We start from the raw sequence: 57671 nt of genomic DNA, 5'->3' as shown, positions 1-57671 counted from the left end.
AGCAATCGCATTTGCTCCAAAGCCATTGACTAAAAATTGGATAACCAAAAAACCTAAACTGATAAAAATTTGCTGTAACATAGCAGGAAGCCCGATAGCTAAAGAAGTCTTTAAAACGCTGACTTTCCACTTTAAATGAAGAAGATTGGGAGCCAGTTTAGGATAATATCTGTACATGTAGCGCAAACAGACTATAAAGGAAAAGACCTGTGCAAGTACGGTTGCCAGAGCGGCACCAACAACACCATAAGTGAAAAATTTTATGAAAATGACGTCTAACAAAATAGTTTGTAAATACGCATCTGCATCAGATAGCAGGCTGGCTGGAACATTCAAGTGTTCTAAAAGAACAGGAGAGTAAAGTAGACCTAAGACCATTAAAAAGAAAGAAAACAGACTAATAAAAATAATATTTGTGTCAACGACTTCTTTCATATTTTGATTTCTTTTAGCGCCATAAAGTTGGGAAATAATAACACTTGCACCAATAGACATCCCTGTAGATACTGATATTGTCAACGCTAATATTTGAGTACTAGAACCAACAGCAGCAAGGGCTTCAGCTCCCAAAAGATTACCAACGATAACAGTATCTGTAATATTATAAAGCTGCTCAAATAAGTTTCCTAAGAAAATAGGGAGGGCAAAAACAAAAAGCGCTTTTAATTCACCTCCCTTTGTTAGGTCAGTCATTTTAAACTCCTTTAAAAATGATATAATAAAGCATACAATCCATACAATTATTATAAAGGAAAACTCTTTAACGGGGACCGATAAGATTGTATGACAGACAATTTAAGGAGAGCCTATGTCTATTAATTCATTTGAAAATTACCCTATGACTTGGAAACCTGACAGAAATTTACTAAAAACGCCCCTATATTTTCATTTAGCCCAACTCTTAGAGCAAGACATTAGGGCAGGACGCTTGTCTTTTGGAACTCAGCTTCCACCGCAGCGAGAATTGGCAGATTTTTTAGATATTAATTTAAGCACTGTTACAAGAGCATTTAAAATTTGCATGCAAAAAGGGCTCATTCATGCTGTAATCGGCAAGGGGACTTTTGTCTCATCTCAGCCTCCTCTTCCTTTATCATCCTTTAAAAAGGATGAGACTTGTATCCGCCTCAGTGTCTTATGCTCCTATTATCAACTGAATCATATCGTATCTGATGTATCTAGAAAATTGATGCAGAGCCAATCAGTTGATCAATTATTTGAATTTGATGCCAGTCAAACGGAACAGGAGCAAAAGCAAAAATTGACTGCTCAAAACTGGCTACAAAAATTTCAAGTCCAAACTTCTGTCAACAATATCTTGCTGACCGATGGCACCCAGAACGCTTTAGTCATCGCATTTTTGACTCTCTTTAAAGCTGGCGATAAAATTGGAGTAGACACTTTTACCTATACAAATTTTATAGCTCTTGCTAATCAATTTCAGATTGAACTGGTACCTTTAAAAAGCGATAAAGAAGGAATACTCATTCAAGATTTAGTAAAAACACTCAAACAGCAGAAACTCAAGGCCCTTTATTTGGTTCCTACTTCTAATAATCCAACCACTGTTAGCCTGTCTTTGAAGCGCCGAAGACAGTTAGCAGAGCTTATTGTTAAAAATCATCTTTTGCTGATAGAAGATGATACTTATGCTTTTATAAATGCTAAAAACACACCACCTTTTGTTCAGCTCATTCCCCAGCATACAATCTATATCCACGGACTGTCCAAGTCTTTATTTGCTGGTCTGCGTGTGGCGTATATGGTTGTTCCTAGCCATTTGCAGCCTCAATTTACAAAAACTGCTGACACTCTTAATACTCATATCCCCTTGCTTGATGCTAATATCGTCAGCGAGCTAATTGTCAGCGGTAAAGCCGATGAGGTTATTGAAAGAAAAAAAGCCTTAGCTAAAGAACGCAATGCTTTGTACCGTCAGTATTTTCCAAACTCTGCTGCTGCCAATCCTTATGTTTTATTTCAATGGTTGCCTTTGCCTGAACACATAAATGGGTATGACTTTGAAGAATTGGCCAATAAAAACGGTGTGGAAATTTTATGCGCAGAACGCTTTCTGGTAGGAGGAGCAGAACAATCAGCTCTTCGTGTAGCCACCTGTTCACCAGATACGACAGAAGAGTTAGAACAAGGACTTAAGTTACTAAAAAAGCTGCTGCCTCTTGTCTAGTATCAGAACCCAAAAAATGCTTCCTAAGTTTTCTTTGATGATTTTATTCACTAAAATAAAAATGTGGTGTTAAGCGTGCTATCTTCACTTCATATTCCTCCCCCATCTACAATAATTTCTTTTCAATCTACTTGATAATACTCAACAAAATTTTCTTCTTACTTTTAGAGTTTTGAAGATTTTCAAAGATATTCTCATCTTGGGAAATTATTGTAAATAATTTACTTAATTTTTCATAATTTATATTTTCTGCATTGTTCATAATTTCTATTGTAGAATCAAGGAGCTCTCTCAACAAAGTATAGTCAATTTTCGAGATAAAACTAAAAACTTTGTTATTATCAACTTTGGAAAAATCAAATGTCAGATTAATTAATAAAATTAAGTCAGATAGCAATTGATTTTTTAATGATTCTGCCATACTATTTTCAAATTCAACCTTGGCTACCAATCTATAGTTGGTCAATGAGTACTTAATTTCAGAAAAATATGGAAGTTCCAGATACTTAGCTAACAAGGTTAGTAATTCTTCATAAGATCGTTGACTTGCAATTTTTATAACATGAAAATAGTACTCTTTTAACTCTTCTATTAATAGAGGATTTTCTAATAGAAATTGTTGAAATGTATTTATCAACAGTTTTTTTGCTCGAGGAATATTTATTTGTGGTAAATGAGTAGATACATGCTGTAAATTTTTAAATTTTCCAAATTTCATCATTTAATATTTCCTTTCTGGACTCTTCCTTTGGCTTGGAGGAAGAAAAGAATTGTTTTTTTAGATAAACAAAGCTACAAAAGCTACTAGTAAGACAGCTATCACTAAAATAAATAGTTTTCTTTTATTCATTTATTGACCTCTTCCTCTTGTCCGACCGACGAAGCCTCAGATTGAGTATCTCCTTGACTGTCGCTGGTGCTCGCTGAACTATCCGATTTTGGAAAATCCAAACTATACTCAGTTTCTGTACTAATCGCCGGAAGATCAACATCTATTATCTCCTGATTTTGAACAGGATGATAAGAAGCGAAAAAGGCCCAAGCCATATAAACAAAAATGGCTGGATATACAATCAGATGTTTTCCCCAAAAATTCCCAGAAGCTTCAGTACCTCTTGTAGACATTCCTTTCAATTCTGGATACTGATTCTCGTATTGTTTCTTTTTTGTCCAATACGGCCTTGATATAACAACACCTGCAAACACAACTAAGCCAATTGAAACATTTTCAAAGATTAGATTCCTAGATCCTGAATGAATCAAAATAAAGGATAGAATAGCTCCTGTAACGGCCGTTAGCAAGAATATAAGGCGGCTATAAATAGCTTCTTTTTTTACTCTAAGATATTCTTTGATGGGTAGTTCTTTTTCTGTCATGACGACAATCCTTTCATCTATCAGTCTCTGTTTATTTTAACACAATATCAATCAAATAAGTATAGGCTTGTGTAAATCAAAAACGAATGACGGTCTTAGACTTGGCTTGGTCTTCATCATTCGTTTTATTCTTGTTTTGCATCAAAATGTAAGCTTAGTTAATCTGAACAGTTTTCAGCTGTCCGTCAGTTCCTGTAAAGCTGACGCTTCTGGTTGCTGGATTATAGTTGAAAGTCTCTGGGCTGACACCGTAGAGCTGAGAAAGTTCCTGCAATTTCTGGTTGAATGCTTCCTCTGTCATGCCAAAACTCGCTGCTAAGCTTGATTGACCAGTTGGATTTGCAGCTGTCGAAGCTTCTGCTGGTTTGTCAGATTGGTTTTGAGCTGCTTCTCCAGTGGCAGATTCGGAAGGTAGATTGCCATTTTGCGCCGTTTCTGGAACACTGCTGCTGGCTGGCTGACCAGAAACAGCTTGTTCAGCCGGTGCTTTCAGGAACCCTTTTTGTACCGCATAGGCATCTGCTGCTTGGCGCTCAGTTTCTGACAAGTCCTTCTTGTAAATATAGTGCTCATGATCCAGATGAGCTACCCGATAGCCTTGCTCATCCGCTCCGACCATATCCTGCAGATTAAAGTGATAGTCATCATCTTCCTTATGCTGAGAATGAGACTCGTTTGTTTCCTTAGGATGGACGAGTGACTGCTGAAAGGCCAAAATTTCCTTCAGCAGCTCTTTCTTGTCTGTAGCTCTCTGTCCAAGCTTATCAAAAAGCTGGTCCAGCTGCTGGTATTGCTGCTCACTTCCTTGATTCTTTTCCAAATACTGATGGATAGACATGAGCAGATTATAAAGCTGTTGATAAACTTCCTGATTTTCCGTATTAGCTGGCTCTTCCTTTTGCCCAGCAATGGTCCGGCTCATCTGGTCCAAAAGCTTCTGACTTGCTGCCAGCAGAGCTTGCTTATCTGAGCTACTGCTCTTTAATTCCTTGCCTAATTCCAAGATTTTAGCTGTATAGTCTGCCCGACTGTTTTGGTCCCTTATTTCTCCTAGCAATTCCTGCGCTTTTCCAAGGAAGACAAGGGCTTGAGCGCTCTTCTCGCTATCATCCGAGGTGCCAAAATCATCATAAATACCTTTCAAAAAGTCATAAATCATGGCCTTATAGGTTGGCTGATCTGGCTCTCCCTGATCCAGCTCTGTCTTTTCAGAGGATGGAGAAGGCTGACCGCTAGCTAGGGCAGCTGCAATCTCTTTTTTAGTTTGATAGAGAGCAGGGAAAAGCTGCTGGAGATTGGTCGCTTCTATAAAGGCTTGAGACTTATAGAGAGTCAAGGTCAGCCCAGCTGCTTTTCTTCGCAGCTCAGGGCTCAAACGCCCATCCTCCAAAGCTTGGTAGAAATAACGAATATAATCAACCGCTGTGACGCCTGTCCGATCATGATAATCTTCTAAAGCGGATAATACTTGTCCAAGCTCTGCCATTTCAGCTTGATTCTGGCTGGCATATGCCTTTTGCAGACGCTGCAGCAAGTCAGCTTTCTTCAATCCATAGCTATCCGTGTCAAGTCGGTTCATTCTCTCCAAAAGTCCTTGATAGGTCTTGTCCAGCTCGGTCTCTTGGATTGGCTTGACCGTTTGATCCACATGGATAAACTGCTTATCAAAGTTATCCAAACTGTTCAGATAACCAGCTGTTGAGTTGCTAGGAAGCTTCTTCATAGTTTCCACAAACTGTCCCAAAGCTAGCTCAATCCGCCGCTGCATAAGAGGATCATCGGCATAAAGACGCTGACTGTCCGCTTTTAGCCTTTCTACTTTCTGCAAAACAGCAGCCTCATCATAATCGCCCTGCTCATACTTAGATTGAATCTGAGGCAGACGATTTTTCAAGGCTGCTGCTGCGCCCTTGGACTGGATCTTGATATAGTGGTTGTGGTCGCCATGAGGAATGACAAATTGACCATTTTCTACCTGCAGACTGTAAGGCGAAAGACCTGAGCGCAAGGCTGTTGTGTAGAGCTCATTCATGAAGTCCAGCTCTGCATTACCCGTTACCAGAGGAATGCGAACATGCTCCTTGCGAACAGCATAGGGGTGGATATGAGTCGGATCGTAGGCTTGATCAGGGTTATTAAAGACAAAGAAGCCATTTGAGATGCGAACCGCCTCCTTGGGAACGCCATAAGTTTGGGAGATATAAGCAATCTTCTCCTCATCGCTGGCATCGCGTGAATAGCGTTCAGCGTCATTGACTGCTGCAGACGGTTTTACTGGTTGCTGCTTGGCCAAGACTTGCTCCGCTGCTTGAATCTGTTCAGCAGTCAAGTCTTTCTTGTAAAAGTAATGAGCATGATCTCCATGCGATACCATGTAGCCTTGGTCGTCCTTGCCAATGACAGCCTCCGCATGGAAACCATGGTCGTGATCAGGCTGTGACGGTAGCTGAGGCTTCAAAGCTTGCAGTGGATCTCCCAGAGGCTGGTAAGTATAACCAATAGGAATCAAGCGGGCAATCTTAGCTTCCAAGTCTGACAGCTTGTCATAAGGAATGAAATGATGATGGTCTCCGTGGGGAATAACGACTCCATTTTCTGTCCGACGGCTGATTTTCAGCGGATCAAACACCACGCCGTCCCCTTCATGATAGCGCTGAGATTGAGGCAGGGCATAGAGTTGCTGCAGCAAACTTGGCAATGATGGCTGAGATGGTTGAGACGGATTGGACGGACTCGGCTGAGTAACCGCTAAGCTAGGACTTGGCTGCTCAATCTTTGAATGATTTGGCAGCTGTGGAGACGGATTTGAGACGGCTCCACCCTGATTGACAGCACTATTCTGATTCCAAGCATTGGAAGAAGCAATCGTCCTGCCGTAGTTAGGGGGATTCACTCGTCCGCCGGCCTGCCTGCTATTCCAGTAGCTCTGAGCTGCTGCCAATTCCGCCGGCGACAGGTCGCTCTTAGGAATATAGTGAAAATGCCCGCCATGCGGCACGATAAAAGCATCGCCAGTATCCTCGATGACGTCAGAGGGACTGAACGTATAACCATCATCCGTTTTATATCCCCCTTGCCCTTGGTGGGAAATTCCTGCAAGGTCTGCTGTCGTCTTTCCCGCAGCTAAGGACTTGCTAGGTTGACTGAAATCGCGAGTTCTGCTTGATTTTGTAGTGGAAGATTTGCCACTATCGCCTTCTTCCTTGGTCTTATGCAGCTTCTTCTGTCGTGCAATCTCATCTACCGAGCGGACATTACTGGTATGCTTGGCATCCTTGAGGTAGAGATAATACTTCCCATCTAGCTTGATGATATAGCCATCCTTGACCTCATTGACTATATCTGCTTCCTGCAGCGTGTAATTAGGATCTCGGATAATCAACTCTTCGCTGATAATAGCATCAAAAGGCACCTTTCCATCAAAGTAATGATAATGGTCTCCGTGGGAAGTGACATAGCCCTGATCCGTGATTTTCACGACGATTTGCTCTGCTTCAATACCTTCCTCATCATTGATTTGGTCAGATGTCAAATTTTTATTTTTATCAGTCTTGTCATCCGAAATATAGGCTACTTTATTATCTTTGGACTGAGTTCGGGGCTGAGCTTGCCATTGGATAAGCCCGTAAGTTCCGAAACCAAGAGCTAATACAGCAGCTGAAGCAAGGAAATATTTCTTTTTCATGGTTTTCCTTTATCCTTTCAAATCTTTAGCTAAAACGGCTAAATTTTTTTCTAAATTTTCTAAATAAGATAGTTGGTTAGCTGGGTCTGCTTCCAGAGGATTCAGCTCCTTGATTTTTACACCGGTCGCCTTGACCAAGGTTTGAGCCACTTTGGAAGAAGCATTGCTTTCCACAAAAATGGTCTTCACCTCGTGCTCCTTGACAAAGTCTTCTATCTCTGTCAGCTGGCGCAGACTAGGCTCCTGCTCCGGTGAAATACCAGCAATGCCCAACTGGGTCAGCCCGAAGCGCTTGGCCAGATAAGAAAAGGCAGTATGCTGGGTGACAAAGGTCTTGTTGGGCACTTTATCAAAAATCTTCTGATAGCGTTCTGTCAGTTTTTTAGCCTCTTCTTGAAATTTTCGGGCATTGGCCTGATAAGTCTCCCGATGGTCGCTATCCAGCTCTGATAACCTGTCGGCGATAATCTGAGCTTCTTCCGCAGCCTTCTGAGGATCCAACCAGGTATGGGGGTCATAGAGCGTCTTCTCATCCACTCCCTCTCCCGCTTGGACATCTTCCAAACCAGCGACTCGATCCAGCTCCATTCCCTGAGAAGCCTCAAGGACTTGAACCTTGGAATTCTTGAGACTAGGATTCAGCTCTCCAGCCCAGGACTCCAAAGTCCGTGAGTGATAGACAAAGACATCTGCATCATAGATGGCTGCCACGTCATTGGCTGAAGGCTCAAAATCATGAATACCGCTGCTAGACTGAATCATGCGCACGTCATTCAGATCGCCCGATATGGTCTTAACCATGGAGTAAATAGGATAAAAGCTGGTTACGATCTTCAATCCTTGCGACGGACTGGATGGACTGGATTCCTTTTGAGACTGACAAGCCCCGAGACACAAGGCCAGGGACAGCAGGCTAAGGCATACTAAGATTTTTGAAGCTCGTTTCACAATATCTCCTTAACTCATTATTAACCAGTTTATTAACTGGTTAATATCATACACTTTGTCAACTTCTTTGTCAAGTTGTTTTAAGAAAATAAAGCAAAGTGGAAGTAGGATTCTTTCCCACTTCCACTTTGCTTTTAATTTCAATATATTTGAAACATTATTTGCTATTACTATTCAATGACAGTATAAGCTTGGACAGATGCATTTTTCAAGCTTAACTGTATAAGATTACTTTTCCGACTTCCAGACTGTCAAATGACAATCTGGAACTGAAAACTCCATCTCTATATCGCTTCTGTAGTGAAACTGCGACTTTCCAGCACCTTCAGCATGGCATCAGCTGTGTCCAAGGCTGTGAAGAGGGGCACTCCGTGCTCAATAGCTGAGCTACGGATAATTTGACCATGCTTGTCAGCTGTCCGCTTGGTTCCGACTGTGTTGATAATAGCCTGAACCTTGCCCTTGCGGATATAGGCTGGGATGTCCTTGTGATCATCACTGCCGATTTTTTCCACCAGACGGACGTGTAGGCCATGATTTTCAAAATAAGAGGCTGTTCCCTTTGTTGCCCAGATACCATAGCCAATATTGGCAAAACGCTGAGCCAGCTGCAGGGCTTCTTCCTTGCTGTCATCTGCAATAGTAAAGACGACATTACCAAAGTTTGGCAGATGGAGATAGGAAGCCTCAAAGGCCTTGTAGAGCGCCTTTTCAAGCGTGCGATCACTGCCCATGACTTCGCCGGTAGACTTCATCTCAGGTCCCAAAAGACTGTCAACCTTGGCCAGCTTGGTAAAGGAGAAGACTGGCGCCTTGATATGAACCATGGAACTTTCTGGATAAAGACCGTCTTCATAACCCAGCTCTGCCAAAGTTTCCCCAAGAATCAAACGAGTCGCTACTTGCGCCATTGGAATATCGGTCACCTTGGACAAGAAAGGAACAGTCCGGCTGGCACGCGGATTGACCTCAATGACATAGACCTGCTCATCTTTGATGACGAACTGAATATTCATCATGCCGATACAGTTGAGTCCCAGAGCCAAACGTTTGGTATAGTCTGCAATAGTATCCTTGACTTTCTGAGATAAGGTTTGCGGCGGATAAGCCGCCATGGAATCCCCTGAGTGAACCCCTGCCCGCTCGATATGCTCCATAATCCCAGGAATCAAGACCTGACGGCCATCTGAAATGGCATCCACCTCGCACTCATCCCCAACAATGTAAGAATCAACCAAAACCGGATGGTCTGGACTGGCCTTAACCGCTGTCCGCATATAAGAGCGTAGATCCGCTTCGTTTTCTACGATTTCCATGGCACGGCCACCCAAGACATAGGAAGGTCGCACCAGAACAGGGAAGCCAATCTTACGAGCAGCCTCTACTGCTTCCTCTTCATTAGTGGCCGTCTGACCCGGCGGCTGCGGAATATCCAGTTCCTTCAGCGCTTGCTCAAAGAGATCCCGATCCTCAGCCCGATCCAAGTCCGCTACTTGAGTACCTAAGATCTTCACACCAGCCTTGGACAAAGGCTCTGCCAGATTAATGGCTGTCTGACCGCCAAACTGTACGATAACCCCCTTAGGCTGCTCCAGCTCAATAACGTTCATGACATCTTCAAAGGTCAACGGCTCAAAATAGAGCTTGTCAGAGACAGAAAAGTCGGTCGATACAGTCTCCGGATTGCTATTCATGATAATCGCTTCATAACCAGCTGCCTGAATAGCCTTTACAGAATGAACCGTCGCATAGTCAAACTCGACTCCTTGCCCGATTCGGATAGGACCAGAGCCCAGCACCAGAACAGATTCCTTGCTGGATTTGGCAGATTCATTTTCAAAACCATAGGTAGAGTAGAAATAAGGCGTCGCAGACTCGAACTCAGCAGCACAGGTATCGACCATCTTGTAAACCGGAACAATCTTCTGCTCCTGCCGGATGCGACGCACCTGCTCAGCTGTCATGTCCCACAAGGCAGCAATCTTAGTATCCGCAAAGCCATTTTGTTTGGCTTTCTTGAGCACATAACTATCTCCGATATGACTGGCCAGCTCCTGCTCGATTTCGTAAATATGGAGCAGCTTATCCAGGAAAAAGACATCAATCTTAGTCAGCTCAGCAATTTCATCTGGGCTGTAACCACGACGAATAGCCTCTGAGATATAGAAAAGTCGGTCATCTTGCGCCTTGACAATCTTCCTCATCAGCTCATCATCACCTACTTGGCTGAGATCAGGCAGCTCATTGTGGTCCACACCAACTTCCAGAGAGCGGCAGGCCTTGAGCAGACTCTCCTCAATATTGCGGCCAATAGCCATGACTTCCCCCGTCGCCTTCATCTGGGTTCCCAGACGACGCTCACCCTGCTCAAATTTATCAAATGGAAAGCGTGGAATTTTAGCGACCACATAATCCAGAGCCGGTTCAAACATGGCATAGGTAGAGCCTGTTACCGGATTGATGATTTCATCCAATGTAAGCCCGACCGCGATTTTCGCCGCCAGCTTGGCAATCGGATAGCCAGTCGCCTTTGAGGCAAGGGCTGATGAGCGGGAAACCCGCGGATTGACCTCGATGACATAGTATTTGAAACTATGCGGATCCAGAGCCAGCTGCACATTACAGCCGCCCTCAATCTTCAGCGCACGAATAATCTTGAGACTGGCGTCCCGCAGCATCTGGTATTCATAGTCTGAGATAGTCTGACTAGGCGCAAAGACGATTGAATCCCCTGTGTGAATGCCGACTGGGTCAAAGTTTTCCATATTACAGACGACTAGCGCATTGTCGGCGCCATCCCGCATGACTTCGTATTCGATTTCCTTAAAGCCCGCTATAGATCGCTCGATTAGACACTGAGTAACAGGAGAAAGTTTGAGGCCGTTTTCTGCGATTTCCTGCAGCTCTTCTTCATTGCTACAGATACCGCCGCCAGTTCCTCCCAGTGTAAAAGCCGGACGGACAATGACTGGATAGCCGATGCCAGCCGCAAATTCCAGCGCTTCATCCACTGTATTGACAATTTCTGACTCAGGGATGGGCTGGCCTAGCTCTTCCATCAGCTGCTTGAAGAGATCCCGGTCTTCCGCTTGGTCAATGGCCGACAGCTTGGTTCCCAAAAGTTCCACTCCCAGCTCTTCTAAAAGTCCTGACTTGGATAGTTCCATGGCCATATTGAGTCCGGTCTGGCCACCCAGAGTAGGCAACAGAGCATCTGGCCGCTCTTTACGCAAAATCCGCGCAACAAACTCCAGCGTGATTGGCTCGATATAAACCCGGTCCGCAATTTCCTTGTCCGTCATGATGGTTGCTGGGTTAGAATTAACCAAGACAACACTGTAGCCCTCTTCTTTCAAGGACAGGCAAGCTTGAGTTCCTGCATAGTCAAACTCCGCAGCCTGGCCGATGACGATAGGACCAGAACCGATGACCATAATTTTCTGAATATCTTTACGTTTTGGCATAGTGCACCTCTCAATCTTGCTTCCTAGTAAGCCTGATGGGCATCCATCATTTCCATAAACTCATCAAAGAGATAGTCTGCATCATGCGGTCCCGGCGCAGCATCTGGGTGGAACTGCACAGAAAAGGCAGGATAATCCCGATGTCGCACACCTTCGACGGACTTATCATTGATTTCTTCATGAGTCACAATCAGGCATTCCGGCAAATCCTCACGACTGACTGCATAGCCGTGATTTTGACTGGTAAAGTCAACTCGGCCTGTCGCAATCTCACGCACCGCATGGTTGAAGCCACGGTGGCCGAACTTCATCTTATGCGTCTTGGCACCGTTAGCCATGGAGAAGAGTTGATGTCCCATACAGATTCCGAAAATTGGAATTTTGCCCTGAACACCACGAATCATGTCCAGAGCCTCCGGCACATCTTCTGGATTGCCCGGTCCATTGGACAGCATGACGCCGTCAGGATTGAGCTGGAGAATTTCCTCAGCGCTAGTATCATAAGGCACCACTGTCACGCTGCAGTTTCGTTTGGCTAACTCCCGCAGGATAGAATGCTTGAGACCAAAGTCCACCAATACCACACTGCGACCCGTTCCTGGAGCCGGATAGGACTGCTTGGTAGACACCTGCTTGATGTTATCAGTCGGTAGAACAGTCGCCTGCAGCTGGTCTTGCAAATGCTCAATACTATCATCCGCATTGGCAATGGTTGCTCGCATGGTTCCATGCTGGCGGATAATCTTGGTTAGTGCCCTTGTATCAATTCCCGAAATGCCTGGAATCTTCTTGATTTTGAGGAACTCATCCAAAGACAATTGCTGGCGCCAATTGCTGGCACGACGTGCATACTCATAGACCACCACTCCCTTACAAGTCGGTAAAATGGACTCATAGTCATCCCGATTGACACCATAATTTCCAACCAAGGGATAGGTAAAAGTCAAAATCTGGCCGTTATAAGACTGGTCCGTAATCGATTCCTGATAGCCAGTCATGCCTGTGTTAAAGACGATTTCACCTGTCACAAAAAGATCCGCTCCAAAAGCTTCCCCTTCGAAAATCATGCCGTTTTCTAATATTAAAAGTCTCTTTGCCATTGTTCCCTCCTGTCCAAGATGCAGACTGCCTGTCGACCCTCCACATAAGATATATAATAATAGGGAGTGGGATTGCTTCACACAGCTTCACCCACTCCCGGCCTACTGTCCGAGATTATTGACGGCCTTTCAGAACTGCTTCGATAATAGCCATTCTGACAAAGACGCCGTTGGTCATTTGTTCAACGATACGTGATTTTGGTGCTTCGACCAGATGATCCGCAATTTCTACATCGCGGTTAACTGGAGCCGGATGCATCAGAATCGCAGTATCTTTCATGCGGTCATACCGCTCTTGAGTCAGACCATGCAGTCTGTGGTAATTTTCTTTAGAAAAGATGGACTCGTAGTCATGACGCTCATGCTGCACGCGCAGGAACATCATGACATCCACTTGATCAATCACCTCATCAATAGTGACAAACTTACCATAGTCCGCAAACTCTTGGCTCCGCCATTCTTCAGGACCAGCAAAGTAGAGCTCTGCACCCAAGCGCTTGAGAATTTGCATATTTGACTTGGCCACACGCGAATGGTCCAAGTCACCAGCAATCGCAACCTTAAGTCCTTCAAAGCGACCAAACTCTTGATAAATGGTCATCAGGTCCAGCAAGCTCTGACTAGGATGCTGACCAGAACCGTCTCCTCCGTTAACGATGGAAGTCGTAATTGTTGGACTTTCAACTAGCTCTTTGTAATAATCTACTTCTGGGTGGCGAATGACACAAACATCAACGCCGAGGGCAGACATGGTCAGGATAGTGTCATACAAGGTTTCTCCTTTATTGACCGAGCTGGTCTTGACATCAAAGTCCAGAAGATCGCAACCCAACTTCAACTCTGCTACCTCAAAGGCCTTGTGGGTCCGTGTAGATGACTCAAAGAAAAGGTTAGACACGATATGCTGCTCATTATAATGGACTTTAGCGCCATTTTTAAATTCGATTCCGCGTTTAATCAAGGCCATAACTTCTTCATTTGACAGAGTTTCCATAGAAACAAGGTTCTTAAGAGCGATTTGATTGGATGACATGATGTAATTCTCCTTTTTGAAAGAATGAGGGCTTCCAGAGTGCTGCAAGTAAAGTCGCTCTGAGAGCAAGCTATTTTTGAACGAAAGTTAATGATTTATCGCCTAGCTCAATCCTTGGGCTCAGGCAGGACAAGATAGAGGACAATTCCCAGAATAGTTGACAAGGCAACTCCTGAGATTTGCAGACCCGATAGCTGCAAGGTCAGACCGCCGATACCAGATACCAAGATGACACTGGCAATCAAGAGATTCTTTTTGTTGTCAAAGTTGGTCTGTGCTTCAATCAGAATCTTGAGCCCACTTGAAGCAATTACTCCGAAGAGGGCGATGGAAATACCACCCAGCACAGGACTCGGGATGGATTGGAGCAGGGCTGAGACCTTGCCCACAAAGCTCATGACAATAGCCAGCACTGCTGCACCAGCAATGACATAGACACTGTAGATTTTATTGAGCGCCATGACTCCGATATTCTCTCCGTAGCTAGTCACGGGCGGTGCTCCGAAAAGCCCTGCAATAATCTGAGCCAGACCATCACCAGTCAAGGTCTTGTCCAGTCCTGGATCCTTGAAGAAGTCCTTACCTGTCAAGCTATTCAGCACCATGACATGCCCGAAGTGTTCTGTCATGGTTACAAAGGCGATAGGCGCCATAGTTAAAATCGCACTAGGGTAAAATTTCACATCGTAGTCCAAGAAAGGCAGACTCATAGGCGGAAGGTGGAACCAAGATGCTTCTCCTACCTTGGCAAAAGACACAATTTCCTGCCCAGTCACAGCCCCTAGAATCAAGCTAAAGATGTAGCCGACTATCAAGCCCAGCAAGACTGGAATGATTCCCACAATCTTCTTACCATAGATATTAAAGAGGATGACTGCCAAGAGAGTAACCATACCGATAATGAAGTAGGTCAAATCATAAACCTTTTCGCCATTAGCTACAGTCTTGTTCATCACATCGCTAACAGCTGTCCCAGCCAAGCTCAGACCGATGACCATGATGATGGGGCCAACTACTACTGGCGGCAACACCTTATCAATCCAAGCATTGCCAGCAAACTTAACAATCAGTGCTACAATAAAGTAGACCAAACCACCAGTGATGGCTCCCTGTGCAACCGCTCCGATACCATCTGTCTTCATCAGCATCTGCATGGCTGCAATATAAGCAAAGCTGGATCCCATGTAGGCTGGAATCTTGTATTTGGTAACAGTCAGATGGGCCAGTGTTCCCAGACCGCTGGAAAAAAGAGCTACCGCTGGGTCAATTCCAACCAGAATTGGCACCAAGACTGTCGCCCCAAACATGGCGAACAAGTGCTGAAAGGATAGCCCTAAAAGCAAACCTGGCTTTGGCATATCATGCACATCATACTTAACATCTTGACTCATTTAGCTTATTACTCCCCCATAATCAACACGCGATCTTGACCGTCAGTTTCAGTCATCTCAACGATAATCTCCTCAGTTTGGCTAGTCGGAATGTTCTTGCCAACATAATCTGCCCGAATGGGCAGCTCGCGGTGGCCACGGTCAACCAAGACAGCCAGACCAACCCGAGACGGCCGTCCATGACTGACCAGATTGTCAATAGCCGCTCGGATAGTTCTTCCTGTGTAAAGAACATCATCAATCAGGATTACTTGACGGTCGGTAATATCCACTGGAATCACTGTCGTATCTTCCTCAACCTTGATATCATCGCGAAAAGGCTTGGTGTCTACTTCTGCGACTGGAATATCGATATTCTCCAACTGAGCCAATCGCTTTTGAATCCGGTGAGCCAAGTGAACCCCGCGGGTCTTAATCCCAGCCAAGACCACTTGGTTTAAGTCCTTATTGCGCTCGATGATTTCATAGGTAATCCGCGTAATCGCGCGATTCATAGTGATGTCATCGACAACTTCTTTTGTTTTCATTCTTTCCTCCTCAAACAACAGAAAAAGTCTCCTTATTACAAGGAGACTTCAGAAAAATCTAGTCAGGCAAGCTAAAACAAGACGCACTTGCTTACACTCCACCCATCTTTTTACTTGCTCCTTGTCTATCTCTCTGGATAGAATTAAAGGATTATTTAATTTTTTATACTATATCACAAATTCAAAACTATTTCAAGAAAAAATTGTATTTTTTCTGCTTGACTGGGTAAGGATTAGTGACTAGCCTCTTTCTCCGCCTTTTCCTTATCTTTTGGATCCTTTTGATTTTCTTTGTTTTCTGCTTGAGCTAGCTCATCTTTTAATTCAGGCTTTTCAGTAGTTGGCAATTCTTCTGATGATGGCTTAGAAGAGTTTTCTGGATTCTCATCACGATTGTTTAACTCTACTTCAGAAGATCCAGTCGGACGCTCATTATCGTTTGAAGTAACTTGGACGCTGGCTTCAGCTGAGGCTGGCTTATCGGATGCTGGATTCCCTTGGACATCTGCATTATTAGGCTCACTTTGCTTAGGCTCTTCCTTCTTTTCGTCCTTTGCATCAGCAGGCTTATTATTGTCAATGCTGCCCCCCTGAACATCTGGAAAATGCTGCGCCAAGGCTTTCGGAATTTTATTTTCATTCAATTCAAGCTCTTCTTTAGGGATGTGATTGTCGCTGACATTGATATAAGTCACCGTCTTATTTGATTCCTTCAGCGCTAAGGTTGTGATTTTATTCTTGTTGACAGCCAGATTATCTAAAGCCCTAAACTGATTAATTCCTTCCAAGTTTTTCAGCTCATTCTCACCCAAGTTTAAATTCTTCAAGGAAGACTGAGCAGCAGGAGTGTCTAAAGTTTTAATCTTGTTTTGACTTGCGGACAAGGTAACTAAGTTCTTAGCAGCTTCAACTCCTGTCAGCGAAGTCAGACGATTGCCATTTAGGCTTAGAGTTGTCAGATTTGGATTAGACTTCAGGAAGTTCAAGCTCTCAACATTGGAATTATCAGCTGTTAATTCTTCCAGATGGGAAGCTTTGAGGGTATTGAGATTTAAGTTTGGATTGTTGGATAAGAAAAGCCTTGTTAAATCTTCTTTTTGGCTCAGAGCAGAAACATCTTGCAGTTGATTGTGCTCTAAACTTACCGCTTTTAATTTTGAAAGCTTGGTCAAAGCAGAAATATCTGAGATATTGTTGTAGTCAAGGTTCAATGACTCCAGATTTTTCAGCTTCGCCAAAGGTGAGATATCGGTAAGGTCATTTCCCGCTGCTGCCACTGTTTTGAGGTTCGGATAATCTTTCAAAAAAGATAAATCAGTGATGCCATTCTGGGAAATGTCCAAGCCTTCCAAGGTCGGAATTTCTTTTAAGAAATCATAGTTGGTAACGCCTGTCTTTGTCATCCACAGCTGTTTTAAATGTTTAAATTGAAGCACTGGTCTGATGTCCTTTATCGGAGTAAAGCCAATCCCCAGAACTTCAATATTTGGCATCAGTTCCAAGCCTTTTCTTTCCAGCGGATCTTTGCGCTGGCCGATATTTAGATACTTCACAGTTGCCAGCCAGGCTTTCATCTTTTCCGTATCCGTCTCATCTGATGGGAATGGGGTATCTGCCGTAGCATGTAAAATATCTTCAATGATCTCATCATCAAATCCTAGAGTTTTCAAGGTTGCCATACCAACTGCGTCATGAGCGTGCGGATTTCCATGAGGGTCAAAATGCTTGGTCGTATCAATCTCACTGACCAAGGTTGAATGGCTGTGGTCGCCATGCGGATAGATAAATACCTTTCCTTTATCTGTATCGCTCACTTGAATCAAGCTTTCATCAATTCCTAATTGCTGAGCCAAATAGGCCTTTTTCTTAGCAATTTCTTTTTCCTCGTCTAATGGATTTGGCGCAGGATCAGGTGTCGGAGCTGGTGCTGGCGCTGGCAACGGTTCTGGTGAAGGCTGTGCTTGCCCTTGCCGGCCATAGTAGGCATCTTCAGCAGCTTTCTTATGTTCCGCTGGAATCAATGACTCCCAAGACGAACCAATCAGCTGCTCATAGGGGATGAAATGAGTATGACCATTATGATCTGCCAGCAAGCCAGTAGCCAACTTGCCGGTTACCCCTGTGCCTCTAAATAAGAATCCATCACTTGTAGGATAATCAATCCCAGCAAACTGGCGTTTAGTTGTCCCTTGCTGCTGGGGAACAGACGGCCTAAGCGTTGGCTGATCAACAGGTCCAGTAGTATTGCTAGACGGCGTTGGACGATAACTCGGTGCTTGTGCAAGATTACCCACTGACTGCTTCAAAATATAATGAAAATGATCCCCGTGACGCACAACATAGCCGTATTGGTCTTCCGACACAATGTCTCTAGGATTAAAAACATAGCCATCATCAGCAATGCTCATTTGATTTGCCAGCTGACCTGAGCCCGCAGTCACTTGCCCATCTTTTGGTATCAGATAGGCCCATTTACTATTCTTTAGATCAGAATAAAAAATAAAGTGTGTATGGCCATCATGCTCTAAAATCAAACCTTCACTAGTTCTAGCTTTAATTTGAGACTCGCTTTTGAAGAGAAAACCATCATCCGTCGGCTTATCAACACCAGGAACTTGTCCTTTTTTGGTCGCCTTGCTTTTCTTCTTCACTTCTTGCTTGGTCTTAACCTTATACTTACTTTTTTCCTGTTGAGACGGCTGAGACTGACAAGCCACCAAGCAAAGGTTACAAGCAAGAATGATTCCTGCTAGACCTAACAGTTTCTGATTGTGTTTCATTTTTTCCTCCTGTTTATTTAACCAGTTAATAATTAACTAGTTAACTATATCATACAAATCTGATATTGGCAAGAAAAAATCGAAGCAATATAAAAAAAACAGAGCAAATCTGTTTTTCATCTACAAGTACATGTCTCTAAGAAGTCTTCTTTTTTGAGAATGAGATGGATTTTATCCCGTAAAAGACAAAACCAAAAACAAGATAGGCTGCAAAGATAATCAGACACATCTGGATGACATAAGGCCAGCCTTTCTTAAAGACATTGAGGAAAAAGTAAGGAAATGGATTGTCCTTGGATCTTGGAATATCTATTTTCAAGAAAAAGCCATTAAAGAGAGCAAAGGCCATGTAGACCAAAGGCACACTTGTCCAAGAAATCGGATCAAACCAGCGGTACTGACGCGATTTGTCAAAGATTACTGTATCCAGAAGAAACGCCAAGGGTACTATATAATGACATAAAAAATTCTCTAGGCGGTAAAAATCTGTCGCAATTGGGGCTAGCAAGAGGTGATAAACGACACAAGTAATCATGATGGACATGGTCACCCCGCCCTTGATTCGCAAGATTTTCGGAGCCTTCCAAGCATCGCCAGGTCTCATCATCAGATAGCCCAGATAACCCGTAAAGAGCAGGACCAAGAGATTGGACAAAACCGTATAGTACATGAGCATGCCCACGCCATACTTAGTGATTTCCAGATACACACCCAAAAAGGCCAGGATAAAAAGAATAATTCGATAAATTAAGATAAAACGACGATTCATAGAGACCTCAAATTTTCTTAACAAACTCTGACTTGAGCTTCATCGCACCGAAGCCGTCAATCTTACAGTCGATATTATGGTCGCCTTCTACGATGCGGATATTTTTCACGCGCGTTCCCTGCTTGAGATCCTTAGGTGCTCCTTTGACCTTCAGGTCCTTAATCAAGGTAACTGTGTCGCCATCAGCCAGCTTATTGCCATTAGCATCGATCGCTACTGGTCCTTCTTCTGCTTCTTGGACCTCAGCTGGATTCCATTCATAGGCGCACTCTGGGCAGACCAAGAGCGTTCCATCTTCGTAGACATACTCTGAATTACATTTGGGGCAGTTTGGTAGGTTGTTCATTTTTTCTCCATTTCTAGTCAAGGCTGCTAAATTCCTATACCAGCCTTCTATATATGATTAAGCTCTTCTTTCATTTTTCAAGTCCATCAGAACACTAACCAATGTGAAGGTCAACTCAATTCTAAAAATCTAGTTTGCTCCTATTTCCACACCTTTCTAGTATAAGCTATTTTAAGCATTTTGACAAATCTCTTTTAGGATTTCCTACAGGTCTTGACCTTTCTGCAAAAACAGTGTACTATACTAGTGTATATACAGATAAAAAGGAGTCACTATGAAACCAAAATCTAAAAATCAGTTTATGACACTGACCGCTTTTTTGACTGCACTAGCTATTGTTATCCCGCTGGTTATGCCAATTAAAATTGTCATTCCGCCCGCTTCCTTCACCTTAGCCAGCCACGTCGCTATCTTTCTGGCTATGTTTATTTCCCCTCTCATGACGGTGATTGTCGTGATTGGTTCTGCCATTGGATTTGGAATGTCCGGACTTCCTTTTATCATCACGCTCAGAGCCTTGTCCCACTTGCTCTTTGGTATCATCGGCGCTCTTTATTTGCAAAAGCACCCGGAAACACTGGACAGCCAGAAGAAGACTTGGATATTTAATTTCCTACTGGCCTTGATTCATGCCTTTGGCGAAGTGGTCGTCTGTATCCTCTTTTACACAACATCTGCCTATCCGGCTAATGCTTTCTATATCTTATTTGGATTGGTTGGACTTGGTACGATCATCCATAGTATGGTCGACTTTGTCATTGCTAAGTTCATCTATCAAGCGCTGAAAAAGATTCGCTAGAGCTTGAAGATTCCTGACTTTTGGTTTACAATGAAGCTATGACCAAGCAAAGACGAGAAGAACTATTAGACCTTTTGAAAACATCATCTGCTGCCCTCAATGGCCAGTCACTTGCTGAACATTTCCATGTGACCAGGCAGATTATCGTGCAAGATATTGCCCTCTTGCGGGCTGATGGTGCCCCCATCCTCTCAACCAATCGTGGCTATCTTTATAAAGACCACCAAGAAAACGCTGCTGTTCATCAGCTCTTCAAGGTTCAGCATAGGGCTGAGGATATGGAAGCTGAGCTGCTGGCTATCGTGGACAATGGTGGCCGCGTACAGACTATTTTGATTGAGCATCCAGTTTACGGCGAAATCCAGACTTACCTGAAGCTGACCTGCCGCCGAGATGTCCAACATTTTCTCCAACAGGTCGCATCCTGTGCCTTTCGCCCCTTATCTGAGCTGACAGATGGAGTCCACTATCACCTAGTACAAGCCGACTCCCAGCAGGATTTGGATTATGTAGAAGCTGCCTTGAGGGACCTAGGATTTTTACAGGAATGAATAACAAGAAAAAAAAGACTGATTAGACACCAACCTAGTCAGTCTTTTTAGTACATACTCTTGCGCCAACCGCCTTCGATGCGCTCGTGATAGTAATATTCGGATAATTCCTCATCTTCCATCATTCGTAGAAGTTCTAGCATACCGTAAGCCAAGTCCAGCTGTGGCAGGCTACCCTTGTCTACCCAAGAAATCTCGCCCTCTTCTGTCGAATGAATCTGACCAGAGAATTCAGTCGCTTTGTAGCAAAAGACGATGTAGCGAATCCCTTCATCCGTATGCCAGTTCTTAACTCCGACCAGTTTTGGATGACTAATAGTCAAACCCGTTTCCTCTAAAATCTCACGGACAACCGAATCATGGAGAGACTCGCCCTTCTCAATATGCCCACCAGGAAAGGCATATCCAGACCAACGATAGCGCTCAGGAGAGCGATATTGCATTAGAAGTTTACCGCGCGACACATCTTCAACAAGGCAGATGTTTGTTAGGATTGTTTCTTGGGAACGTGACATGGATTCACTCGCTTTCTAAGTTATTAAAACATATCTTCGTTATATTTCACTTCTGACTTCATGACAAAAGGATTAATCAATTCATGATGCTCATAGGTACTATGGACCACAAAACCTCTGACAATGATGATTTCTTTATCTTGTATATGATAGTCTATATTGATAGGCATGGCTGGATTCGGAATGATTGACAAAGCAAAGAATGCCGAAAACCAAAGATAAAGTGCCACTAGTGCACTGAATAATTCAAAAATGAGGTGATACCAATGAAAATCTCTTATCCTAAAAAAGACTATCCAAGAATGGATAAAGAAGGTCAAACAAAGAATAAAAAACCAGCTATTCCACAAGACCGGAGTAAAGGATAGACCAAAAGCTAACAAAATCAAATGAAGAATGACAAAGGTTATCAAGGACAGATAGAGTGTTTTAAATGAAAATAATTTAGACAGATTTTCTTTTGTCATGATTTTTCCTCTTTTTTTCATTATATTTCAAAATCAACATCGTTAATGCTGGTATAAAGAAAAAGATTAGATAGGTAGCAATCGGAAACCAGACATAGCGAGGATTCAGGTTCCACAATGGTGGCAGAAACCCCTCTCCGTCTTCTAATTCTATTCCTACAAAATAATGCAAAAGAAAACCTAGACCATTAAGATAAAGAAAAAATTCTGAAAAACCTTTTAGTGTGTTGAGCCCTTCTTCTCTTAGACTTCCAAACCAGGAATAATATGGAAGAACAATCAAGAGTGTCAAATTTAAATATAAAGGGCTAATATATTTAAACTCATGAAGCGGAGCAGGAATGCTCTCATTACCAAAAGTTAAATATCCCACACCAATCGCAACAACTATTAAGACTAAAAAATTTAAAAAAGCTTCTACTACCCGATGTTTTTCCAACCAAAGACTAAACTTATTCCCCTGAACTTTTACTTTTCTTTTGTTTTTATTTTTCTTTTTGGTTTTAATTTTCATTCACCAACTCCATAATCTTCTGGAAAGTCTTGCCGTTTCGGATGGTTAGTTGTTTGTAGAAACTAGATTTGAGCAGTTTCTTATGGTAGTTGGATTTGAGATAGTCCGCTTGGTCAGCATTGCTATAAAAGAAAGCTGTCTGCCCGAAATGTAGCTGCTCCTTGTCATTCGCCCAGCTGCCTGCTAGCTCTTGAACACTCTCCCTATCTGTCTCCGGCAGATAAAAGAGAACATCTCGCCGAAAAGCTGTTTCATCCTGCCACCAAGTAGGCAGATTTGCTGTTTCTTTTTGAAGCATGGCAGAGCTGACAAGGACGAAAGGTAGAGGGAAATCGTAAGACCGACTGAAATAAGCCGACAATATATCCCGAATCCTCTCCTCTTGCTCCTCGCTATCAAAGAAAAGATTGCCGCTGTTTATGTAGGAAACTGGATTTTCAAAACCCAACCCAACTAAATCTTTCTTCAAATCAGCCATAACGACCTTGTTTTTCCTGCCGACATTAATGCCGCGGAGTAAAAGCGCATAACGCATATAATGCTCCTTACAAATATATCTATTATTTCCAAACTAACTGTTAGAGTTTTTCGAGTAAATCATCCGTTTTTCTTTCACAGCTTTTCCTAGGTCAATGATCTTTTCCTCGCCGTCAAAAACAAAACCCATTTTTTCATAAAAGGCGATGGCACGTTTGTTATTTTCTAAAACCCATAATACAGTCTCTTGATAATTATCCAAGGCAGCAAAAGCTGCCTGCATGAGCTGCCGTCCTACACCCTTGCCATAATAATCTTTTAAGACATACAAGGCGAAAATTTCACCCGCTATCGTAGCTGAATCTCGAAAATCACCGTAGCTAACAAAGCCAACCACTTTAGCATCATCCAAGGCAATCAAGGTATTCTCAGGATACTTTTGACTATAAAACCGGCACTTATCCAAAGTCATCTGCTCTTGAAATTCCGCGGGCAAGATGCCATCATAAGATTCACGCCATGTCTGCCAATGAACTCGGGATTTCCCTTCTATCTCCTCAGCTGTTTTCATTGCTTTGATAGTGATGACCATTTGTTTTTCTCCTTGATATCCCTTAATCCATCGCCTTTATTTCCAGAATCATATCGCGAATCTGTGCTGCCAGCTCGAAGTCCAGAAGTCCGGCCGCTTCTTGCATCTGACCTTCGAGTTTCTTAATCATGTCCTTGCGTTCTTGCTTGTTGAGGCTTTCGATTTCGACGGTTTCTTCCTTGTCTGGCAGGGCTGCCTTGGTCACGCTAATTAGGTCACGGATTTCTTTCTTGATGGTCTGCGGTACAATGCCATGCTCTTCATTATATGCCATCTGGATTGCCCGACGGCGGGCAGTTTCATCGATAGCTCGCTGCATGGACTGGGTCATGGTGTCCGCATACATAATCACATGCCCCCCACTGTTGCGGGCTGCCCGGCCAATGGTCTGGATCAGGCCACGTTCATTGCGCAGAAAACCTTCCTTATCCGCATCAAGAATGGCTACTAGACTAACTTCCGGCACGTCGATTCCCTCGCGCAGCAGGTTAATCCCAACCAGAACGTCAAAGACACCCAAGCGCAAATCACGGATAATCTCGGTCCGTTCCAAGGTCTTAATGTCCGAGTGCATGTACTTGACCTTGACACCCATTTCCTTGAAGTAGTCCGTCAAGTCTTCCGCCATCTTCTTGGTCAGGGTTGTGATAAAGGTCCGCTCATTCTTCTCCGCACGCGCAGTAATTTCTCCCAAAAGGTCATCAATCTGCCCCATGGTTGGGCGGACTTCTACTTCTGGATCCAAAAGCCCTGTCGGTCGGATAATCTGCTCAATAACAGTATCCGTCTGTTCATTTTCATAGTCTCCCGGCGTAGCCGATACATAGACAATCTGGTGAACATGGCTTTCAAATTCTTCTCGTCGCAGCGGACGGTTGTCCAAGGCAGACGGCAGGCGGAAACCATAATTAACCAGCATCTCCTTACGAGAGCGGTCGCCATTGTACATGCCCCGAATCTGTCCCATGGTCATATGACTCTCATCAATCATAATCAAGAAATCATCAGGGAAAAAATCCAGAAGGGTATAAGGAGGCTCTCCTTCGCTTCGACCATCCATGTGGCGAGAATAGTTCTCAACACCATTCGTATAACCCATTTCACGCAGCATTTCGATATCGTACTCTGTGCGCTGCTTCAAGCGCTGAGCCTCCAGAAGTTTGCCTTCCTTCTCAAAGATAGCCAGCTGTTCCTCCAGCTCCGCCTGAATCTTGGCAATGGCTACTTCCATGTGGTCTTCATTGGTTACGAAGTGAGTGGCTGGGAAGATGGCCAAATGGTCCACCTCACCCAAAACTCGCCCTGTCAAGGCTTCGACCTCACGAATCCGGTCAATCTCATCTCCGAAAAACTCCACCCGAAAGGCATGCTCATCACGAGAAGCTGGGAAAATCTCCACCACATCGCCACGAACTCGGAATTTCCCCCGCTGAAAATCAATGTCATTGCGCTCAAACTGGATATCAACCAAGTCATTGAGCAACTTGTCACGAGAAATCTCTAGTCCAGGACGCAGGCTAACCACGCTGTCGGAGTATTCCTTAGGCGATCCCAGACCATAGATACAAGATACCGAAGCCACGACAATCACATCGTTACGCTCCAAGAGGGCTGATGTCGCTGAGTGACGGAGCTTGTCAATCTCGTCATTGACCGAGCTATCCTTTTCGATATAGGTATCGCTGGAAGGCACATAGGCTTCAGGCTGGTAGTAATCATAGTAGGAAACGAAGTATTCCACAGCGTTATTGGGGAAGAACTCCTTGAACTCACCATAAAGTTGGCCGGCCAGCGTTTTATTATGGGCGATAACCAGAGTCGGCTTGTTGACCTGAGCAATAACCTGACTCATGGTATAGGTCTTACCAGTACCAGTCGCCCCCATGAGAATCTGGGCCTTCTCGCCTCCCTCGATATTGTCCACCAGCTGCTCGATAGCCTGGGGCTGGTCACCTGAAGGCTCATACTTGGAAACCAATTCAAATTTATTATCTGTTATTCTGTTAATCATCTTTTATTCCTTAAATTGTGCTTCTATCATTTTACCATATTTGCCCTATTTTCTCTGGATTTGGGTGTAGGTAGAATGGCCACGCTTCTACCATCGTCTGTCCCATGTCACACATCTCGTTAAAAGACAAAAAAGCCCAGCTCAACTGGGCGAAATGGTTATTTCTTAAAGATCAGCGCTTGAGGCAGGCGATTTTCTTTCTTGAGTGACCAGTAAAGATAGGCAATGCAGCCAATCAAGACGATACTGGCAAAAATAGATCCTTCAGCACCAAAAGCCCCACCGGATAGCAAATCCACAGAAGATTGCGAGCTATAGTTCAAGATTGAGGTAGATGCTCCTTGACCACTGACCTGAATACCGTAGATATTTCCTTGCACAAAATTCCAAGCGCCGTGCATACCAGCCAGTACCCACATATTGTCATACTTGAGCATAAGGAAACAAGCAAAGATACCGTCTAGTATGATATTGACAATAGAAAGAATGCTCACACCAGGGTTAAAGAGGTGCAGAGCCCCAAATAGAGCGCTAGAAATCAAGATACCAATGAAGATATTTGACTTATCGCTAACTGCTGGAAAGAGCCAACCACGCGTCACTAGCTCTTCTGTCCCACCTTGGAGAATCCAGAAAGGAATGATAGCTACAACAAAAATCAAAGACTGCAAGCTAACCTGACCTAATTTCAGACTGCCTGTCCCTGTAACCAAGAGCAAGACCACAACCATTGAAAACTGAACTGCTCCGATAAGGAAGCCTTTGAGGAGATTTTTGAACCAGTCTTGTTTATAGAATCCCAGACTAGAAAAAGGACGCTTCTCACGATATCGAACCCAGAGAAAGACAACAAGAGCGATAAAAAAGAAAGTAAATAGTTCAAAAAATAGACTATAGTGACGGAAAAACTCCATAAGTGCTGCTTGGCCGCCAGTGGGATTTGTCGCACGGAACAAAATACCAATAACAAGCCCAATCGGAAACATTCCGAACATTCCAGCAAAACGACCTACATAAACAAAACCAATAGCAATCAAGATAGCCAACCAAATCGGCGGAATATAACGTGATTGCTTGATAGCATCTAACATACGAGATTTAAACATATCATTATTCCTTTCCTTGTTTGAATTTATTATAGCATATTATTTTAGGGCGAGCAAAAGAAAGCTGTTCGCATAGTTATTCTGTCTTTCCCACTATCTCTGTCAAGCTACCGTCTTTTTTCATCTTGATAAGCAAGTAAAAAACGGCCAGCAAGAGAACAAGCGAGCTGAAAATAGAAGCTTCAGCGCCGAAAGCTCCACCAGTTAGCCAACTCTGGTCCGACTTTGGAATAAAGTTCAGGACTGCCGCGTCAACGCCAGTACCACTAACGCTGAAACCGTAGATATTGCCTTGGCTAAAGTTCCAAGCAGCATGAAGTCCTATAATCCCCCAGACATTGTCCGTCTGAAGCAGATAGAAACTTGCAAAGAGGCCAAATAAGGCAATGTTAAGAATAGGAAGAATACCAATATCTGGATTGCCCAGATGCAAGAGGGCAAAGAGCAGGCTCGAAGTTAGCAAACCGATGGGCAGGTTGGTCTTTTTGACAGCAACTGGCAGCAGCCAAGCTCGTGTCACTAGCTCTTCTGCTCCCCCTTGAATCATCCAGAACGGAAGCAAAATCAGGATATAGAGGAAAGGTTCCAGCGTCAGCTGTCCCCATTCAAAAGAGCCGGCTCCGCTCAACAGCATAAGCAGAGCGACTAGACTAAAGAGGAGAAAGCCTACTGCCAATCCTTTGACCAGCTCCACCAAGCTTCCTTTTTTGACAAAACCTAGAGTCGCGAGCGGTCGTCTTTCAGCCCAGCGCACCCAAAGAAAGAGAGCCAGTATCATAAATACAAAGCCGAACAAGAGAAAAGGCAGGGCAAAATTGAAGAAGATTTCAAAGAATCCACCTTGCCCTAAGAAACCGATCATAAGACTGAGGACAGCCGAAATTGGCTCCAAAGCCAGATAGGCCAATTGTTGTCCTCCTTGCACGAAAACAACTGCCAGTAAAAGAGACAAAATATAAGGAGAAACAAAGCGAGCTTGATTGACTCCGTCCAAGATACGTGATTTTTTCATAAGAACCTCATTCTATCCTTGCTTTCATTTATTTCCAGTATAGCAGACTTTACGCTAAGAACAAAGAAAAGATGCGGCTCAACTTACAAAAACAAAGAGTTTGTATGTCAGAAAACCTAACATAAAAACAGGAGAAATTTGCCTAATCAGTGTTTTTTTGCTATAATGCTAGAATGCTAAAAAGGAGGAAGAAAATGAAGAAAAAATTCTTAGCAGTCTTGCTAACATTATTTCCATTTTTTGCGTTAGGGGTGACAGCCCAGGCAGATACGGTCAAAATCGTATCTGATACTGCTTACGCACCATTTGAATTTAAAGATTCTGATCAGACTTACAAGGGGATTGACGTTGATATCATCAACAAGGTCGCAGAAATCAAAGGCTGGGACATTGACATGAGCTTCCCGGGCTTCGATGCAGCTGTCAATGCGGTCCAAGCTGGCCAGGCGGATGCCATCATGGCTGGTATGACCAAGACAAGCGAGCGTGAAAAAGTCTTTACCATGTCTGATACCTACTATGACACTAAGGTCGTTATCGCGACGACCAAGGCAAACACCATCAGCAAATATGAACAGCTGAAAGGGAAGAAAGTCGGTGTCAAAACCGGTACAGCTGCCCAACGTTTCCTTGAGAAGAACAAGGATAAGTACGGCTTCACTCTCAAAACCTTTGACACAGGTGACTTGATGTATAATAGCCTTTCTGCTGGTGATGTCGATGCAGTGATGGATGATCAGCCGGTCATTGAGTACGCCATCAATCAAGGTCAAAACTTGAAAATTTCTATGAAGGGTGAGGCTGTTGGAAGCTTTGCTTTTGGTGTCAAAAAAGGCAGCAAGCACGAGCACTTAGTTACTGAGTTTAACGAGGCTTTGGCACAGATGAAGGAAGACGGCAGTCTGGATGAAATCATTAATAAATGGACGGCTTCTAAAGGCAGCTCTGACTCCGCCGTTCCAGAGACTTCTACTCCTGCTGGTCAAAAAGCTACTCCGACAAAAGACAAATACATTATTGCCAGCGACTCATCTTTTGCTCCTTTTGTTTTCCAAGATGACAGCAACCAATATACTGGTATTGACATGGAGCTGATTAAGGCTATTGCCAAGGACCAAGGCTTTACTGTGGAAGTAACTAACCCTGGCTTTGATGCAGCTATCAATAGCGTTCAGACCGGTCAGGCTGACGGAATTATCGCCGGCATGTCTGTCACCGATGCCCGCAAGAAAACTTTTGATTATTCGGATCCTTACTATACAGCCAACTCTATCTTGGCAGTCAAGGACAGCAGCAATATCAAGTCCTACGAGGAACTCAAGGGCAAAACCGTCGGTGTCAAAACTGGTACCGCTTCTCAGACTTTCCTTGAAGAAAACAAGAGCAAGTACGGCTACTCTATTAAAACATTCTCAGATGCAGCTTCCATGTATGACAGCCTTAATACTGGCTCTGTCGCAGCTGTGATGGATGATGAGCCCGTTGTCAAATACGCTATCAAACAAGGCAAGAAGCTTAAAACACCTATCGAAGGTACACCAAGCGGCCAAGTCGCTTTCGCAGTTAAAAAAGGCAGCAATCCTGAGCTGATTGAGATGTTTAACAATGGGCTGGCCAACCTGAAAGAAAGCGGCAAGTACCAAGAAATTTTAGACAAGTATCTGGCTAGCGAAGAAAAAGAATCCACTGTAGATGAGTCCACTATTTGGGGCTTGCTGCAAAACAATTACCAAGAACTTCTTAAAGGTCTGGGAGTGACGATTGCTTTGGCTCTGATTTCATTTGCGATTGCTTTGGTCATCGGGATTATCTTTGGTATGTTCAGCGTAAGCCCTTATAAACCGCTGCGTTGGATTGCAGAAATCTTTGTCGATGTCATTCGTGGTATTCCACTGATGATTGTGGCAGCCTTTATCTTCTGGGGGATTCCTAACCTAATCGAATCCATGACTGGTCAACAAAGCCCAATCAATGCTTTCGTTGCAGGAACCATCGCCCTCTCTCTCAATGCTGGCGCCTATATCGCTGAAATTGTACGCGGGGGTATCCAAGCCGTTCCAGTTGGACAGATGGAAGCTAGCCGCAGCTTGGGGATTTCCTACTCAAAGACCATGCGCAAGATTATCCTACCACAGGCAACCAAGATTATGCTGCCAAACTTTGTCAATCAGTTTGTCATCGCACTCAAGGATACAACCATAGTTTCAGCCATTGGACTGGCCGAGCTTTTCAAAACTGGTAAGGACATCATCGCCCGCAACTATCAGAGTTTCCGCATGTATGCTATCCTAGCCGTGCTCTATCTCATCATTATCACGCTCTTGACCCGCTTGGCAAAACGCTTAGAAAAGAGGATTAAGTAATGGCAAAATTAAAAATCGATGTGAATGATCTTCATAAATATTACGGGGAAAACGAAGTCCTAAAGGGAATTACTGCTAAATTTTACGAGGGCGATGTGGTCTGCATCATAGGTCCTTCTGGATCTGGCAAGTCAACCTTCCTGCGCAGCCTCAATCTGCTAGAGGAAGTGACCAGCGGGACTATCACGGTTGATGGCTTTGATCTGACGGACAAAAAGACTGACGTGGATCTGGTCCGTGAAAATATCGGTATGGTCTTCCAGCACTTCAACCTCTTCCCGCACATGACCGTTCTGGAAAATATCACCTTTGCTCCTGTTGAGCACAAGCGCTTGACCCAAGACGAAGCAAATAAGCTGGGTATGGAGCTTTTGGAAAAGGTCGGCTTAGCTGATAAGGCAGATGCCAGCCCTGACAGCTTATCGGGCGGTCAAAAGCAACGGGTAGCTATTGCTCGCGGTCTGGCCATGAATCCAGACATCATGCTCTTTGACGAGCCGACTTCTGCTCTTGACCCCGAAATGGTCGGCGACGTTCTCAATGTTATGAAGGATCTGGCTCAGCAAGGTATGACCATGCTGATTGTGACCCATGAGATGGGCTTTGCCCGTCAAGTGGCCAACCGCGCTATCTTTACCGCTGATGGTGAATTCCTAGAAGACGGCAAGCCTGACCAAATCTTTGACAATCCACAGCATCCACGTCTCAAGGATTTCCTAGACAAGGTGCTGAATGTATAAACACAAACGAAGAGCCAGCTTATATGCCGGCTCTTTTCTTGTTTCAAAATTTTTAAACTACATCACCCACCACTGGTAAAGCGACCAGTAGAGAATATTGGCTACGATAGCGAGGGCGGATAAGCTGGTCAGAACTGTCAGGAAGAGGCGACCTTTTCCGAGACTCTTTCGAGCCTTGCTAAAGAGCGGATAAACCACACATCCTGCTAAGAACAATCCCAAACCTGTAAAGAATATGTAACGCCACTGAGCAATCTCGCTAAAATCTCCTGAAGCTTGTGCCACGAACATTAGAAAGAGATTAATCGGAAAAGCCAAAACCCCAACAGCTGTTAAAATGGTCCAGACTTTCCATACGTGGTCTGGCTGTTCTTGTTTTTTATGGAAGATGAGTCGATAGGCTCCTAGAATCAGACTAATGAGGAGTAGACCGAGGGCGTAGATGATACCAAGTCCACCAGAGCCAAGAACAATAAAGTCTTTATAGAAATCAAAGTCAGAGATTTTCTCATAGTCTGCGACACCTAATGCGATATGGGGCTTGCCTTTGCTCTGATAAATGGTCCAGAAGTTATTTAACAATCGTTGATCTTCAGATGGTTTTTGCCAATTATTTGCAAAGCCTGAAACCATTTTAAAGATAGTCAGCGGTCCTTGATTAAAGTTGCGTAGAGTGCGGTAATAGCCTGGACTGAACTGCTCTTGGGTTTCCTTGCTGGCCGTTTTACGTGGCCCAAAGACGAGCTCTGGCATTTGGAAATTATAATTTTGCTCTGTACTCTGATTAGTCATGACGATATAGCCGATACCATGCTCCAAGTCCAATATCATCCGTGAGCTAAAGCCAAGCGTATTTCCGCCGTGTCCTAGCACTGTAGTGTCATATTCGTTAGCCCAAAAGCCATGGGCGTTACGAGCAGTACCTGTTCCAGGATAGGTCAGGCTTGGGCTGTAGAGGGTACTCCAAGTCTCTGGACGCTCAAAGAGCGTCTTGCGAGCCAGCAGGGCTTGGGCGAACTTCTGTAAGTCTTTCAAGGTGCCAGTAGCCGCTCCGATAGGATAGAGGCCAACAATGTAACTATCATTTCTCAGAACTTTTCCTTGGATGTCATATCCTTTGGCCTCTTGACGTTTTTTCTGGACGTAGGAATTGTCTGATAAATCTGGTAAAATAGCTGTCTTGTCCATGCCCAGCGGTTGGAAAATATGCTCATGAGCATAATCAACAAATCGCTGACCGGAGATCCGCTCGACAATCAAAGCAGCCAAGCCGGTACCGTAATTTGAATAAGCTGTGACTGTACCGGGTTCAAAGGACTGGATAGGTTGTTGTTCTTTAAGGATTTCTTCGATACTTTTATCGCTTCGCATGTACAAAGTAGCCTCGTCAAAACCTGACTGATGGTTCATCAAATCTAGCATAGTAATGGGCTTGTTATACCGGAGATTTCTGAGAAATCCCTCTGGCAGATAGGTACGGATGTCTTCTTCTAGTTTAATCTTACCTTGCTCCCAGAGCTGCATGACAGAGATCCAGACGGTCAGCTTAGTCACGGAACCCCATTCAAAAACGCTATAGTCATCAGCTTTAACTCCCTTTTCTTTGTTCATATAGCCAAAATTTCCTTGATAAATGGTACCGTCCTTGTCAAAGACAGCTGTCTCCATGCCAGCACTTGTCTTTTCATGTTCCTTGACAAAACTTTCGATTTTTTGACCGATTTGGCTGCGCTCTGTACCAGACGTCAGCTTCTGCTCCTCAGCTAGCGCAGTGGCTGGGCGAAAAAGCCCCAATGTTAAAATAGTTAGAAGTGTGAGAATAAATGTTTTTTTCATGCGATTCTCCTTTGCAGAATTATGCAGACAAAGCCCACCTTCCCAAAGGAAGACAGGCAACTTATCACATCACCCACCATTGGTAAAGTGACCAGTAGAGAATATTGGCTACGATAGCCAGGGCGGACAGACTAGTCAGAGCCGTCAAGAAGAGGCGGCCTTTTCCGAGACCCTTTCGAGTCTTGCTAAAGAGCGGATAAACTGCACAACCTGCTAAGAATAGTCCCAGACCGGCAAAGACCATATAGCGCCAAGATTGAACAATTGAGTAATCCTGATTCATGGCAGCTAGTAAAAGCAGAATGAGATTGCCAGCAAACAGCAGCATCCCTAGAGAAGTCAGGCAATTCCAAACCTTCCAAGAGCGAGGTACCGAACTTTTTGCTTTACGCAGAATGAGACGGAAACTGCCAATCAGAAAACTAATCAAGATATTTCCCAGAGCAAACACGAGTGCCAGACCTCCGAGAAACACGACTAGATAATGCCTAAAGAGAACTGAATCGGAAATCCTTTCTGCATTAAGGACACCGAATTCGAGGCGGTCAGTACCTTGGCTTTGGTCAATAGTCCAGAAAGTGCTTAGCAGATCCGGCTGATCTGAGACTTTGTTAATCTTTTGGATGGCCCCGGGAATCATGAGCATGAAGGACAGTGGCCCCCTATTATAGCTTCTCAGATAGTGGTAAGAGCCAGGCTTGAATTGCTTTTTAGTAGCTTCGCTGACAGTCTGCATCTTGCCAAATATCAGCTCCGGCATTTGAACATTGTAAACTTGTTCATACAGTTGATTGGTTAAGATGACTTGGCCGATGCCATTTTTCAGATCCAAGTAAAGATAGCTAGAAAAGCCATCAGCATTACCACTGTGTCCCAGCAAGGTAACACCGTAGTGACTGGCCCAAAAGCCATGAGCATTACGAACAATATCCGTACCAGGGTGGGTAGAGGTTGTTGAGTAAAGCTCGGTCCAAGTTTCTGGACGATGAAAGAGCGTCTTACGTTCCAGCAAGGCCTGGGCGAATTTCTGTAGGTCTCCTAGAGTCCCCACAGCCCCTCCGACTGGGTACATCCAGAGCTTAAATGGTGTATCTCCCAAGAGCTTACCTTGGTCATCATAGCCCTTGTCCTCCTTGCGCTTTTCCTGTACATAGGCATTGTCCGATAAGTCAGGCAAGATAGCAGTCCGATCCATGCCCAGCGGCTCAAAAACATGCTCATGGACATAGTCTGCATACTTCTGCCCAGATATCCGCTCCACGATATAAGATGCTAAAGCCGTGCTGAAGTTAGAGTATGATGTCGTCGTACCCGGCTCAAAGGACTGAATAGGCTGGTAATCACGGAACTGCTCTTCCAAGTCGCTCTTGTCTCCCTTTTTGTAGAGTGGCATTTCATCAAAGCCAGCCTGATGGTTCATCAGATCCAGCATGGTGATAGGCTTATCGTAGCGAAGGTTGCGGAGAAAGCCTTCTGGCAGATAAGTTTTGATGTCTGCTTCCAGGTCGATTTTGCCCTCTTCCCAGAGCTGCATGACCGATACCCAGACCGTCAGTTTAGTGATTGAAGCCCATTCAAAAACACTGTCATCGTCAACTTTGACTTTGTTTTCCTTATCCACATAGCCAAAGTTTCCCTTGTAGATGGTTCCGTTTTTATCAAAGACAGCTGTTGCCATACCGGCCGTTGTCTTTTCATGTTCCTTGACAAAACTTTCGATTTTCTGACCGATTTGGCTGCGCTCCGTGCCAGAAGGGAGCTTCTGCTCCTCAGCCAGGGCTGTAACCGGCCGGAAGAGTCCTAGTGTTAGAAGCGTTAGAAGCGTTAGAATAAATGATTTTTTCATAGCATTTCCTTTCTGTACAACACAAATATTCACATAAGCTAAGTTCAGATAATTTGTGCAGTCTCCTTTTAATTTTAGAATCAGTCTATTCTTGTTTTATAGTCAGTCATGCGTTTTTCTCTTCCTTATCCGCCCGATACCAGAGATAAATACTGTAAATGGTCAGAATGATCATGCCGCCAAGGTAAAAGAGAGAATTAACCTGAGAGAAATCAAACTTATCAGCTTGGTTGATGCCGACAAAAGTTTCTATCAGAATGTCTAGCAGGGCGTGGAAAATCATACAGGCAAGGACAGACTTCGTCTTCTTATGCAGTGCAGCAAACCAGATGGATTGGATGATACATCCAATGATAAAGACTAGAAAGGGATTCTGACTTCGATCATAAAATCGGTCATAAAACCAGAGAGGAATATGCCAACAAGCCCAAGCTAGTCCGGTTATCGAGGAGGCGATAAGCATAGAGAACTTCTTTTCCAAAGCCGGCTGCAGAAAGCCTCGCCAGCCAGGCTCTTCCATGCCACCAGCCAAGGTCATAAGGTAGATAAAGGATCCAATAAATGAAAGCAGAGCTCCGTCTACCAGCTTGCCTCCAGAAGCTAATGCAAAAGTCACTGCCAGACTTCCACTGAAGAGTAGGAGATAGAGCCAAGTCCCTTTCTTGCTTGAGAAGATAAAGGAACAGATGGCTTTGAAACCTTTTATTTTCAGCACTATTAGGCTTGCTATCACCGGTCCGAACATACTGAGACTCGTTAGGAGGCCTTCCAGAGCCAGATAGAGTATAGGTGGATTTTCTGGCCAGAGATTTTTGAGAATGATAGCTAGCAACATAAATCCCCAAGTCCAGCCGAAGTTCCAGGCTAGGAACGGCCAGACTAGTTTTGGTTGTGGTTCTATTCTTGTTTCATTGGTCATAGGATTTTCTCCTTTAAATGGTTTGATTTTATCTGCTTGCTTTTTGTAGTCTGATAAGGTCTTTAATTTTTTGCCTCGTTTAGCCGCGCTCTGCATAAAAGACAGCTATTGTACTTCAGTTCCTGTTGAAAAATCACTAACCTTAAGATTGTAAAAAGAATTAATCAAACGGTTTACCTCATGAGTCAGTCCATTCCCAAAAAGAAAGCGGGAAAATAATCAAAATGCCCACCACTGGTAGAGCGACCAATAGAGGATATTGGCAACGATGGCCAGCGCAGATAGGCTAGTCATGACCGTCAGGAAGAGGCGACCTTTTCCGATGCCTTTTCCAACCTTAGCCAGAAGTGGATAAACCGCACAAATTGCCAAGATTAACCCTAGACCGGCAAATGTCATGAAACGCCAGCTAGCCAGAAAGCTTAGATCGCTGACAGCCAGAGCACTAAAGAAGAGAGCGAAGTTGACAGCCACAGCCACTCCTGCTATGGAAGTCACATAAGTCCAGATGCGAAGATGTTTCGGTGTTTTGGACGGATCTTTTTTGAAGACCAGGCGGAAGAGATCAAGTCCACCCCGCACCAAGAAGACAATAAAACTAAAGACAATTCCAATCGCTGCTAAAATCAGGATGATCCAATCTCTCATCACATCCGAATCCTTTACCTTAACGCTGTCACCATAAGCTGCTGTTACTTTTTCCGTTCCAGCTTGATTGCTGACAACCGCATAGTTCTGAGTCAAAAGCTGGTTGTCCGCAGATTTCTTGACAAAATTTGTATAAAGCAAACTTCTGGTAACGGAGAGAGGTCCTGTCGCAAAATGACGTGCTGGCCTGTAATAGCCAGATTGAAATGCATCAAAGGTCTCTTGACTCGTCTTTTTCTTAGGTCCAAAGACCAAGGCTGGCATCTCAAAGTTATAAACAGACTCGTGTTCTTGATTGGTCATAACGGTCATGCCAATGCCATTTTTCAAATCCATAAGCAGATAAGAGGAATAACCTATGGAATTTCCACCATGACCGACAACCGTCGTACCATATTCCTGAGTCCAGAAGCCGTGCATATTGAGTGGCATATCTGTTCCCGGATAGGTAGAGCTAGCAGTGAAAAGCGTCTCCCAAGTTTCGGCTTTTTTGAAAAGTTTATCTCTCTTCAAAAGCGCTTGGGCAAACTTCTGGAAATCGCCCATTGTACTGACTGTATTTCCAGCTGGATATAGCCCAACTTGAAAGTAAACATTGCCCATCGAGGTCTGACCGTCTACTTGATAAGACAAGGCCTCCATCCGCTTCTTATAAACTTTTAGATTATCTTTCAAATCTGAAGACATGGCTGTGTCATTCATCCCAAGAGGCTGAAAGATATGCTCATGAATATAAGCAGATAAATCTTGACCAGAAACTCGCTCTACGATGTAGCCTGCTAGCCCCGCAGTGAAGTTTGAATAACTCGTTATGGTTCCAGGTTCATAAGTCTGTTCTGGCTGGTTAGTAGCTACGATTTCACCGATTGTCAGTCCAATATCCTCCTTATAAGCATGAGTCGACTCGCCAAATCCCGCCTGATGGTTCATCAGATCTAGCATAGTGATAGGCTTATCATATCGGAGAGTCTTGAAAAATCCCTCTGGCAGATAGGTACGAATATCTTCCTTCAGATCGATTTTGCCCTCTTCGTATAGCTGCATGACAGAGACCCAGACTGTTAGTTTCCCAACAGAACCCCAGTCAAAGACGCTGCTATCATCGGCCTTGAGGCCTTTATCCTTGTTCATATAGCCAAAGTTTCCTTTGTAGATGGTGCCATCCTTATCAAAGACCGTCGTCGCCAAACCAGCCGTTGTTTTTTCATGTTCCTTGACAAAGTCTTGGATTTTCTGACCGATTTGGTTCCGCTCCGTGCCAGACGGCAGCTTCTGTTCTTCAGCCAAGGCTGTAACCGGCCGGAAGAGTCCTAGAGTTATAATCGTTAGAAGCGTTAGAATAAATGATTTTTTCATGATATTTCCTTTCTATTTAGCTTCAACAATCGCATAGGCGATACTTCTGTATACCATTCGGATAAAAATTCTTAACATAGCTTTCTCCTTTCTTACGCAATGATTTGCATCATCTAATCAAAGGTCATAGTTTCTACAGCCACCCTTGTCGCTTCATCTTTCTTGACATAGTCCTGAATTTTTTGGCTAATCTGAATGACCGCCGTATTAGACTTCAAGGATTGCTCCATCGTCTTAGCTTGAGGCGTTTTTACTAGTCCTAAGCTTAGGACTGTCAAAAGCCAGAGAAATAAAGTTTTTGGCATGGTTTCTTACTCCTTAGATACAATTTAAAATGACGACTGGAATCTATCCCATTCCAGCTCTTCTTATCTTTTACAAATTTTAGGCCTATTTGTATAATCATTTTATATATAATTTTTATATACAAGACGATTATATATAATTTTCTGGTATATGTCAAATTTTTATATAATTAAAAAATTATATATCAAAATCAGCTTAAAAGCCTTGAAATCAATATTTTTAGAGAGTTTATAAAAATTGCTCCAAAAAAATTTTAAAAAATTTTTATTTTTTTGAAAGCGCTTGACGAATCTACTATCTTTTGCTAGACTTAAGACAGAACTATTTCGGAGGTACACGGAGACATGAAAAATTAAGTCTATTTTTTAAAGGAAACTTTATTTAGTAGATTTTGTCATGTTTCTGCATACCCGCGGTATGTTCGTTTTCGGTGCTTTCTAGCTTTTATTTGCTTATCTTTAGATTAATCCTGTCGCTCCTATGACATTGTAAGCTGGAAGCCTGTAGACGAATAATCCTACTTAGACACTCCTGTGTCTGCTTTGTGCAACTAAAAACAGCTCTGCTAAATAAAGCAGGGCTGTATTTTATGTTATAAAACGAAGGAGACATCTATGCTTCAAATAAAAAATCTAACGATCACCCACCTAAAAGACCTGAAAGAGTTAGTCAAAGATTTGTCACTGACTGTCAATCAAGGAGACAAGGTCGCTATTATCGGTGAGGAGGGCAATGGCAAGTCCACCCTACTCAAGCTCTTGCTAGACGAGCGACTGGTCAATTCCTACATCAGCTACAGCGGACAGATTGATAAGTCCTATACTGCTGCTGTCTACCTGCCCCAGCAGTTGCCTTCAGAAGATGCCCAACTGACGCTCAATGACTATTTCTTTGCTGATTTTGAGACCGAGCTGGACTATGCCAAGCTCTACCGCTATGCTGGAGAGCTCAACTTTGACAGCCAGCGTTGTGCCAGTCAGCAGCGGCTCTCTAGCCTATCTGGAGGAGAAAAGCTTAAAGTTCAGCTCATCAAGAAACTAGCCAGTGATTGGGACATTCTCTTTCTTGACGAGCCCTCTAATGACCTCGATCTCGAAACTCTGACTTGGCTGGAAAACTTTATCAGCCACAGCCAGAGAACAGTTCTTTTCGTCTCTCACGACGAGCATTTTCTTGCTCAGGCTGCGACCAAGATTGTTCATCTGGAGCGAATCAAAAAGAAGCAGGAAGCTAGAACCAGCGTCAAGAGTCTGGGCTATGAAAATTACCGCCATCAGCGTCAGGAGGCCTTTGAAAAACAAGGTCAATTGGCACGGAAAGAGCGGGAAGAACACGCCAAGACCATGGAAAAACACAGACGGGTTAAGCAGAGTGTAGAGCATACTTTACGAAACACCCACGACGCTACTGCAGGTCGACTGGTTGCCAAGAAGATGAAAAGCGTCCTCTCACAGGGCAAACGATTTGAAAAGGCAAGCGCTGAAATGACCGAAATTCCGACACAGGAAGATGTCATCAGCCTTCACTTCTCAGACATAGAAGCTCTGCCATTGACCAAAAGAATCCTCAAATTAGAAGGGATGAAACTGGAAACAAACGAACGACGACTGGCGGAGAACCTGACTCTGGAGGTCTGTGGCCAGGAAAAAATCGGACTGATTGGTGCTAATGGTGTAGGAAAATCGACTCTGCTTAAGGAAATATGGAAGATCCTGCGTGAGCGGACAGACATGCTAGTAGACTACATGCCCCAGCATTATGGTGACTTGCTGCCTGACGAGAGCAGTCCCTTGGACTTTCTGGCTCCCTCTGGCGACAAGTCCCAGGAGGAGAAAATCCTAACGCATCTAGCTAGTCTTCAGTTCACTCGCGACGAGGCCCGCCACCCGATTGGGAAGCTTTCTGGTGGCCAAAAAGCCAAACTTCTCCTACTTAAGCTAGTCCTAGACCGTCCCAATGTCCTCCTTCTGGACGAACCAACCCGCAACTTCTCTCCCACCTCTCAGCCTCAGATTCGCCAGCTTTTGGCGACCTATCCGGGCGCCATCATAGCTGTCTCCCACGACCGTATCTTTCTCAAAAAAGTCTGCCAGAAGATTTATAAACTGACAGAAACAGGGTTAGAAGACGTTGAACTATAAGCAAAAAGAGTTGGAAATTCCAACTCTTTTTGCTTCATTTAGCATCAATCTTTGAACTTTAATAAAGTTCCCCTTCTACTTCTGCGCTGTCTGCATTTGGTAATAAACACCTCTGGCTGCCATGAGCTCCTGATGATTCCCATGTTCGACGATATCGCCATCTACCATAACGAGGATGATATCAGCATTTTGAATAGTAGACAGGCGGTGAGCGATGATAAAGCTAGTCCGTCCCACCATGAGCTTGCTGAAAGCCTCCTGAATCAAGACTTCTGTCCGGGTATCGATGGAGGAAGTCGCCTCATCCAAGATCAGGATTTTAGGAACAGCCAGGAAGACGCGAGCGATGGTTAAGAGCTGCCGCTGACCTTGAGAAAGGGAGTCCCCTGCACCCGCCAGGTAGGTATCATAGCCCTGAGGCAGTTGCTGGATAAAGAAATGAGCATTGGCTGCCTTGGCAGCTTCAATGACCTCTTCTCGGCTAGCATCTGGCCGGCCAAAAGCTATGTTGTCATGAATGGTCGCCGTCTTGAGCCAAGTCTCTTGCAGTACCATGCCAAACTGCTGACGATAAGAGGCTCTAGTGTAATGCGTGATGGGAGTACCGTCTAGCGAAATAAGACCACTATCTACATTGTAAAAGCGCATGAGAAGATTGATCAGGGTTGACTTGCCAGCACCAGTTGGCCCGACAATGGCGACCTTGCTAGCTGCTGGAATCCTTATATTCAAATCCTGAATCAGCTCTTTGCCAGGCTCATAACCAAAAGCCACATGCTCAAAGCTAATCTGTCCTTTGATATCTTCAGACCGAAGAATTTCCTGACCAGACTCTGCTATTTCTTCTTGGTCTAAAACGCTGTATATCCGCTCTGCACAAGCTAAAGCACTCTGCAATTCCGACATGACTGACGATATATCATTGAAAGGCTTGGTGTATTGGTTGACATAGTTGAGGAAAGTCACCAGCTGCCCAACCGTAAAGCCTGTTCCCTGAATGATTCGGACAGCCCCAAAGCCCACAATCAAAGCATAGATCAGGGCATTGATAAAACGAGTCGAAGGATTAACCGTCGAAGAATAGAAAATAGCCGCCTGAGAATAGTCCGCATAGGTTTGATTGCTGCGAGTAAAAGCTATATCAAACTGCTCTTGAGCATTAAAAGCCTGTATCAGACTTTCCTGGGTCAAACTTTCCTCAATCAGCTGGGTCTGTGCCCCTCTCGCCTGTGTCTGACGTTGGAAAAAGCTAAAACTCTTTTTGGCTATAAAACGAGCCAAGAAGAGAGAAAGGGGCGTCAAAAGCAAGACCAAAAGCAGGAGGAAAAAGTCCAGCCGGGCCATGCTAATGATGGTCACTAAGATTGTCAGCAAACCCACAAAAAATTGATTGAAAACCATAAGCAGGCCATTGCTGAGCTGCTCCAAATCGGTCGTCACACGACTAACCAAGTCACCGGTTCCCTGCCGATCCAGATAGGCCAAAGGCAGATAGTGCACTTTCTTGATGACGCCTTGACGGAGCTGCTGGCTATAGCGATAGACCAGCTGATTATAGAGTAAGGGATTGAGCCATTGAATCAGCGTGTTGGCTAAGATAACCAACAGCATCTGCCCCAAAATCGGCATCACATGCTGCTCCGCTTGAGGAAGAAGGACGCTATCAACCGCATTCCCGATTAAAACTGGAAGAAGAACTGTCAGAGCCACTTGAGCCACCGTTCCCAGACTAGCTAGGAGAAAGAGCCAGCGCGCCTGCAGCAAATCTCGAGTCAAACGCCTCAAGCTGCTAGGTGATGTCTTATGCTTCATGCTTGTCCTCCTCTCCTTGACTATGCTGTGAGTGATGAATTTCTCGGTAAATGGCGGAGCTGACCAAGAGTTCCTCATGGCGACCAAGAGCCACCTGTTCTCCCTTATCTAGGACTAAAATTTGATCCGCTGAGCGCAAACTATTGGTCCGCTGAGAGATTAAGACCAAACTGGTCTCTGGCAATTCATTCTTAATAGCCTGCAGGAGTCTTGCCTCAGTCAGATAATCCAGAGCTGAGGTCGCATCATCTAAAACCAAGAAAGGTGCCCTCCGCAAGACAGCTCTGGCAATGGTTAAACGCTGACGCTGACCGCCAGAAAAATTCCGGCCAAAGGCCTCTACAGTCGCATCCAAGCCACCTTCCTTCTGAGAGACAAAGTCCGCTGCCTGAGCAATCTCTAAAGCCTGCCACAAGTCTGCGTCTGTTGGCTTGGTTGAAAATCCTAAAGTCAGATTGGAGCGAACAGTTCCTTGAAAAAGCTCCGCCTTCTGAGGCACCAGACTAATCCAAGACCGCCATTCGCTCAAATTTTTAGGACTGCGTCCTTGGGAAAAGATGGTCAACTGACCAGCAGCAACTGGATAGAGATGAGCCAGCAGCTGAACCAGGGTAGACTTACCTGATCCTGTTCCGCCAATAACCCCCAAAGTCTGACCTCTTTTCAAATCAAAAGTCAGACCTGTCAGGGCTGGACTAGCTGCATTTGGATAAGAAAAGCTGACCTGCTGGGCTTTAATGGCTTGATTCGGCAGAGCTGTTTCCTGCACTAATTCCTGCAGGACATCTTCTTCTGCTTGCTCGAAGACCTGACTAATGCGACCTGCACTGATATAGCTTTGATTGAGTGAGTTGACTAGCATAGCCAGCTTGAGCAATTCCACCAAAATTTGCAATAAATAATTGACCAAGGCCACTAGCATCCCCTGGGTCAGCAATCCCTTGCCTATAAAAGCATTCCCCTGCCAAATCACAGCAATCAGGGTACCATTGACTGTGAGAAAGGTCAGAGGGCTAATCAGACTAGCCAGAGCTCCCGTCCTGATTTGCCAGGTTTTATAGAGCTCGTTACGATTGCGAAAACTCTGAACCTCGCGCTGGGTCTGCCCGAAAGCTCGTATGACCCGCATGCCTTGTAGCTGCTCACGAGTCAGATTAACCAGTTGGTCCGTCAGATGACGAATCTTGGCATAGAGAGGATTCATCAGACGAGACATGAAAACGATAATAGCCGTTAAAATTGCCACCATGAGCAAGAACCACAAGGTAATGACCGGACTGATAGTAAAGGCCATAATGATGGAGCCAAAAACGATGATAGGCGCCCGCAGGAAGAGACGAAGAAATTGGTTGATTCCCGTCTGGATCTGATAGGTGTCGCTGGTCAGCCGAGTCACCAGGCTAGAGGTCGTCAGCTCATCCCGACTGGCCTTGGGCAGGCGCAGAATCTTTTGATAGAGGTCAGCTGTCATCTGACGAGTAAAGCCCACCGCTGCCTTTGACGAATAATACTGAGCCACCACTGCTACCACCACGCCCAGCGCAGCCAAGCCCATCAAAAGAAAAACCATCCAGTAGAGATGGGAGCTGTCTTGTCTAGGAATGGTCTCGTCCACAATCCCCGCAATCAAAAGCGGAACCAAGAGTTCAAAACTGGCTTCCAAAAGCTTGAACAAGGGCCCCAGCAGAGACTCCCTGATATAGCCCTTGAAATATTTCAATAAATCTTTCATACTACCTACTTCTCCATTAAACTGTATTTATTTTACCATAATTTTCAAAGGGTAAAAAATATTCTCCTTCTGACCAGCAGAAAGAGAACATTAATCTTAGACTTCTTGTAAGTTCTGGCTTATTTTCTTTAGCCCCATATGCAAAAACGGTATCGTTGCTAATATGAAGCCGCCTAAAACTATAAAAGTCCAGTCAAAGCCAAAGTAATCAATCAACCAGCCTGTCACAGGGAAGATGACAATCATACTCAGGCTGAACATCATAGAGTAGACACTGAGCATGGTCGCCCGTACCTCACTTGGCAGCTGTTTTTGTAAATCATTGTCAAAAATCGGCTGGAAAAGTGCATACAAGGCGTTGCTGATTAGATAAATCAAAATATAGATGATCGGCGTTCCAAAATAGGAAAACAGGTAAGTCACTCCAGTTAGAAGAACTACTGAAGGAAAAAGTTTCAAGGCAGAATACTTCTTTCCAATCACACTCGCCAGATAGACCGCTAAGATATTCAAAGCACTGCCAATCAGCATAACTACTGAAATCTGCCAATCTTTTAAGTCAGGTAATTGATTTTGATAATAAAAATAAAACATACACATCAGTGTTCCGATGATTTGGGAAAGAATCATCCAGATAAAAAGACTAGGATTTCTTTGCAATTCCTCTTTGACAGCCCAGATAATCTTTTTCATAGTCAGGCGCTCCGCTTTCTCTGCCTTGACACTTGGTTCCTTCAACATCCAAGTCAAGAAAAGAACGATGACAGAGGTCCCAATCATGATATAGTAGGTCAGATGCAATTGTCCATGGACAAAAAATCCAGCCCAGACCGTTCCCAAAGACCGGGTCGCTTCAGCCACTCCAGACATAAAACTGGAGATGGATAAGTAACGTTCCTTGAGTCCAGCCTCTACAGAAGAATCATAAACCATGGCCGCACTTGTCCCAGAATCAAAATTATAGGACCAAGCACTAATCACCATAGCCAGTGCATAAACCCAAAAGTTCCCCTGCCCCGCCAACATGAGAACAGAAGACACAATCCCAGTTATCCTGCTCAGATACAAATTGGTCTTGTAGGAAAAGCGATCTGCCAACATCCCAGAAGGAATTTCACAGATGACACTAGTGGCATGAAAAATACTTTCCAAAAGCCCAATCTGCCAGAGGGACATGCCGTTTTGACCTAGAAATAGAATCCAAAAACTGGTAATGCCTAGAAAGGCAAAAAATTCCACTCCGGCCATCAGGCCGATATTTTTCCGATAACTTCTTTTAAACATATTTTCTCCTTTAACAAGTGTTTTCTAATTTCTATCCTTTATCACTTGTTAATCTGCGCTTTACATGATCTCCACCTCTTCTTTCTCTAAAATTCTATATTTTGGATTATTTCATAGTTCGTTGTTGAAAAAACGCCCCATGGGCGTTTGATTCGTTTTACGGTTTAATACGGTGCAGCATACGAGGGAATGGGATGGCTTCACGAATATGCTTGGTCCCTGCCACAAAGGTTACCATACGCTCGATACCGATACCGAAGCCACCGTGCGGAACTGTTCCATACTTACGAAGATCAAGGTAGAATTCATATTCTGTCGTATCCATACCAAGGTCATTCATCTTAGCAACGAGGGCATCGTAGTCTTCTTCACGCATAGAACCACCGATGATTTCGCCATAGCCTTCTGGTGCCAGTAGGTCCGCACAAAGGACACGGTCTGGATTTCCAGGAACTGGTTTCATGTAGAAAGCCTTGATGGCTGCTGGGTAGTTCACGACAAAGGTTGGTACGCCAAAGTGGTTTGAAATCCATGTTTCATGCGGTGACCCGAAGTCATCACCATGTTCCAGATGCTCATAGTCCGCATCCTCATCATTTTCATGAACTTGCAGGAGGTCAATCGCTTCATCATAGCTAACACGCTTGAAAGGCTCAGCAATATAGCGTTTCAAAAGTTCTACATCACGTTCCAGTGTTTCCAAAGCTTGAGGAGCACGGTCAAGAACACCTTGGATCAAAGCCTTAACATAAGCTTCTTGCAAGTCAAGTGACTCATCATGTGTCAAGTATGAATACTCTGCATCCATCATCCAGAACTCAGTCAAATGACGACGGGTTTTTGATTTTTCGGCACGGAATACAGGACCAAAGTCAAAGACACGACCAAGAGCCATGGCACCTGCTTCCAGATAAAGCTGACCAGATTGGCTCAAGTATGCTGGAGTTCCGAAATAGTCTGTTTCAAAGAGCTCAGTTGAGTCTTCTGCTGCATTTCCTGACAAGATTGGGCTGTCAAACTTCATAAAGCCATTCTTGTCAAAGAATTCATAGGTAGCGTAGATGATGGCATTGCGGATTTGCATCATTGCCACTTGCTTACGAGAACGCAACCACAAGTGACGGTTGTCCATGAGGAAGTCAGTCCCATGTTCTTTCGGCGTGATTGGATAGTCATTTGACTCGCCAATGATTTCGATGTCAGTAATGTCCAGCTCGTAGCCAAATTTTGAGCGCTCGTCTTCCTTGACAATTCCTGTCACATAGACAGAAGTTTCTTGACTAAGCTTTTTAATCGTATCAAACTTCGCCAATCCTTCTTCTTCGCCAAATTTCTCAATGAAGTTAGGCTTGAAGGCTACTCCTTGGAAAAAAGCAGAACCATCACGCAGCTGCAAGAAAGCAATCTTCCCCTTACCTGACTTGTTGGCAACCCAAGCACCAATGGTCACTTCTTGACCAACATAATTTTTCACATCAATAATTGTTACGATTTTCTTTGACACGTTTTTTCTCTTTTCTATTTTTTATTCTTTATGACAGACTGCCTCGACATTATTACCATCTGGATCCAAGACAAAGGCTGCATAATAAGGTTGGTGATATTGGGGACGAATACCCGGAGCACCATTATCTTGACCGCCCGCTGCTAGACCCGCTTGATAAAAAGCATCCACCTGCTCCCTAGTCTCTGCACGAAAGGCAAAATGAGACGCATCTGATTGCCCCTGACTTAACCAAAAATCTCCAGCTGGAGCCGTCCGAGGCTCTGCAAAACTTACTGCCTGAGGAATTTCAAAGGCAATCTTGTAGCCCAATGGCTCTAAAGCTTGCTGATAAAAGAGCTTGCTGGCTTCCAAATCCTTGACTTTAATGCCAAAATGATCAATCATATCTGCCTCCTAGATTGGTTGCTAAATGTCACTTTATTTCAAGACAAATCTTTTGGACATCTGTTCTATATTTTACCATAAAGCGATTGCAATAGCTATCCTTGAAGAGGCTAAATCTCAGAAAAATTAAAAAACCAGCCTCATAAAGGCTGGCGGATAACTCTCTCTGAATAAGAGGATTAATTTTTTGTTCCATATAGCAGGCGATCAACCATATCATCATCATAGTTCAAGACTTTTTTCAAAGCCATCTTAAAACGCTGATCGCTGAGAATCTGACCTCCTGGACTCTGGTCAATCGTCGCATAATTCCCCTCCCCATCCTGAGTAAAGGCTACAGTGAGCTCTTGGTCAGGGTCTTCACAAACCTCTCTCTGTGGATCTTTTGAACTGGTCGACGGTCGAAAGTCCATTCTTTGAAGACGGAACGACAGTTCTTTATGAAAAGCCGCAATGTCCTTCTGACGATTGGCCACCGGCTCATGTTTGTCCAGCCAAGTCAAAACATCTTCTCTTGTAATATATATCATCTTTCCCTCCTAAACCAAATCAAAGTTCGCCCTGTAAATGACCGTATCATAGCTTGGGCTAGCTGCTGACAGAGCCGCTTGAATGATATGGAGCACGCGCTGCTGTTGACCTTCGAAAGCTAAAGGCAGAAGCATATTGGAGACATTTTTGACAATCACTCCCTTAGTGAATTCCCCATCTTCATAAGAAAAATCCTGCTGATGAAAGATGGTCTTGGTCTTAAATTCAATCACCTGTCCTTGCAAGATTAGCTTATAAGTCTTCTTCCAGTTGGTTCTGCCACCAAAGCGATAAAGTACCAGATAAATCCCCAAATCATGATCTGCGACCCAATCACCCGTTTCAAAGACTAGCTCATCATCAATCCCAGCCTTCTTTAAAAGCTCAATCCCTTCTTCAGAAATCATCTCGTGCACGAACTTCCAACTTCCTTCCTGAGGAAGAGACGCTGTTCCCTCAGTCTCCTTCTGAGGGCTACTACTGACTTCTTTGTGGTGAACTCTTTTAGGAGTAAATTCCTCCTCCCAAGTCATCTCTTCTTCTATGTCACTGACAGCCCGCCTAGTCGGGAAAAAATCCAGACACTTTTCCAATAATCCCATATCCTATCTCCTCTTTATCTGTACTCCACGTGGTTTACTTCCCTTATCTTTGTATCATAATAAGGGTTAATTTGCGACAGGGCATGTTGAATCACTGTTACGATCTTGTCCTCTCGTCCCTTTAAAACCTTGGGAATCACAAGCTGGGAGATTGTTTCTGTTGATAGACCTTTTACACTTTGATCTTCCTCATTGCGAACTGGATATCTATCGGCCCGCTCTTCTTCTAGGCGAAATTCAAGCAAATGGCCACCGAGAATCATGGCTAAAACCTGATATTTCCCTTCCCCGATACGAAATTGCTTGACGCAGAGAAAAATCCCTCTCTTCTCATCCTCTAGTAAAAATGGCAGAGCCAGTTCTTTTTCTTCAATAGAAAAATCCTCGAGAAGCTTCTTCTCTCTTTCCCCTATTTCCTTTCTGATAAAACCCATTTTATCTCCTTTTGTACAAAATAATCTTCATCCCTATTATTACTTAAGTAAAAAGACCATGAGGAACACACTGCAAGTCAATAGAATGCAGGGCTAGACCAAATGGACTTCTTTTATTATACACCGAAACACCGTCGTCTTCAACTAAATACTCCTCAAATTTTTAAGTCGTCTGGTGATTCCTATCAGAAAGTTAGATTTACTAAGTTGAGATATCATTGATAGCTGCTTTTTAATCAACAGGCGGATCATCCTTTATCTCTTCTTCCGTCTTCCAGTAGGTCATACTGCTCTTCTCAGTATCTACCTCCATCTTTTTATTAAGTCTAATATCAACCTTATAATAGGCACGTTTAATTAAAAACTTTTGACTGTTCTCTGCAGAACCCCAAGTTCTACAAACCATCAAAAAGCGTGCAGAGCCCTGTCCAGATATCTCCTCCTTAGTGTAAGAACCGGGAGCAGTTGGGCGTTCTAAGATTCTCATATTTAATCTCAGTTCTGGCTGATAATTGCTCAAATACCAGTCTATTCGGGCCGAGTCATTCTCATAATATTGGATACGATAGCGATGACCTTTGGCTTGCAGACTATAGCCATTGGATTCGGAAATAGTGGTCCAACCCACCTCTGAATTAAAGAAAACATAAGCTCCTAGCAAGACTAGAACGCCTAGCAAGAATAAGAAAATCAAACGACGTTTCATATTGTTCTCCTTCGACTCCTGTTTACAAGACCTAGCAGCTAAATTCTAACTGCTCCCAGCTTTTATTTCGTCGCCCAAAATCTTCTCAATTCGACCAGAAAATATGAAAGCGATTTTATGATATTCTATATTATTTTACCATTTTATCAAACTATTTGCCAGTGCAGTTTAGGGGAACTGAAAAAGACGAACTCTGAGTCCGTCCTTATCTATTGTTTATAAATTTTTGTAGGTTCTCTTTAGCAAGCAATGTAGGTTTGAGAGCTTTATTTACTCTCCATAAATTGCTGCAGTCGTCCAACGGCTTCTTTGAGTGTTTCCAGATCTGTCGCATAGCTAAGACGGACATTTTCTGGAGCACCGAAGCCTGCTCCGGTCACTAGAGCCACGCCAACTTCTTCTAAAATTGCTGTTGTAAACTCGGTCACATCTGTATAACCTTTCATTTCCATGGCTTCCTTGACATTTGGAAAGAGATAGAAGGCCCCTTGTGGCTTGACCACTTCAAATCCTGGCACCTGAGCCAAGAGAGGATAAATAGTATTCAAACGCTCTTCAAAGGCTTGACGCATAGTCTCGACCGTTTCCTGACTGCCAGTCAGAGCTTCGATAGCTGCATATTGAGCCACTGCTGTCGGGTTAGAAGTCGTCTGACCTGCAATCTTACTCATAGCTGCTATAATCTCTGGCTCACCAACTGCATAGCCAATCCGCCAACCTGTCATGGAGTAGCTCTTAGAGACACCATTGATGACCACTGTCTGCTTGCGAATCTCCTCAGATAGACTGGAAATTGGCGTAAATTTATTGCCGTTATAAACCAGACGTCCATAAATATCATCTGCCAAAATCAGAATATCATGCTCCACAGCCCAGTTCCCAATTGCCCTCAGCTCATCCGCTGTATAAATCATACCCGTCGGATTGGATGGCGAGTTCAAAATCAAGACCTTGGTCTTATCAGTACGAGCAGCTTCTAACTGTTCCACCGTTACCTTGAAATTATTTTCCTCAGTGGCTTGAACAAAAACAGGAATCCCCTCGGCCATCTTAATCTGGTCCCCGTAGCTGACCCAGTAAGGCGTCGGAATGATAGCTTCATCACCTGGGTCAAGCACACTCATAAAGAAGGTGTAGAGGGAGAACTTAGCTCCGGTTGCCACCGTCACTTGATTAGGTTGGATTGTGTAGCCGTAATAGTTGGCAAAATACTCTACTACAGCTTCTTTTAGCTCTGGCAGACCGCTAGTCACCGTATAAAAGCTAGCACGTCCATCCTCAATGGCAGCTACAGCCGCATCTCGGATATTCTTAGGCGTCGGAAAATCCGGCTCTCCCAGAGTCAGAGACAGAATATCCCGCCCCTGCGCTTTCAAAGCCTTAGCACGCGCTGCTGTTGCTAAAGTCACGCTTTCTTCCATCTTTAAGACACGATTTGATAATTTCATAGTCCCTCCTTGCTGACTAACTGTCCGTTTTCAAAACCAATCAGGTAGTAGGTGCCTCCCGACTTGACTTCCCAGATGGGCTGATCCTGAAAATAGCCCATGGTCACATTATCAATAGTTCCTGCTCCATTTTCCTTGGCAATGCTCTTCGCCTCAGCCTGACTGACACCTTGGTCCAGTCGATAGACCCGAATCTCATTGGAATCTTTTGCAATCAATACAGCTTTTTCGACACCCTTACTTGTCTTGCCAAGCAGACTGTAGTAAGATTCCTGCCCATTGTAGAAGGCAAATGAGTCAACTTTTTCAAGATCTGCGTATTCCTTGGCCAAGCGGCTGCTTGCTTCCTTAGCCGACTGTCTCGGCTGCATAGATACTTGCAAAACTGCAAAAAATGAAAAGACAAGAACGCTGAGAACGATAAAAATACCGATAAGGTACTGCCAAATTGGAAAACTGGCTTTATTTCTATTTTTATATTTCACTCCGTCATTATACTACAAATACTCCTATTTTTCTATCTTTTTTTGATGAGAATATTCTCAAAATTCTAAAGCAATATCCTTGCATATGATACTATTTATTGGTAAAATATTGTTATGAAGATTACAGACGATTTAAGCAAAGAAACTCTGCTTGATTTGAAAACCATGATTGTCTTTCATAAGGCAGCAAGAACCATCCGTGCCATTGAAGCTCAGATTTTTAAAAAGCATGATTTGACTCCTACTCAGTTTTCCGTCTTAGAAACCTTGTACAGCAAAGGAGAACTGCGTATTCAGGACCTGATTGACCGCATATTGGCTACTTCTGGCAACATGACTGTTGTCATCAAAAATATGGAACGCGACGGCTGGATTGTCCGCACCTGCGATCCAAATGACCGCCGGGCTTTTTTGATTGGCTTGACGGAACAAGGCAGAGCTAAAATTGAAGCCGCCCTGCCTGATCATATCAAAAATATCCAGCAAGCTCTTTCCATTCTCGAAGAAGACGATAAACAAGATTTGATTCGCATTCTAAAAAATTTCAAAAAAATGAGCTAAATAATTGCTAACTAGTGATTAATGTTGTAACATGTATTGTAACAAGAGAAATTTCTCTTTATATTTTATTAAAAAGGAGACAATGCAATGTCTAAAGTATTATTCATCGTCGGCTCACTTCGTCAAGGTTCTTTCAACCACCAATTGGCTGAGCAAGCTGAAAAAGCTTTGGCTGGCAAGGCAGAAGTTTCATATCTTGATTACAAAGATGTACCATTCTTCAACCAAGACATCGAAAGCCCTGCTCCAGCTGCTGTTGCTAAGGTTCGTGAAGAAATTTTGGCCGCTGATGCTATCTGGATTTTCTCACCTGTCTACAACTGGGCTATCCCTGGAGTAGTGAAAAACCTCTTGGACTGGGCTTCACGCGCTCTGGATCTGTCAGACCCAACTGGCCCATCTGCTCTAAATGCTAAGGTTGTTACTGTTTCATCTGTAGCTAACGGCACATCACCAGATGAAGTATTCAAGCACTACCGCAGCCTGCTGCCTTTCATCCGTATGAATGTGGTAGAACCATTCACAGGTGTTGGTATCAACCCAGAAGCATGGGGAACTGGACAACTGGCTGTCGCAGAAGACAAACTTGCTGAACTCTCAGCACAGGCTGATGCTCTTTTAGCAGCCCTTAACTAAAAAGAGAAGATTATAAAAAGAAAAGAAAACTTATAAGACACTATCCCCTCGCAAAAATGCGAGGGGTTTTAGAATGCATTATTGACAGGAACAGGTATTATAAATCAGCTAAAGAATATTTAGGATAAGGAATTTGAGATAATTTATCTTCTATCTTTGATTGTATCTTCTTTTCAGATCTAGCCATATGCCCAATAAAAAACTTTCATACTTATTATTATATCCTAAGCATTTTTCTTTTTTAATTTTTTCAGAACTATTATCTGTTTGAATAAATGGGAGCTTATGAGACCGAAATAAGAAATAAAGAAGCCCATATCACTTAGCAAATAAGACAAATAGCTACCTTTGCTTAAATACTCAACAGATTGGTAGATGGCGAAAAAGGCAAAAATTATGCCAATTCCAAACTTCCCATATACATTTCGACTAAAAATATATAAAAACTCATCTTTTATAGGTAGTGTTTCAAAATGAAACTCGTTAAATGACGTCTCTTTCTTTGTCCTTGCAAGCAATTCTACTAGATATCCCACAAAAACATAACCCAAAACTAGCAAGATTAACTTCCACAGGAAGGACAACTGGCTATTCGAAACAGAAGTAAATCCATGTAGCAGCAGAATGCTAGCTGCGGGAACATATTTCGTGAGATCTAGATGGAATTGTTGTCTATGAATATTTGCATAAATTTTATTAGTTTTAAGATCTAAATAATAGTTTATACCCTGAAAGGTCAAGAGGTAGGTTAAATATTCTTTTTTCTTCATTTCAATTGCTTTTCCAACTTTTTAAGGATAATCAATTTTTCTAATGGCCTATTTCCAAATAATAAGAGCCCAGATACTGGGAAAAAACCAATGATAGCTATAAAAGAAATAAAGCTTCCTGAAAAATAATAATCAATTATAAATTTAATTGACGTAGAAAATAGTATAGTCCCAAAAAACAGTATTCCTTTACTTTGCGTTTGTTGGTTATAAAGAAAATTAGGCCAGTCAAAATATAGTTTCTGATTAAAATTTTTCATAGTTCCTTTTCTAATATTTCTTAGAACAAATATTATCAAAACTAAAACGCTGAGAACAGTCGAACACAAAATAAATATTCTGATAAGCACACTGGCAACCTGAAGTACTGTTGCTTCTGAATAAATGTTTCGTAAAAGAAAGGAAGCAGGCAGAATAGCCCAAGTGAGATTAGGAGCTTTCTCTTCTTTCTTATCTATAGAGTATAGTTGTCCAGTTTTTCTATCATAAAAAATATTTTTATCTCTGAAATTACCTAACCAAAATAAATTCTTATTCATTGATTTACTCCAAGTAGAGACGGTTCATAATCATAGTACTTCCATTCAATAATTGGTCATACATTACCTTGATTCATAGATTATAAGCTAAAGCTCTTTATTTATTTTTCATCAATTGCTTTACTGCCATCATTCTTTTTATAAAATTGCTTTTTGATATTACCATATAAAAAATAAAATAAAAAGCAATAGCTTCTATTAAGTTTGTCATAGTAGGAGCGTTCAAATATTCTCTAATTTGAAAAGCAGTTAAGAAAGAACTCACTGCAAATGTAATAAGCAGAATGTATAATCGGTTTCTCTCTTCTTCTAAAAAATTACTCCAACCTACATGTTCATATAATTTTGGATTAAATGCTTCAACGTTTTGCCCTAAATACTCATCTTTAAATCCAAAGTGACAAACCAAAGATATAAGAATAAGACACGCACTCAAAACAATGACTCTTAAAATAGGGGATTCAATTTTTATATTATTTACTTGAACGAGAAAGGCATTTCCCAAAATTCCAATCGCTACTACTAACCATCTGAGATTAGGAAAAACTCTCTCATTCACTTTATTAGAATATAGTTTTCTACTCTTAACGTCAAAAAAAATATTTCTGCCTTGAAAGCCACCTATAATAATCATAGATTTCGTTTTCTTCATTTTTCAATACCATCATATTAATAAAAAAACTAGGATTGAGAGGAAGCAAATCCTTCCTAAACTTTACCTATCCACCACTTGAGCCTCAAATTTAACCGGTTTATTGTCTACATTAGTGATGTTGATAATGTAGGGTTTGTTATACGATTCAGCCAACTCTCACAACTCATCTCTGACCCATTTGAACACAGTTTGATTACTTAGATCATAATGTAACCAACTACCACTTACAGACTAATAGACTGTCCAAGTTGTAGGGGATACTTACCAAGGTTTTGTACCCATAAATAAAAGAGAAAAGCAGATGCCAGAACTCCAACAAGCAATAAACTACAGCCTAAATTCCAATTCCATTGTTTTTTCAAGGTCATTTGTGAATCCCCTTATAGTCGTCATGCCATCTTGGAGCTCTATCCATTCTGCAAGATTTCATCTTCTTTCTGTTTTCTCTGCTGACCCGACCACCTGATACATAGCAACAATACTATCATACGAAGAATCAAATAGACCAAACGAAGGATTCTCATCTTACCCAGAGCAGACAAGAAGTCCTCCCTTGCATGTCCCACTTCTTGACCTAACTGTTCAACCGTTTTGCCTGTTTCCTCTTTAATAACAGCTGCATTCTTGGAAATCAAATAATAATTTTGCTCCAAACTGGTAGTATAGGCTCTGGAAATTGGCTCGTCTAAGAAAAAATATACTCTATCAGCATACTTATCTTCAGACAGAGCATAGTATATTTCAACTTCGCTATCCCATTTTCTAGGAAAACTAGTTATTCTAATATTTTCATAGTCTAGATGCATAATGCCATCCAAAATGTTGCTAGTCCATTCTTCCGCATAGTGATAAAGAGTTGCCTTCTTATCTACCATTGGCCAAGCCATAACATACCGACTATGCATGAATTCCTTGGTCAAGGCCGAGTTGCTAGCTAAACTAGTCGCACCAATCTCATATAAAGACCAAACAAGCACAATAAGCATTAAGAAAGCTTGAGTAGGTTTGTTTTTAAAATAGTTTTTCATTTTTTTAACATTTTACTTTTTGATTGCATGCCTGACGGCCAGACTCCATACCAGCATTCTCTCTTGTATAGCTAAGTCTAGCTGTTGATTTTGCTTGTTGCTTGTATCTACACCAACCAATTTAGTAATAGCATTCTGAGCAGAGATAGCACTTGACTCGGTTTTCCCTTTTCACACTTCCTTGACATAAACCAGCTCTTTTTCACTAGATAGATCAGGTCGGTAGGTAAAGCCTGCAAAGCTTAATTTCTTCATTTCTTCGACTTCTGTCACTTGGTCAGTTATTAGAGCTGTTAAAAACTCACCACGCGCTTTTTTAGAAATGGTCGAATGGACTTTCAGCTTGCCACCACGGTTTTCTAGAAACTTGAAACCTATCATGCGCTGGCGGATTTTCTTAGAAAAGACTGTTTCAAACTCGCTGGACAGGAGGGAGAAAATCACCTCATCTTCTGCCAGAGCTTGGTCATAAGCTTCTTTCCAAAAAGCCTTGAGACTCTTCCCATCTAACTTAAGCGGCATCATAAAGTCCAAGCGATGGGGCGCTATGGGCTCCAGGGCCGAGATGACACCGTAAAGGGCTGATGTGATAGCAAGATGCTTCTCGATATACCGACTCTCTTCTTCAGTATAACCCTCTCTCTTGATATGGCGGTACATGAGGCCGTCAAAAAGATAGAGGGCTGGAGCATGCTGCGCAGTTCCTTCTCGCAAAGCCTGAATGGCTTGCCACTCTATCTCTGCTCTTTCTGGGGAAATTTTATAAAAAGATGCCAAGTCAGCTACTGACATGGCTGCCAACTCATCCAACACAGCCTGAGTTTGTGCTGAAGGTGGATTCGGGATTGCAGATGGCGCAGACAGATTCAACTCTTTCGCAGTTGGGATAAGAATTTTCATAATTTCCTTCTTTCATTTAGTGAATATGGCGGACAACCCATTTACCCAAGGCTGTCTCTAGTAGATAGCTGCCGATGATGAAGCCTAGCAGATTGGTCAAGATATCACCCAAGTCAAAAATACCAAGGTGAAAGAGATACTGGCTCCCCTCAACCAGACTGATAGCCAAGGTAAAATAAGCCACATGTTTCCATGATAGCTTGCAAAGAAAGCCCAGCGGAATGAACATAATGATATTCATGGTGGGTACCAGCTTATCTCCATAAATCCAATTATAGGTAAAAGACTGCAGATCTAGACTGAAGCCCTGCCTGCCGATATTTTTCAAAAAGAGCGCATAGAATAGAATGAGAAAATAGAGGGTGTAACTGGCTAGCACCAGCCAACGAGGAATGTGCCGACTGTAGAGGCCACGAATAAAAAGCGAGCTAATAGCTGTCAGAGTCAGGATGATAGAAGCTGGTATCAGCAGGTTCCACTCTGACTGATTCTTGTAAAAGACGACGGCTACGTAGGCATAAAAAAAGCGCATATAGAGCCAGGACCAAAAAATCAGACTGCCTAGGAAGGCTACCATATCAAAGATTGTTTGTTTTTTCATCTGAAACCTCCCTCTCTTCTTTTTAAAATTATATCAAATTTCAAAGGGACATTCTATTTTTTGCTTGACTTTGATTTACAGAGATGTTATCATCTAGTTATAAAGACTAGATAAGAAAGTGATAAAGATTTGAACGCTCAACAAATTTTTCCCAAGTGGGACGAATTACCAGATCTGGAGCTATATTTGGACCAGGTTCTGCTCTATGTAAACAATGTCTGTGGCTCTTCCTTTTCAGCTGCTGACAAGGGACTGACCGCTTCTATGATTAACAACTATGTCAAGCATGGCTATATTGCCAAGCCGGTCAAGAAAAAATATCAACGCCGTCAGGTAGCACGCTTGATTGCCATTACGACCTTAAAAACGGTCTTTTCTATCCAGGAAATATCAGCTACTTTAAATATGCTACATAAAGAAGCAGATTCGCGAGAACTTTATGATGACTTCGTTGACTACATGAATGGCAGCAAGCTAGAGGTGACACCCATCATTTCTACAGCCTGCCAGACGGTCAAACTCTATCAAAAGACCTTATCCCTAATCCAAGTACCAAATGAGGAGGAAGAAAATCTTGAACTACGCGCTTAAACTCAGTAAAAAACTATCCTTTGGAGAGGAAATTGCAAACGCTGTTACCCATGCGGTAGGGGCTGTTCTAATGCTGATTCTGCTGCCTATCTCAGCAATTTATAGCTATGAGGGGCATGGGTTGGTGGCTGCTGTCGGAACTTCTATCTTTGTCATCAGCCTCTTTCTCATGTTCCTCTCCTCGACAGTCTATCACTCTATGTCCTATGGCTCGACTCACAAGTATATCTTGCGCATTATTGACCACTCCATGATTTACATCGCCATCGCTGGCAGTTACACTCCAGTTGTACTGTCTCTGATGAATAACTGGTTTGGCTATCTTATCATTGCTATCCAGTGGGGCACCACCATCTTTGGCATTCTCTACAAAATTTTCGCTAAGAAGGTCAATGAAAAATTCAGCTTAGCTCTCTATTTGATTATGGGCTGGCTGGTTGTCTTTATCATTCCGCAGATTATCGGTCAAACTGGACCTACCTTCTGGGGCCTCATGCTGGCTGGTGGCCTCTGCTATACTGTAGGAGCCGGCTTCTATGCTCAAAAGAAGCCCTACTTCCACATGATTTGGCATCTTTTCATTCTAGCGGCCTCTGCCCTGCAATACCTTGCTATCGTTTATTTTATGTAAGAGAAAAACACAAAAACCGTCTGAGGA

General features: G+C 43.4%; 53 protein-coding genes (1 of these 53 running past the window's edge). 10 read left to right on the top strand and 43 right to left on the bottom strand.

Translation table 11 applies throughout. From position 1 onward, the window contains the following. Positions 1-720, bottom strand: the 5' portion of a protein-coding gene (locus RG608_RS09135) for an MATE family efflux transporter (RefSeq protein WP_268687550.1). The gene continues 525 nt to the left of window position 1, outside the view; the window shows 720 of its 1245 coding nt (coding positions 1-720); its start codon is at positions 718-720; the stop codon falls past the left edge of the window. Positions 721-808: 88 nt separating this feature from the next. Between RG608_RS09135 and RG608_RS09130 the strand changes: the two genes are divergently transcribed. Further along, the gene (locus RG608_RS09130; protein ID WP_002930724.1) at positions 809-2188 is read left to right on the top strand and encodes a PLP-dependent aminotransferase family protein; all 1380 of its coding nucleotides are present in this window, start codon (positions 809-811) and stop codon (positions 2186-2188) included. 127 nt (positions 2189-2315) lie between these two features. On the opposite strand, the gene RG608_RS09125 is transcribed toward RG608_RS09130, so the two are convergent. The 12 genes from RG608_RS09125 to RG608_RS09070 form a co-directional block, all read right to left on the bottom strand. Then, positions 2316-2909, bottom strand: a complete 594-nt coding sequence (locus RG608_RS09125) for a hypothetical protein (RefSeq protein WP_002930725.1) — start codon at positions 2907-2909, stop codon at positions 2316-2318. A gap of 125 nt (positions 2910-3034) precedes the next feature. Next, positions 3035-3565: a hypothetical protein gene (locus RG608_RS09120; protein WP_002930726.1), complete on the bottom strand. Its 531-nt coding sequence runs from the start codon at positions 3563-3565 to the stop codon at positions 3035-3037. Positions 3566-3719: 154 nt separating this feature from the next. Then, complete coding sequence (locus tag RG608_RS09115) at positions 3720-7250, bottom strand: pneumococcal-type histidine triad protein (RefSeq protein ID WP_002930727.1); 3531 nt, start codon at positions 7248-7250, stop codon at positions 3720-3722. A gap of 9 nt (positions 7251-7259) precedes the next feature. Next, on the bottom strand, positions 7260-8198 hold the full coding sequence (locus RG608_RS09110) for a metal ABC transporter solute-binding protein, Zn/Mn family (protein WP_268687509.1): 939 nt from the start codon (positions 8196-8198) through the stop codon (positions 7260-7262). A gap of 284 nt (positions 8199-8482) precedes the next feature. Beyond that, the gene (carB, locus tag RG608_RS09105) at positions 8483-11662 is read right to left on the bottom strand and encodes a carbamoyl-phosphate synthase large subunit (protein WP_308946879.1); all 3180 of its coding nucleotides are present in this window, start codon (positions 11660-11662) and stop codon (positions 8483-8485) included. 23 nt (positions 11663-11685) lie between these two features. Then, complete coding sequence (locus RG608_RS09100; RefSeq protein ID WP_227963548.1) at positions 11686-12762, bottom strand: carbamoyl phosphate synthase small subunit; 1077 nt, start codon at positions 12760-12762, stop codon at positions 11686-11688. A gap of 115 nt (positions 12763-12877) precedes the next feature. After that, entirely contained in the window at positions 12878-13795 is a 918-nt protein-coding gene (locus RG608_RS09095) for an aspartate carbamoyltransferase catalytic subunit (RefSeq protein ID WP_308946878.1), read from the bottom strand. Between the two features lie 107 nt (positions 13796-13902). Then, positions 13903-15186, bottom strand: coding sequence for a uracil-xanthine permease family protein (locus RG608_RS09090; protein ID WP_049547679.1), 1284 nt, complete (start codon positions 15184-15186; stop codon positions 13903-13905). Positions 15187-15194: 8 nt separating this feature from the next. Then, positions 15195-15713, bottom strand: a complete 519-nt coding sequence (gene pyrR / locus RG608_RS09085) for a bifunctional pyr operon transcriptional regulator/uracil phosphoribosyltransferase PyrR (protein WP_002904664.1) — start codon at positions 15711-15713, stop codon at positions 15195-15197. A gap of 233 nt (positions 15714-15946) precedes the next feature. Continuing rightward, positions 15947-18493 carry a pneumococcal-type histidine triad protein gene (locus RG608_RS09080; RefSeq protein ID WP_308946876.1) on the bottom strand — a complete coding sequence of 849 codons (2547 nt, stop codon included), beginning with the start codon at positions 18491-18493 and terminating at the stop codon, positions 15947-15949. 136 nt (positions 18494-18629) lie between these two features. After that, a complete protein-coding gene (locus RG608_RS09075; protein WP_308946875.1) occupies positions 18630-19262 on the bottom strand; it encodes a Pr6Pr family membrane protein in 633 nt (210 codons plus the stop codon). A gap of 7 nt (positions 19263-19269) precedes the next feature. Continuing rightward, positions 19270-19608 (bottom strand): zinc ribbon domain-containing protein YjdM, encoded by a 339-nt coding sequence (locus RG608_RS09070; protein WP_002897401.1) that lies wholly within the window; start codon positions 19606-19608, stop codon positions 19270-19272. Positions 19609-19882: 274 nt separating this feature from the next. On the opposite strand from RG608_RS09070, the gene RG608_RS09065 reads away from it, so the two are divergent. Both RG608_RS09065 and RG608_RS09060 read left to right on the top strand, forming a co-directional pair. Beyond that, a complete protein-coding gene (locus RG608_RS09065; protein WP_308946874.1) occupies positions 19883-20407 on the top strand; it encodes an ECF transporter S component in 525 nt (174 codons plus the stop codon). Positions 20408-20427: 20 nt separating this feature from the next. Further along, complete coding sequence (locus tag RG608_RS09060; RefSeq protein WP_308946873.1) at positions 20428-20958, top strand: transcription repressor NadR; 531 nt, start codon at positions 20428-20430, stop codon at positions 20956-20958. A gap of 47 nt (positions 20959-21005) precedes the next feature. Here the strand turns inward: RG608_RS09060 and RG608_RS09055 are convergent, their stop codons facing one another. The 8 genes from RG608_RS09055 to RG608_RS09020 all read right to left on the bottom strand — a co-directional run bounded on the left by RG608_RS09055 (position 21006) and on the right by RG608_RS09020 (position 27652). Next, a complete protein-coding gene (locus RG608_RS09055; RefSeq protein WP_308946872.1) occupies positions 21006-21473 on the bottom strand; it encodes an 8-oxo-dGTP diphosphatase in 468 nt (155 codons plus the stop codon). A 23-nt stretch (positions 21474-21496) separates the two neighbouring features. After that, positions 21497-21940 (bottom strand): hypothetical protein, encoded by a 444-nt coding sequence (locus RG608_RS09050; protein ID WP_308946871.1) that lies wholly within the window; start codon positions 21938-21940, stop codon positions 21497-21499. Next, positions 21918-22454, bottom strand: a complete 537-nt coding sequence (locus tag RG608_RS09045; protein WP_308946870.1) for a hypothetical protein — start codon at positions 22452-22454, stop codon at positions 21918-21920. The genes RG608_RS09050 and RG608_RS09045 overlap by 23 nt, the downstream gene beginning before the upstream one ends. Then, positions 22444-22989, bottom strand: coding sequence for a DUF1697 domain-containing protein (locus RG608_RS09040; RefSeq protein ID WP_308946868.1), 546 nt, complete (start codon positions 22987-22989; stop codon positions 22444-22446). The genes RG608_RS09045 and RG608_RS09040 overlap by 11 nt, the downstream gene beginning before the upstream one ends. A 36-nt stretch (positions 22990-23025) precedes the next feature. After that, complete coding sequence (locus tag RG608_RS09035) at positions 23026-23523, bottom strand: GNAT family N-acetyltransferase (protein ID WP_308946867.1); 498 nt, start codon at positions 23521-23523, stop codon at positions 23026-23028. Between the two features lie 22 nt (positions 23524-23545). Next, positions 23546-25534, bottom strand: a complete 1989-nt coding sequence (gene uvrB, locus RG608_RS09030) for an excinuclease ABC subunit UvrB (RefSeq protein ID WP_308946866.1) — start codon at positions 25532-25534, stop codon at positions 23546-23548. A gap of 158 nt (positions 25535-25692) precedes the next feature. Beyond that, positions 25693-26640 carry a CPBP family intramembrane glutamic endopeptidase gene (locus RG608_RS09025; protein ID WP_268687523.1) on the bottom strand — a complete coding sequence of 316 codons (948 nt, stop codon included), beginning with the start codon at positions 26638-26640 and terminating at the stop codon, positions 25693-25695. 76 nt (positions 26641-26716) lie between these two features. Continuing rightward, entirely contained in the window at positions 26717-27652 is a 936-nt protein-coding gene (locus RG608_RS09020) for a CPBP family intramembrane glutamic endopeptidase (protein WP_268687524.1), read from the bottom strand. A 194-nt stretch (positions 27653-27846) separates the two neighbouring features. On the opposite strand from RG608_RS09020, the gene RG608_RS09015 reads away from it, so the two are divergent. Continuing rightward, the gene (locus RG608_RS09015; protein ID WP_268687525.1) at positions 27847-30015 is read left to right on the top strand and encodes an ABC transporter substrate-binding protein/permease; all 2169 of its coding nucleotides are present in this window, start codon (positions 27847-27849) and stop codon (positions 30013-30015) included. Beyond that, entirely contained in the window at positions 30015-30755 is a 741-nt protein-coding gene (locus RG608_RS09010) for an amino acid ABC transporter ATP-binding protein (RefSeq protein WP_268687526.1), read from the top strand. Before RG608_RS09015 ends, RG608_RS09010 begins: the two co-directional genes overlap by 1 nt. 57 nt (positions 30756-30812) lie before the next feature. Here RG608_RS09010 and RG608_RS09005 read toward each other — a convergent pair whose 3' ends face one another. The 5 genes from RG608_RS09005 to RG608_RS08985 form a co-directional block, all read right to left on the bottom strand. Continuing rightward, positions 30813-32591: a serine hydrolase gene (locus RG608_RS09005; RefSeq protein ID WP_268687527.1), complete on the bottom strand. Its 1779-nt coding sequence runs from the start codon at positions 32589-32591 to the stop codon at positions 30813-30815. Positions 32592-32655: 64 nt separating this feature from the next. Further along, on the bottom strand, positions 32656-34437 hold the full coding sequence (locus tag RG608_RS09000) for a serine hydrolase domain-containing protein (protein ID WP_308946865.1): 1782 nt from the start codon (positions 34435-34437) through the stop codon (positions 32656-32658). Between the two features lie 106 nt (positions 34438-34543). Beyond that, complete coding sequence (locus tag RG608_RS08995) at positions 34544-35356, bottom strand: CPBP family intramembrane glutamic endopeptidase (protein ID WP_268687529.1); 813 nt, start codon at positions 35354-35356, stop codon at positions 34544-34546. 219 nt (positions 35357-35575) lie between these two features. Beyond that, positions 35576-37360 (bottom strand): serine hydrolase, encoded by a 1785-nt coding sequence (locus RG608_RS08990; RefSeq protein WP_268687530.1) that lies wholly within the window; start codon positions 37358-37360, stop codon positions 35576-35578. 113 nt (positions 37361-37473) lie between these two features. Further along, positions 37474-37665 (bottom strand): hypothetical protein, encoded by a 192-nt coding sequence (locus RG608_RS08985; RefSeq protein ID WP_268687531.1) that lies wholly within the window; start codon positions 37663-37665, stop codon positions 37474-37476. A gap of 615 nt (positions 37666-38280) precedes the next feature. On the opposite strand from RG608_RS08985, the gene RG608_RS08980 reads away from it, so the two are divergent. Next, positions 38281-39807: an ATP-binding cassette domain-containing protein gene (locus tag RG608_RS08980; RefSeq protein WP_268687532.1), complete on the top strand. Its 1527-nt coding sequence runs from the start codon at positions 38281-38283 to the stop codon at positions 39805-39807. Between the two features lie 75 nt (positions 39808-39882). On the opposite strand, the gene RG608_RS08975 is transcribed toward RG608_RS08980, so the two are convergent. The 11 genes from RG608_RS08975 to RG608_RS08925 all read right to left on the bottom strand — a co-directional run bounded on the left by RG608_RS08975 (position 39883) and on the right by RG608_RS08925 (position 50732). Then, positions 39883-41619, bottom strand: a complete 1737-nt coding sequence (locus RG608_RS08975; RefSeq protein ID WP_268687533.1) for an ABC transporter ATP-binding protein — start codon at positions 41617-41619, stop codon at positions 39883-39885. After that, entirely contained in the window at positions 41609-43351 is a 1743-nt protein-coding gene (locus RG608_RS08970; protein ID WP_268687534.1) for an ABC transporter ATP-binding protein, read from the bottom strand. Before RG608_RS08970 ends, RG608_RS08975 begins: the two co-directional genes overlap by 11 nt. A gap of 96 nt (positions 43352-43447) precedes the next feature. Beyond that, entirely contained in the window at positions 43448-44635 is a 1188-nt protein-coding gene (locus tag RG608_RS08965; RefSeq protein WP_308946864.1) for an MFS transporter, read from the bottom strand. A gap of 157 nt (positions 44636-44792) precedes the next feature. Beyond that, positions 44793-46139 (bottom strand): asparagine--tRNA ligase, encoded by a 1347-nt coding sequence (gene asnS, locus RG608_RS08960; RefSeq protein ID WP_268687536.1) that lies wholly within the window; start codon positions 46137-46139, stop codon positions 44793-44795. Positions 46140-46160: 21 nt separating this feature from the next. Further along, positions 46161-46526, bottom strand: coding sequence for a VOC family protein (locus tag RG608_RS08955; protein WP_308946863.1), 366 nt, complete (start codon positions 46524-46526; stop codon positions 46161-46163). A 179-nt stretch (positions 46527-46705) separates the two neighbouring features. Further along, on the bottom strand, positions 46706-47056 hold the full coding sequence (locus RG608_RS08950) for a hypothetical protein (RefSeq protein WP_308946862.1): 351 nt from the start codon (positions 47054-47056) through the stop codon (positions 46706-46708). Positions 47057-47065: 9 nt separating this feature from the next. Continuing rightward, positions 47066-47659 carry a hypothetical protein gene (locus tag RG608_RS08945; RefSeq protein ID WP_308946860.1) on the bottom strand — a complete coding sequence of 198 codons (594 nt, stop codon included), beginning with the start codon at positions 47657-47659 and terminating at the stop codon, positions 47066-47068. A 14-nt stretch (positions 47660-47673) separates the two neighbouring features. After that, the gene (locus RG608_RS08940; RefSeq protein WP_002900142.1) at positions 47674-48093 is read right to left on the bottom strand and encodes a hypothetical protein; all 420 of its coding nucleotides are present in this window, start codon (positions 48091-48093) and stop codon (positions 47674-47676) included. Between the two features lie 232 nt (positions 48094-48325). Then, positions 48326-48799 (bottom strand): hypothetical protein, encoded by a 474-nt coding sequence (locus RG608_RS08935; protein WP_002930812.1) that lies wholly within the window; start codon positions 48797-48799, stop codon positions 48326-48328. A 266-nt stretch (positions 48800-49065) separates the two neighbouring features. Next, positions 49066-50247 (bottom strand): pyridoxal phosphate-dependent aminotransferase, encoded by a 1182-nt coding sequence (locus RG608_RS08930; RefSeq protein WP_308946859.1) that lies wholly within the window; start codon positions 50245-50247, stop codon positions 49066-49068. Continuing rightward, positions 50244-50732, bottom strand: a complete 489-nt coding sequence (locus RG608_RS08925) for a DUF5590 domain-containing protein (RefSeq protein WP_268687542.1) — start codon at positions 50730-50732, stop codon at positions 50244-50246. Before RG608_RS08925 ends, RG608_RS08930 begins: the two co-directional genes overlap by 4 nt. Before the next feature lie 114 nt (positions 50733-50846). On the opposite strand from RG608_RS08925, the gene RG608_RS08920 reads away from it, so the two are divergent. Together RG608_RS08920 and RG608_RS08915 are read left to right on the top strand one after the other, a co-directional pair. Further along, positions 50847-51293, top strand: coding sequence for a MarR family winged helix-turn-helix transcriptional regulator (locus tag RG608_RS08920; RefSeq protein WP_002930817.1), 447 nt, complete (start codon positions 50847-50849; stop codon positions 51291-51293). An 87-nt stretch (positions 51294-51380) separates the two neighbouring features. Further along, a complete protein-coding gene (locus RG608_RS08915; RefSeq protein ID WP_002930820.1) occupies positions 51381-51929 on the top strand; it encodes an NADPH-dependent FMN reductase in 549 nt (182 codons plus the stop codon). 224 nt (positions 51930-52153) lie between these two features. Here the strand turns inward: RG608_RS08915 and RG608_RS08910 are convergent, their stop codons facing one another. The 6 genes from RG608_RS08910 to RG608_RS08880 all read right to left on the bottom strand — a co-directional run bounded on the left by RG608_RS08910 (position 52154) and on the right by RG608_RS08880 (position 56422). Further along, positions 52154-52699 carry a hypothetical protein gene (locus RG608_RS08910; protein WP_268687543.1) on the bottom strand — a complete coding sequence of 182 codons (546 nt, stop codon included), beginning with the start codon at positions 52697-52699 and terminating at the stop codon, positions 52154-52156. Beyond that, a complete protein-coding gene (locus tag RG608_RS08905; RefSeq protein WP_268687544.1) occupies positions 52696-53238 on the bottom strand; it encodes a hypothetical protein in 543 nt (180 codons plus the stop codon). The genes RG608_RS08910 and RG608_RS08905 overlap by 4 nt, the downstream gene beginning before the upstream one ends. Before the next feature lie 97 nt (positions 53239-53335). Beyond that, the gene (locus RG608_RS08900) at positions 53336-53890 is read right to left on the bottom strand and encodes an ABC transporter permease (RefSeq protein WP_268687545.1); all 555 of its coding nucleotides are present in this window, start codon (positions 53888-53890) and stop codon (positions 53336-53338) included. 410 nt (positions 53891-54300) lie between these two features. Further along, positions 54301-54921 (bottom strand): hypothetical protein, encoded by a 621-nt coding sequence (locus RG608_RS08890; RefSeq protein ID WP_268687546.1) that lies wholly within the window; start codon positions 54919-54921, stop codon positions 54301-54303. 171 nt (positions 54922-55092) lie between these two features. Then, positions 55093-55821 (bottom strand): peroxide stress protein YaaA, encoded by a 729-nt coding sequence (gene yaaA / locus RG608_RS08885; RefSeq protein ID WP_268687547.1) that lies wholly within the window; start codon positions 55819-55821, stop codon positions 55093-55095. Positions 55822-55837: 16 nt separating this feature from the next. Continuing rightward, positions 55838-56422, bottom strand: coding sequence for a VanZ family protein (locus tag RG608_RS08880; protein ID WP_268687548.1), 585 nt, complete (start codon positions 56420-56422; stop codon positions 55838-55840). A gap of 129 nt (positions 56423-56551) precedes the next feature. Between RG608_RS08880 and RG608_RS08875 the strand changes: the two genes are divergently transcribed. Together RG608_RS08875 and RG608_RS08870 are read left to right on the top strand one after the other, a co-directional pair. Further along, positions 56552-57013, top strand: coding sequence for a DUF1836 domain-containing protein (locus RG608_RS08875; protein ID WP_268687549.1), 462 nt, complete (start codon positions 56552-56554; stop codon positions 57011-57013). Next, entirely contained in the window at positions 56997-57644 is a 648-nt protein-coding gene (locus RG608_RS08870) for a hemolysin III family protein (protein WP_185756455.1), read from the top strand. Before RG608_RS08875 ends, RG608_RS08870 begins: the two co-directional genes overlap by 17 nt. The last annotated feature ends 27 nt before the right edge of the window (positions 57645-57671 follow it).

The organism is Streptococcus sp. IsoGale022 (assembly GCF_031142805.1).
In the GTDB taxonomy this organism is placed as follows: Bacteria; Bacillota; Bacilli; order Lactobacillales; family Streptococcaceae; genus Streptococcus; species Streptococcus sanguinis_A.
The sequence above is the reverse complement of the archived record's forward strand: the minus strand, read 5'-3'. Positions and strand labels throughout refer to the sequence as shown.

Coding starts and splice junctions, on each gene's coding strand:
- RG608_RS09130 (WP_002930724.1), top strand. CDS start 809: ATGTCTATTAATTCATTTGAAAATTACCCTATGACTTGGAAACCTGAC.
- RG608_RS09125 (WP_002930725.1), bottom strand. CDS start 2,909: ATGATGAAATTTGGAAAATTTAAAAATTTACAGCATGTATCTACTCAT.
- RG608_RS09120 (WP_002930726.1), bottom strand. CDS start 3,565: ATGACAGAAAAAGAACTACCCATCAAAGAATATCTTAGAGTAAAAAAA.
- RG608_RS09115 (WP_002930727.1), bottom strand. CDS start 7,250: ATGAAAAAGAAATATTTCCTTGCTTCAGCTGCTGTATTAGCTCTTGGT.
- carB (WP_308946879.1), bottom strand. CDS start 11,662: ATGCCAAAACGTAAAGATATTCAGAAAATTATGGTCATCGGTTCTGGT.
- RG608_RS09100 (WP_227963548.1), bottom strand. CDS start 12,762: ATGGCAAAGAGACTTTTAATATTAGAAAACGGCATGATTTTCGAAGGG.
- RG608_RS09095 (WP_308946878.1), bottom strand. CDS start 13,795: ATGTCATCCAATCAAATCGCTCTTAAGAACCTTGTTTCTATGGAAACT.
- RG608_RS09090 (WP_049547679.1), bottom strand. CDS start 15,186: ATGAGTCAAGATGTTAAGTATGATGTGCATGATATGCCAAAGCCAGGT.
- pyrR (WP_002904664.1), bottom strand. CDS start 15,713: ATGAAAACAAAAGAAGTTGTCGATGACATCACTATGAATCGCGCGATT.
- RG608_RS09080 (WP_308946876.1), bottom strand. CDS start 18,493: ATGAAACACAATCAGAAACTGTTAGGTCTAGCAGGAATCATTCTTGCT.
- RG608_RS09075 (WP_308946875.1), bottom strand. CDS start 19,262: ATGAATCGTCGTTTTATCTTAATTTATCGAATTATTCTTTTTATCCTG.
- RG608_RS09070 (WP_002897401.1), bottom strand. CDS start 19,608: ATGAACAACCTACCAAACTGCCCCAAATGTAATTCAGAGTATGTCTAC.
- RG608_RS09065 (WP_308946874.1), top strand. CDS start 19,883: ATGAAACCAAAATCTAAAAATCAGTTTATGACACTGACCGCTTTTTTG.
- RG608_RS09055 (WP_308946872.1), bottom strand. CDS start 21,473: ATGTCACGTTCCCAAGAAACAATCCTAACAAACATCTGCCTTGTTGAA.
- RG608_RS09050 (WP_308946871.1), bottom strand. CDS start 21,940: ATGACAAAAGAAAATCTGTCTAAATTATTTTCATTTAAAACACTCTAT.
- RG608_RS09045 (WP_308946870.1), bottom strand. CDS start 22,454: ATGAAAATTAAAACCAAAAAGAAAAATAAAAACAAAAGAAAAGTAAAA.
- RG608_RS09040 (WP_308946868.1), bottom strand. CDS start 22,989: ATGCGTTATGCGCTTTTACTCCGCGGCATTAATGTCGGCAGGAAAAAC.
- RG608_RS09035 (WP_308946867.1), bottom strand. CDS start 23,523: ATGGTCATCACTATCAAAGCAATGAAAACAGCTGAGGAGATAGAAGGG.
- uvrB (WP_308946866.1), bottom strand. CDS start 25,534: ATGATTAACAGAATAACAGATAATAAATTTGAATTGGTTTCCAAGTAT.
- RG608_RS09025 (WP_268687523.1), bottom strand. CDS start 26,640: ATGTTTAAATCTCGTATGTTAGATGCTATCAAGCAATCACGTTATATT.
- RG608_RS09020 (WP_268687524.1), bottom strand. CDS start 27,652: ATGAAAAAATCACGTATCTTGGACGGAGTCAATCAAGCTCGCTTTGTT.
- RG608_RS09015 (WP_268687525.1), top strand. CDS start 27,847: ATGAAGAAAAAATTCTTAGCAGTCTTGCTAACATTATTTCCATTTTTT.
- RG608_RS09010 (WP_268687526.1), top strand. CDS start 30,015: ATGGCAAAATTAAAAATCGATGTGAATGATCTTCATAAATATTACGGG.
- RG608_RS09005 (WP_268687527.1), bottom strand. CDS start 32,591: ATGAAAAAAACATTTATTCTCACACTTCTAACTATTTTAACATTGGGG.
- RG608_RS09000 (WP_308946865.1), bottom strand. CDS start 34,437: ATGAAAAAATCATTTATTCTAACGCTTCTAACGCTTCTAACACTAGGA.
- RG608_RS08995 (WP_268687529.1), bottom strand. CDS start 35,356: ATGACCAATGAAACAAGAATAGAACCACAACCAAAACTAGTCTGGCCG.
- RG608_RS08990 (WP_268687530.1), bottom strand. CDS start 37,360: ATGAAAAAATCATTTATTCTAACGCTTCTAACGATTATAACTCTAGGA.
- RG608_RS08985 (WP_268687531.1), bottom strand. CDS start 37,665: ATGCCAAAAACTTTATTTCTCTGGCTTTTGACAGTCCTAAGCTTAGGA.
- RG608_RS08980 (WP_268687532.1), top strand. CDS start 38,281: ATGCTTCAAATAAAAAATCTAACGATCACCCACCTAAAAGACCTGAAA.
- RG608_RS08975 (WP_268687533.1), bottom strand. CDS start 41,619: ATGAAGCATAAGACATCACCTAGCAGCTTGAGGCGTTTGACTCGAGAT.
- RG608_RS08970 (WP_268687534.1), bottom strand. CDS start 43,351: ATGAAAGATTTATTGAAATATTTCAAGGGCTATATCAGGGAGTCTCTG.
- RG608_RS08965 (WP_308946864.1), bottom strand. CDS start 44,635: ATGTTTAAAAGAAGTTATCGGAAAAATATCGGCCTGATGGCCGGAGTG.
- RG608_RS08955 (WP_308946863.1), bottom strand. CDS start 46,526: ATGATTGATCATTTTGGCATTAAAGTCAAGGATTTGGAAGCCAGCAAG.
- RG608_RS08950 (WP_308946862.1), bottom strand. CDS start 47,056: ATGATATATATTACAAGAGAAGATGTTTTGACTTGGCTGGACAAACAT.
- RG608_RS08945 (WP_308946860.1), bottom strand. CDS start 47,659: ATGGGATTATTGGAAAAGTGTCTGGATTTTTTCCCGACTAGGCGGGCT.
- RG608_RS08940 (WP_002900142.1), bottom strand. CDS start 48,093: ATGGGTTTTATCAGAAAGGAAATAGGGGAAAGAGAGAAGAAGCTTCTC.
- RG608_RS08935 (WP_002930812.1), bottom strand. CDS start 48,799: ATGAAACGTCGTTTGATTTTCTTATTCTTGCTAGGCGTTCTAGTCTTG.
- RG608_RS08930 (WP_308946859.1), bottom strand. CDS start 50,247: ATGAAATTATCAAATCGTGTCTTAAAGATGGAAGAAAGCGTGACTTTA.
- RG608_RS08920 (WP_002930817.1), top strand. CDS start 50,847: ATGAAGATTACAGACGATTTAAGCAAAGAAACTCTGCTTGATTTGAAA.
- RG608_RS08915 (WP_002930820.1), top strand. CDS start 51,381: ATGTCTAAAGTATTATTCATCGTCGGCTCACTTCGTCAAGGTTCTTTC.
- RG608_RS08910 (WP_268687543.1), bottom strand. CDS start 52,699: ATGAAGAAAAAAGAATATTTAACCTACCTCTTGACCTTTCAGGGTATA.
- RG608_RS08905 (WP_268687544.1), bottom strand. CDS start 53,238: ATGAATAAGAATTTATTTTGGTTAGGTAATTTCAGAGATAAAAATATT.
- RG608_RS08900 (WP_268687545.1), bottom strand. CDS start 53,890: ATGAAGAAAACGAAATCTATGATTATTATAGGTGGCTTTCAAGGCAGA.
- RG608_RS08890 (WP_268687546.1), bottom strand. CDS start 54,921: ATGAAAAACTATTTTAAAAACAAACCTACTCAAGCTTTCTTAATGCTT.
- yaaA (WP_268687547.1), bottom strand. CDS start 55,821: ATGAAAATTCTTATCCCAACTGCGAAAGAGTTGAATCTGTCTGCGCCA.
- RG608_RS08880 (WP_268687548.1), bottom strand. CDS start 56,422: ATGAAAAAACAAACAATCTTTGATATGGTAGCCTTCCTAGGCAGTCTG.